General features: G+C 63.7%; 53 protein-coding genes and 1 pseudogene (1 of these 54 only partly in view). 9 read left to right on the top strand and 45 right to left on the bottom strand.

Annotation, left to right across the window (positions count from 1 at the left end):
• From dnaE to QY049_RS01210, 6 genes are all read right to left on the bottom strand, one after another.
• A protein-coding gene (gene dnaE, locus QY049_RS01235; protein WP_258766737.1) for a DNA polymerase III subunit alpha crosses the window boundary here: on the bottom strand, positions 1-1263 show its 5' portion. 2241 nt of this gene lie to the left of the window's left edge; the window shows 1263 of its 3504 coding nt (coding positions 1-1263); its start codon is at positions 1261-1263; its stop codon lies off the left edge, out of view.
• Between the two features lie 466 nt (positions 1264-1729).
• Positions 1730-2449 (bottom strand): outer membrane protein, encoded by a 720-nt coding sequence (locus QY049_RS01230; protein ID WP_301268645.1) that lies wholly within the window; start codon positions 2447-2449, stop codon positions 1730-1732.
• Positions 2450-2769: 320 nt separating this feature from the next.
• Positions 2770-3702 carry a dihydrodipicolinate synthase family protein gene (locus tag QY049_RS01225; protein ID WP_301268644.1) on the bottom strand — a complete coding sequence of 311 codons (933 nt, stop codon included), beginning with the start codon at positions 3700-3702 and terminating at the stop codon, positions 2770-2772.
• 116 nt (positions 3703-3818) lie between these two features.
• Positions 3819-5216 carry an ABC transporter substrate-binding protein gene (locus QY049_RS01220; protein WP_301268643.1) on the bottom strand — a complete coding sequence of 466 codons (1398 nt, stop codon included), beginning with the start codon at positions 5214-5216 and terminating at the stop codon, positions 3819-3821.
• Between the two features lie 208 nt (positions 5217-5424).
• The gene (locus QY049_RS01215) at positions 5425-6483 is read right to left on the bottom strand and encodes a LacI family DNA-binding transcriptional regulator (protein WP_301268642.1); all 1059 of its coding nucleotides are present in this window, start codon (positions 6481-6483) and stop codon (positions 5425-5427) included.
• 84 nt (positions 6484-6567) lie between these two features.
• Positions 6568-7341: a helix-turn-helix transcriptional regulator gene (locus QY049_RS01210; protein ID WP_194475634.1), complete on the bottom strand. Its 774-nt coding sequence runs from the start codon at positions 7339-7341 to the stop codon at positions 6568-6570.
• Positions 7342-7449: 108 nt separating this feature from the next.
• Between QY049_RS01210 and QY049_RS01205 the strand changes: the two genes are divergently transcribed.
• Entirely contained in the window at positions 7450-8529 is a 1080-nt protein-coding gene (locus QY049_RS01205) for a zinc-binding alcohol dehydrogenase family protein (protein WP_301268641.1), read from the top strand.
• A gap of 130 nt (positions 8530-8659) precedes the next feature.
• Here the strand turns inward: QY049_RS01205 and QY049_RS01200 are convergent, their stop codons facing one another.
• The 8 genes from QY049_RS01200 to QY049_RS01165 all read right to left on the bottom strand — a co-directional run bounded on the left by QY049_RS01200 (position 8660) and on the right by QY049_RS01165 (position 17838).
• Entirely contained in the window at positions 8660-9364 is a 705-nt protein-coding gene (locus QY049_RS01200; RefSeq protein WP_194475632.1) for an ABC transporter ATP-binding protein, read from the bottom strand.
• 7 nt (positions 9365-9371) lie between these two features.
• Positions 9372-10652: a lipoprotein-releasing ABC transporter permease subunit gene (locus QY049_RS01195; RefSeq protein ID WP_194475631.1), complete on the bottom strand. Its 1281-nt coding sequence runs from the start codon at positions 10650-10652 to the stop codon at positions 9372-9374.
• 73 nt (positions 10653-10725) lie between these two features.
• Complete coding sequence (gene proS, locus QY049_RS01190) at positions 10726-12045, bottom strand: proline--tRNA ligase (protein ID WP_301268640.1); 1320 nt, start codon at positions 12043-12045, stop codon at positions 10726-10728.
• A 147-nt stretch (positions 12046-12192) separates the two neighbouring features.
• Positions 12193-13755: a copper resistance CopC/CopD family protein gene (locus QY049_RS01185; RefSeq protein ID WP_301268639.1), complete on the bottom strand. Its 1563-nt coding sequence runs from the start codon at positions 13753-13755 to the stop codon at positions 12193-12195.
• Positions 13755-14273 carry a YcnI family protein gene (locus tag QY049_RS01180; protein WP_301268638.1) on the bottom strand — a complete coding sequence of 173 codons (519 nt, stop codon included), beginning with the start codon at positions 14271-14273 and terminating at the stop codon, positions 13755-13757. Before QY049_RS01180 ends, QY049_RS01185 begins: the two co-directional genes overlap by 1 nt.
• A 31-nt stretch (positions 14274-14304) precedes the next feature.
• On the bottom strand, positions 14305-14829 hold the full coding sequence (locus tag QY049_RS01175) for a copper chaperone PCu(A)C (protein WP_301268637.1): 525 nt from the start codon (positions 14827-14829) through the stop codon (positions 14305-14307).
• 42 nt (positions 14830-14871) lie between these two features.
• Positions 14872-17367, bottom strand: coding sequence for a TonB-dependent receptor (locus QY049_RS01170; RefSeq protein ID WP_301268636.1), 2496 nt, complete (start codon positions 17365-17367; stop codon positions 14872-14874).
• A 93-nt stretch (positions 17368-17460) separates the two neighbouring features.
• On the bottom strand, positions 17461-17838 hold the full coding sequence (locus QY049_RS01165; protein ID WP_301268635.1) for a DUF2946 family protein: 378 nt from the start codon (positions 17836-17838) through the stop codon (positions 17461-17463).
• A 469-nt stretch (positions 17839-18307) separates the two neighbouring features.
• Here QY049_RS01165 and QY049_RS01160 point away from each other — a divergent pair.
• The 5 genes and pseudogenes from QY049_RS01160 to QY049_RS01140 form a co-directional block, all read left to right on the top strand.
• A pseudogene (locus QY049_RS01160) lies at positions 18308-18445 on the top strand (globin); the annotation flags it as partial.
• A gap of 123 nt (positions 18446-18568) precedes the next feature.
• A complete protein-coding gene (locus QY049_RS01155) occupies positions 18569-19591 on the top strand; it encodes a sugar ABC transporter substrate-binding protein (protein WP_301268634.1) in 1023 nt (340 codons plus the stop codon).
• Between the two features lie 7 nt (positions 19592-19598).
• Positions 19599-21101 carry a sugar ABC transporter ATP-binding protein gene (locus QY049_RS01150; RefSeq protein WP_301268633.1) on the top strand — a complete coding sequence of 501 codons (1503 nt, stop codon included), beginning with the start codon at positions 19599-19601 and terminating at the stop codon, positions 21099-21101.
• Between the two features lie 12 nt (positions 21102-21113).
• Complete coding sequence (locus QY049_RS01145) at positions 21114-22142, top strand: ABC transporter permease (protein WP_258766720.1); 1029 nt, start codon at positions 21114-21116, stop codon at positions 22140-22142.
• 512 nt (positions 22143-22654) lie between these two features.
• Complete coding sequence (locus QY049_RS01140) at positions 22655-22909, top strand: hypothetical protein (protein ID WP_367401167.1); 255 nt, start codon at positions 22655-22657, stop codon at positions 22907-22909.
• Positions 22910-22966: 57 nt separating this feature from the next.
• On the opposite strand, the gene QY049_RS01135 is transcribed toward QY049_RS01140, so the two are convergent.
• The 30 genes from QY049_RS01135 to QY049_RS00990 all read right to left on the bottom strand — a co-directional run bounded on the left by QY049_RS01135 (position 22967) and on the right by QY049_RS00990 (position 52933).
• A complete protein-coding gene (locus QY049_RS01135; protein ID WP_301268632.1) occupies positions 22967-24850 on the bottom strand; it encodes a response regulator in 1884 nt (627 codons plus the stop codon).
• A 29-nt stretch (positions 24851-24879) separates the two neighbouring features.
• Complete coding sequence (gene kaiC, locus QY049_RS01130) at positions 24880-26346, bottom strand: circadian clock protein KaiC (protein ID WP_258766717.1); 1467 nt, start codon at positions 26344-26346, stop codon at positions 24880-24882.
• The gene (locus tag QY049_RS01125; protein WP_194475620.1) at positions 26343-26627 is read right to left on the bottom strand and encodes a circadian clock KaiB family protein; all 285 of its coding nucleotides are present in this window, start codon (positions 26625-26627) and stop codon (positions 26343-26345) included. The genes kaiC and QY049_RS01125 overlap by 4 nt, the downstream gene beginning before the upstream one ends.
• A 174-nt stretch (positions 26628-26801) precedes the next feature.
• Positions 26802-27437 carry a response regulator transcription factor gene (locus QY049_RS01120; RefSeq protein WP_301268631.1) on the bottom strand — a complete coding sequence of 212 codons (636 nt, stop codon included), beginning with the start codon at positions 27435-27437 and terminating at the stop codon, positions 26802-26804.
• A gap of 390 nt (positions 27438-27827) precedes the next feature.
• On the bottom strand, positions 27828-29117 hold the full coding sequence (mtnK, locus tag QY049_RS01115; RefSeq protein ID WP_258766715.1) for an S-methyl-5-thioribose kinase: 1290 nt from the start codon (positions 29115-29117) through the stop codon (positions 27828-27830).
• 33 nt (positions 29118-29150) lie between these two features.
• On the bottom strand, positions 29151-29498 hold the full coding sequence (locus tag QY049_RS01110) for a hypothetical protein (RefSeq protein WP_194475617.1): 348 nt from the start codon (positions 29496-29498) through the stop codon (positions 29151-29153).
• A 32-nt stretch (positions 29499-29530) separates the two neighbouring features.
• Positions 29531-29806 (bottom strand): DUF1467 family protein, encoded by a 276-nt coding sequence (locus tag QY049_RS01105; protein ID WP_258766714.1) that lies wholly within the window; start codon positions 29804-29806, stop codon positions 29531-29533.
• Between the two features lie 8 nt (positions 29807-29814).
• The gene (mce, locus tag QY049_RS01100) at positions 29815-30219 is read right to left on the bottom strand and encodes a methylmalonyl-CoA epimerase (protein WP_194475615.1); all 405 of its coding nucleotides are present in this window, start codon (positions 30217-30219) and stop codon (positions 29815-29817) included.
• 70 nt (positions 30220-30289) lie between these two features.
• A complete protein-coding gene (locus QY049_RS01095; RefSeq protein WP_194475614.1) occupies positions 30290-31960 on the bottom strand; it encodes a ribonuclease J in 1671 nt (556 codons plus the stop codon).
• Entirely contained in the window at positions 31960-32766 is an 807-nt protein-coding gene (locus tag QY049_RS01090) for a biotin--[acetyl-CoA-carboxylase] ligase (RefSeq protein ID WP_301268630.1), read from the bottom strand. The genes QY049_RS01095 and QY049_RS01090 overlap by 1 nt, the downstream gene beginning before the upstream one ends.
• A 1-nt stretch (position 32767) precedes the next feature.
• On the bottom strand, positions 32768-34204 hold the full coding sequence (gene nuoN / locus QY049_RS01085; protein WP_194475612.1) for an NADH-quinone oxidoreductase subunit NuoN: 1437 nt from the start codon (positions 34202-34204) through the stop codon (positions 32768-32770).
• 22 nt (positions 34205-34226) lie between these two features.
• Complete coding sequence (locus QY049_RS01080; RefSeq protein WP_301268629.1) at positions 34227-35735, bottom strand: NADH-quinone oxidoreductase subunit M; 1509 nt, start codon at positions 35733-35735, stop codon at positions 34227-34229.
• A complete protein-coding gene (nuoL, locus tag QY049_RS01075; RefSeq protein WP_258766710.1) occupies positions 35736-37817 on the bottom strand; it encodes an NADH-quinone oxidoreductase subunit L in 2082 nt (693 codons plus the stop codon).
• A 7-nt stretch (positions 37818-37824) separates the two neighbouring features.
• Complete coding sequence (gene nuoK / locus QY049_RS01070; protein ID WP_008547737.1) at positions 37825-38133, bottom strand: NADH-quinone oxidoreductase subunit NuoK; 309 nt, start codon at positions 38131-38133, stop codon at positions 37825-37827.
• The gene (locus QY049_RS01065; RefSeq protein WP_194475609.1) at positions 38130-38768 is read right to left on the bottom strand and encodes an NADH-quinone oxidoreductase subunit J; all 639 of its coding nucleotides are present in this window, start codon (positions 38766-38768) and stop codon (positions 38130-38132) included. The genes nuoK and QY049_RS01065 overlap by 4 nt, the downstream gene beginning before the upstream one ends.
• Before the next feature lie 9 nt (positions 38769-38777).
• Positions 38778-39266, bottom strand: a complete 489-nt coding sequence (nuoI, locus tag QY049_RS01060) for an NADH-quinone oxidoreductase subunit NuoI (protein ID WP_301269246.1) — start codon at positions 39264-39266, stop codon at positions 38778-38780.
• Between the two features lie 14 nt (positions 39267-39280).
• Positions 39281-40348, bottom strand: coding sequence for an NADH-quinone oxidoreductase subunit NuoH (nuoH, locus tag QY049_RS01055; RefSeq protein WP_194475608.1), 1068 nt, complete (start codon positions 40346-40348; stop codon positions 39281-39283).
• A gap of 4 nt (positions 40349-40352) precedes the next feature.
• The gene (gene nuoG / locus QY049_RS01050) at positions 40353-42428 is read right to left on the bottom strand and encodes an NADH-quinone oxidoreductase subunit NuoG (protein ID WP_301268628.1); all 2076 of its coding nucleotides are present in this window, start codon (positions 42426-42428) and stop codon (positions 40353-40355) included.
• Positions 42429-42433: 5 nt separating this feature from the next.
• Positions 42434-43759, bottom strand: coding sequence for an NADH-quinone oxidoreductase subunit NuoF (gene nuoF / locus QY049_RS01045; RefSeq protein WP_194475606.1), 1326 nt, complete (start codon positions 43757-43759; stop codon positions 42434-42436).
• Positions 43760-43774: 15 nt separating this feature from the next.
• Complete coding sequence (locus tag QY049_RS01040; protein ID WP_194475605.1) at positions 43775-43978, bottom strand: hypothetical protein; 204 nt, start codon at positions 43976-43978, stop codon at positions 43775-43777.
• Positions 43978-44589, bottom strand: coding sequence for an NADH-quinone oxidoreductase subunit NuoE (gene nuoE, locus QY049_RS01035; protein WP_194475604.1), 612 nt, complete (start codon positions 44587-44589; stop codon positions 43978-43980). The genes QY049_RS01040 and nuoE overlap by 1 nt, the downstream gene beginning before the upstream one ends.
• A 10-nt stretch (positions 44590-44599) precedes the next feature.
• Complete coding sequence (locus QY049_RS01030; protein WP_194475603.1) at positions 44600-45562, bottom strand: FkbM family methyltransferase; 963 nt, start codon at positions 45560-45562, stop codon at positions 44600-44602.
• Positions 45562-46758, bottom strand: a complete 1197-nt coding sequence (locus tag QY049_RS01025) for an NADH-quinone oxidoreductase subunit D (RefSeq protein ID WP_194475602.1) — start codon at positions 46756-46758, stop codon at positions 45562-45564. Before QY049_RS01025 ends, QY049_RS01030 begins: the two co-directional genes overlap by 1 nt.
• 2 nt (positions 46759-46760) lie before the next feature.
• Positions 46761-47372 (bottom strand): NADH-quinone oxidoreductase subunit C, encoded by a 612-nt coding sequence (locus tag QY049_RS01020; protein WP_301268627.1) that lies wholly within the window; start codon positions 47370-47372, stop codon positions 46761-46763.
• A gap of 11 nt (positions 47373-47383) precedes the next feature.
• Positions 47384-47971, bottom strand: a complete 588-nt coding sequence (locus tag QY049_RS01015) for an NADH-quinone oxidoreductase subunit B family protein (RefSeq protein WP_194475600.1) — start codon at positions 47969-47971, stop codon at positions 47384-47386.
• Positions 47962-48327, bottom strand: coding sequence for an NADH-quinone oxidoreductase subunit A (locus QY049_RS01010; protein WP_092290902.1), 366 nt, complete (start codon positions 48325-48327; stop codon positions 47962-47964). Before QY049_RS01010 ends, QY049_RS01015 begins: the two co-directional genes overlap by 10 nt.
• 278 nt (positions 48328-48605) lie before the next feature.
• On the bottom strand, positions 48606-48806 hold the full coding sequence (locus tag QY049_RS01005) for a hypothetical protein (RefSeq protein WP_301268626.1): 201 nt from the start codon (positions 48804-48806) through the stop codon (positions 48606-48608).
• Positions 48806-49939 (bottom strand): PepSY domain-containing protein, encoded by a 1134-nt coding sequence (locus QY049_RS01000; protein WP_301268625.1) that lies wholly within the window; start codon positions 49937-49939, stop codon positions 48806-48808. The genes QY049_RS01005 and QY049_RS01000 overlap by 1 nt, the downstream gene beginning before the upstream one ends.
• Before the next feature lie 34 nt (positions 49940-49973).
• Positions 49974-52223, bottom strand: a complete 2250-nt coding sequence (locus QY049_RS00995) for a TonB-dependent siderophore receptor (RefSeq protein WP_301268624.1) — start codon at positions 52221-52223, stop codon at positions 49974-49976.
• 194 nt (positions 52224-52417) lie between these two features.
• Positions 52418-52933, bottom strand: coding sequence for a MarR family winged helix-turn-helix transcriptional regulator (locus QY049_RS00990; RefSeq protein ID WP_301268623.1), 516 nt, complete (start codon positions 52931-52933; stop codon positions 52418-52420).
• A 194-nt stretch (positions 52934-53127) separates the two neighbouring features.
• On the opposite strand from QY049_RS00990, the gene QY049_RS00985 reads away from it, so the two are divergent.
• Both QY049_RS00985 and QY049_RS00980 read left to right on the top strand, forming a co-directional pair.
• A complete protein-coding gene (locus QY049_RS00985; protein ID WP_194475596.1) occupies positions 53128-54318 on the top strand; it encodes an aromatic ring-hydroxylating dioxygenase subunit alpha in 1191 nt (396 codons plus the stop codon).
• A gap of 54 nt (positions 54319-54372) precedes the next feature.
• Positions 54373-55665, top strand: coding sequence for an MFS transporter (locus tag QY049_RS00980; protein ID WP_194475595.1), 1293 nt, complete (start codon positions 54373-54375; stop codon positions 55663-55665).
• A gap of 6 nt (positions 55666-55671) precedes the next feature.
• Here the strand turns inward: QY049_RS00980 and QY049_RS00975 are convergent, their stop codons facing one another.
• Positions 55672-56574: an alpha/beta fold hydrolase gene (locus tag QY049_RS00975; protein ID WP_301268622.1), complete on the bottom strand. Its 903-nt coding sequence runs from the start codon at positions 56572-56574 to the stop codon at positions 55672-55674.
• 236 nt (positions 56575-56810) lie between these two features.
• Here QY049_RS00975 and QY049_RS00970 point away from each other — a divergent pair, with 236 nt between their 5' ends.
• Positions 56811-57014: a hypothetical protein gene (locus QY049_RS00970; protein WP_194475594.1), complete on the top strand. Its 204-nt coding sequence runs from the start codon at positions 56811-56813 to the stop codon at positions 57012-57014.
• Positions 57015-57144 lie beyond the last annotated feature (130 nt).

Raw genomic sequence — 57144 nt, 5'->3', positions numbered from 1 at the left:
ACCGCGGCGATCCTGGCAGAAGTCGATGTCGAAGTCCGGCATCGAGACGCGTTCGGGATTGAGGAAGCGCTCGAACAGCAGGCCGAACTTGATCGGGTCGAGGTCGGTGATGGTCAGCGCCCACGCCACCAGCGAGCCTGCGCCGGAGCCGCGGCCCGGTCCGACCGGAATGCCCTGGCTCTTCGCCCATTTGATGAAGTCCGACACGATCAGGAAGTAGCCCGCGTATTTCATGCGCATGATGACGTCGAGCTCGAACGCCAGGCGCTTGTTGTAGTCCTCTTCGCTCGTGCCCTGCGACAGGCCGTGGACGCGCAGGCGGTTGGCGAGCCCCTCCTCCGCCTGCCGCTTCAATTCGGCAGCCTCGACGGCTGCCGCATCGGAGCTGCCGGCGGCGCCGACCGTGAAGAACGGCAGGATCGGCTTGCGCGTCATCGGGCGGAACGAGCAGCGCTCGGCGATCTCGACGGTCGAAGCCAGCGCCTCCGGGATGTCGGCGAACAGTACCGCCATCTCCGCACGGGTCTTGAAGCGGTGATCCGGCGTGAGCTGCTCGCGCTCGGTCTCCGCGATCAGCCGGCCGCCGGCGATGCAGAGCAGCGCGTCATGCGCCTCGTAGTCGTCGTTCGCGGCGAAATACGGCTCGTTGGTCGCAACCAGCGGCAGGCCCTTCGCGTAGGCGATGTCGATCAGCCCGCTCTCGATACGCCGTTCCTTGTCGATGTTGTGCCGCTGTATCTCGACATAGAGGCGGTCGCCGAACAGGCCGGCGAGACGCTCGCAGCGTGCGGATGCGACCTCGGCCTGGCCGCTGGCAAGCGCCAGCGAGATCGGCCCATCGGGGCCGCCGGTCAGTGCGATCAGGCCTTCGGTCTCGCCGTCGAACCAGTCGAACTTGATGAACGGCGCATGGGTGTCGGGCGATTCGAGGAACGCACGCGAATTCAGCCGCATCAGGCTGCGATAGCCGCGCTCCTGGGCGGCCAGCAGCACCACGCGCGAGGGCGGCAGCGCGTTGCGCGCATTGGGATCCTGGTCGCCGAAATCGACCGCGAGCTCCAGGCCGACGATCGGCTGGATGCCGGACCCCGCCATCTTGTCGGAGAATTCGAGCGCACCGAACAGATTGTCGGTGTCGGTCAGCGCCAGCGCGGGCTGGTGGTCCTTCTTCGCGAGCTCGCCGAGCTTGGCGATCTTGATCGAGCCCTTGAGCAGCGAATAGGCCGAGTGAACGTGAAGGTGGACAAATCCGGCGCTCGGCATGGTCGCGTGACGGCCTCTTGCAGATGAGATGGAGCGGTCGCCGGCAGTGGAGGCATCCTGCACTCGCCATCGGAGTACCTTTGCCGACTCGCCTCCCAATGGTGGGGGCTCACCGCGCCAGAGTCCACGTCAGAGCTGTCGATCCAACGCCTCATCCCGCTTTTCCCCAAGCGCCCCCTGGCTAGAGCTGCGGGATCACTTGGGCCCAGATTGCGATCATCCCGACGAACAGCGCGATCGACGTCAGTGCAGCGGCTTCTTCCACGAAAATCCTGAACATGGCTTGCTCCCATCACCAGAACGTATGAAGAACATTGTTCTCATTTCGTTCTACAGAGTCAAGCCGGCTCAGCCGCTTCAAAATGGAATGGTTAACTCGCTGAATTGACGCAACAAAAAAGCCCCGGCGCGAGGCCGGGGCTTTCGACGACCGCTTCCTTCGAAGCGATCGGTCTCAGTACTTTGCTCAGTAGCGCGCGATGATCGGGCCGCCGAACTTGTAGTTCAGGCGGACGAGACCCATGTCGACGTCCTGGCGGATGCGATCGGTCTGGAAGCCTGCGAAGGTGACGTCCTTGTCCGACAGGAAGATGTGGTTGTACTCGACGCCAACCGACCAGTTCGGAGCGAAGCCGAACTCGAGGCCCGCACCGATGGTGCCGCCCCAACGCGTGTCGCTGACCGAGGAGAAGGTCGCGCCGGCTGCACGCAGCTCGTTCTTGGTGCCAACCACAGCTGCACCGCCCTTCACGTAGAGCAGGACGTTGTTCCAGGCGTAGCCGACCTGACCGGTGATCAGACCGAACGAATCGATCTTCGAACGATCGGTGAAGCCGGTCAGAGCGCTGAGGTTGTCGCCGGAGAAGTCAGCCCAGTTGCCCTGGCCTTCCAGGCCGAACACCCACTGTGCCGACTGCCAGCGATAGCCGACCTGGCCACCGACGGTGCCGCCCGTGGCGTTGTGCGAGCCTTCGCCGCCAACCGCCGGAGCGGTCTGATCCCAGGTCGTGTGAGCCGATGCGCCGCCGCCGTTGATACCGATGTAGAAGCCACTCCAGTCATAGACCGTGGCGATCATCGCAGGCGCCTTCGTGTAAGGACGCGCAGCGAGGTCAGCAGCCAGCGCCGGCGCAGTCGCGCTGATCGCGACGAGGCTCACAGCAGCGAGCAACAAATTCTTGTTCATTTGAATCCCGTTCCAGTTTTCGTCGTTAGGCCCCCGGGCCATGGCGACGTCATAACAGTGATCGACGGAATTGCTGTAACCTCGACGCAACAGTTCACGCCAAAGGGCCACGCTTTGTGAATCAAGATGAGCTGCGCTTGCGCGGAAACCCTTTGAAACAAGACTCTTCAGCAGTTCCAATGCGAACGACGCGCGATGCGCCGCGAACGCGCGTAACAACGTCGCGCGCACGATTCTGTGATCGAAACATCGAAGCGTGCGCACAGCGTTTTTTCTCTCCCCATTGTCGCCACATTCTCGCGTGCGATCGCCACATTTGCTCAGCCCGCCGCCGCGATCTTCGCGCGGAACGCCTGCTGCCCCTCGATGATCTTGTCGATCAGCGCATCGAGCGCCCAGAAGCGCTCTTTGATGTCGAAATCGACTGCCCGGCTTTCGACGCAGGCAAAGGTACCGAGCCGCTGGTGATAGAGTTTTGCGAGTTTCGGATAGCCCATGGGCTCCGCCATCGCGGCCAGCGCGAGGTAGACCGAAAGCTCGTTCGCCAACTCCGGATGCTTCTGGTGCTTCGTTAGAAGCCATTTGTAGAGATCGGGGTGGAAGTTCGTGAACACGCCGGTGAATCCGGGAGCCCCCGACTTCATCGCGTCGAAGGCGATCGCCGCATTGGCATTGACGATCGTGAGCGGCGAGCCACTGGTCAGCCTGACCCGACGCTGCACCGTTGCAAGATCACACGACACGTCCTTGAGAATCGCAAAGCGCCCGCTGTCTGCGCAGAAGGCCAGCTCGTCGTCGGAAAGAAGCCGGCGGAATGGCGCCGGGCATTCATAGAGACCAAGCGTCATCTCCCGGGGCAGCCGGTCGAGCAGCCAGCTCAGATTGTCGGTGAATGTCGTTCCGGTCAGATCGAGCGAGGCCAGACGGTTGGTCACCAGCACCAGGCCATCGACGCCGGTCCTCGCGATCGACGCCAGCTCGGTCAGCTGGTCCTCCCGGGATTCGCTGATATGGCCCGAGGCGATGACCGGAAGCCGGCCGGCCGCGGTCTTGGCGACGAACCGCGCCAGCGCGACGCGCTCGTCCAGCGTCAGGAACTGCATCTCGCTCGACTGGGCGACCGCGAACAGCGCGTCGGCACCACCCGCGATGTACCACTCGATCAGCCTTTCGAGGCCGGCATAGTCGATCGTGTTCGCTTCGGTGAACGGCGTCAGCATCACGGGAATGATGCCCTTGAGAGCGATGGTCACAGGCAAGCTCCAAACAACGGCTGATGTGGCAGCGGCCTCGCTGCCGGTTCGCGAACATAGATCAACGACATCGGGACGTCCGCAGCAACACCTCGCGCTGCTGCAGACGCCAGTCCTCAGTCGCTGACGATCTTCTTGATGCGGTCGATCATTTCGTCGACGGCCTGCTCGGGCGGCACCTTGTCGAGAACCACACGGATCGTGGCCTTGGCCCAGACATTCTCGTTGTTGACGATGGTGAACTTGTAATTCCGCGTCATCTCGTAGCCGCCGACGCCGGCTGCGAACTGGTCGCGCAGCATCCTGCGATGCTGATCCGCGTTCCAGAACGCCGACTTCACGGCGGCGGGCTTCACCGGGAACCAGCGGCCCAGCGCGCCCTCGACATAGGGCTGGAGGTTTTCGTCCTGGAGCAGGAACTGCACGAACTCCTTGGCACGCGCCTTGTTCTTGGCCTGCCGGAACACCACGCCGACCACGACCGAGCTGCGGGTGCGCATCGGCGAGCCGTCCGGCTTGCTCGGCCAGGGCAGCGTCCGGATCCGCTCCTCGTAGTTCTTCTTGGCCTCGTCCCGCTGCTCGGCGGTCAGGGTCTGGTTGGTCGAGTCGTCCAGCCACTTGCCGGGAATCGAGATGGTCGGGTTGAAGGTCATCACCGTCGTCTTGTTGTGGAAGGCGACGTTGTTGTCGGCGTCCTTCCAGCTCGTCGCGGAGGACGGCACGCAGCCCTTCTTGTAGATATCGGTGTAGTCCTTGAGCGCGGACACGAGCCCGGCCTTCACCTTGGGATCGTCGAGCAACAGCTTGCCGCTGTCGTCGACCATGACGACGTTGTAGGCCTCGGCAAAAGTCAGGAAGCCGATCAGGCTGTCGCTGCTGTCCACGCCCATCGGCAGGCCGATGCCGTAGACGCGCTTGCCGCTGGCCTTGCGAACGGCGGGCTGCGCCTTGTCGCACCAGAAATTCCAGAAGCCGCGCCAGTCCTTCGGAATGTCGGCCTCCTTCAGACCGCCCTCCTCGAGCATGTCTTTCCAGTAATGCAGATGCACCGTCGCCTGCTTGACCGGGAAGGCGTAGTACGCCCTGCTCTTGGTCTGCTCGTTTTGCAGCATGACGGTATCGAGCGCGGACTTGTCGAACTGGTCCTTCATCGGCGCGAGGACGGAGCTGAGATCTTCGAGCTTGCCTTCGGCCGCCCACTTGCCGACGCTCTGGAAGTTGAAGGTGTCGGCGTAGGCCACGTCGGGCACCGTGGCGGAATCGAGCGCGGCGACGGTCTTTGGAATCATGTCCTGCGTTGCGTATTGCGACAGCTCGACCTTCACGCCGGTCTTGGCTTCGAATTTGTGGATCGCCTGGAGCAGCGCGTCTTCCTCGGCCGAATAGAATCCCTTGTTCCACCAGACCACGAGCTTCTCTTCGGCATGGGCCGCCGGCGCGATCGCCAGGGAGTTCAGCAAAAGCGTGGCTGCGACCGCGCAACCGTTCAATGTTTTCGACAGACCAAGGCGCATTCCCGCATTTCCTCCCATGGCGCTTCCCACGGGGAAGCGCTCGCTTTGTTGCTGGCGTTTGAGCCTGTAAGCGCTTACATAGATGCTGTCAATTCTGCACAAAGAGACGATTTACTCTGACTTTCAATGAGATGAGACGATTTTTGTTGCGCGCATGTCAGCTATCCCGCGAACCGAACCGGCAATGCCGCCCTTTCCGGCCGGATAATCACCCGCGCTCTTCAGGCCTGGGGCCGGAGCTGTCCCTGACCTGCAGCACAGGAACGACCTCTTCCGACTTCGGGCTGGCCTGTTGGCCAGCCACGACGGCGAGGAGTTGATTGGCCGCCATCGTGCCGATCGCCTGGTTGTCGACCTTCATCGTGGTCAGGCGTGGGGTAAAGCGCGACGAGATCGCGAGATCGTCGAACCCGGTGATCGAGAAATCCTTGGGCGCGTTCAGGCCGAGGGCGTTGGCCGCCATCAACGCGCCGAGCGCGATGTTGTCGTTGCCGCACACGATGGCCGTCGGTCGCGCCTTCCCGTCCCGCGTCATCAGGTGCGAAAAACTCTCGGCGCCGAATTCCAGCGTGGACGGACCGATCAGCAAGTCTTCGTCCGCCAGCTGGAGACCCGCGGCCGCCAACGCCTCCCTCACGCCGGCAAGCCGCGCGGCGACACGGTCGTTGTTCGCAACCGGCTGAAAGATGCAGGCGAAGCGGCGATGTCCGAGCGAGAGCAGATGATTGGTCATCCGCATGAAGGCGGCGCGATTGTCGAACCCGATGCAGGGATGTTCGGACCGCGTGCTGTAGGAATAGGTGACGACATAGGGAATGTTGCGGGCCTTCAGGGCCACGAAAAGCTCCGCGGGATGGCTCTCACCGACGAGCGCGATCGCCTCCACGCCCCGCGCCAGCATGGCTTCCGCCTGCCTCAAGCCTTCGAGCGGGTCGTAATTGGAGCATCCCAGGAAAAGTGTGTATCCGGCATTGCTGAAGACGGCCTGCATGCCGCCGACCTGATGCGCGAAGATTTCGTTGTCGAGCGTGGGGATGATCGCGCCCATGATGTGCGTCCGGCTCGAGGCCAGTGCCCTGCCCGCCGCATTCGGGATCCAGTTGAGCGCGCGCGCCGCTTCCTTCACGCGCTCCCGGATCGCTTCGGAGACCTTCTCCGGCTCGTTGAACACCCGCGACACGGTGGCCGTCGAGACATTCGCTGCACTGGCGACCTCTTCGAGCTTGACCCGGCCGCTTCCCTCGCGCGCTCGTTTCGTGCCAGTCACAGTCCAAGCCCACCCCGGTGATGCAGTATCGAATGCCGAGCCTACCCCGAAACTTCGCCGCTTCGCAAAGCGGTTCGGCGGATCCTAGACCGGCGTGTAGATCACGAGCTTCAGCGCCGGATCGTCATTGGCCTGAAAGCTCGTGTGCTCGAAATGCAGCACGCCCTTGGTCGGATGCGTCATGGTCTTGCGGCCCGACAGGGTGCCGTGCACCTCGTGCGCGCCCCACCATTTGACGAACTCGGGACTGCCTTCGCGCAGGCGCATCAGCAATTCCGCAAAAGCGGGATCGCCGGCCCAGACGTCGTGGGTGGCGCGAAACATCGCGACCATGCGCTTGGCGACGTCAGCCCAGCCCGCGCCGTAAGATTTCCTGGTCTTCTTGTTGGTCATCATCAGGAGCAGCGTGTTGCGATCCTCCTCCGGCAAGCGGCCAAATGCGAAGACCTCCTCGGCCGCCTCGTTCCAGGCCAGCACGTCCCAGCGCCGCCCGGTGATGTAGGCCGGATGCGGCAGGCTCTCGACCAGGCGCAGGATGGGCGGCGGCACCACCTCTCGGGTAAAGGGACGCCTGTCGCCGTCACGCGCGAGATCCTTGAGGTGTGCGTGCTCGGTCTTGCTGAGACGCAGCGCCCGCGCCAGCGCATCGACTGTCGTGACCGACGGGCTGACGGTGCGGCCCTGCTCGAGACGGATGTACCAGTCGACGCCGATGCCGGCGAGCTGCGCCACCTCCTCGCGGCGGAGCCCTGCGGTGCGCCGCCGCTGGCCTGCGGGAAGGCCGACCGACTTCGGCGACAGCTTTTCGCGGCGGGAGCGCAGGAAGTCGCCGAATTCGACGCGGCGTGGATCGGCCATGGTGTGGTCCCGTGATGGAGGGCCTTTGGAATACTAGGATAATACCAGGCCTTCCTGCGCGTTCAAGGCCGCCGCATATGGGTGTCGTCAGTCTCTGAGGTGAACATCATGAAAGCTGCCGTACTCAAAACGCTGGGATCGCCGCTGGTGGTCGAGACCGCTCCGGACCCGGTGCTCGGCACCGGCGAGGTCATCGTCGATGTCGTGGCCACGCGCGTCCTCTCCTACATGAACGAGGTCTTCAGCGGCGAGCGCAACTACGCGCTCGACCTGCCGATCATTCCGGGCCCCGGCGGCATCGGCCGGGTGCGCGAGGTCGGCCCTGATGCCACCAAGCTCAGCGTCGGCGACTGGGTGTTCTGCGACCCGACGGTGCGTTCGCGCGACGACGTCGTGGCGCCCGACATCGCCCTGCAGGGGCTCACGGCCGCAGGCCCCGGCGGCATGAAGCTGCAACGGCATTTCCGCCACGGCTCCTATGCCGAGCAGATGCGGGTGCCGACCGAGAACGTGAAGAAGCTCGGCAAGATCACGCCGAAGGAAGCCTCGCAATGGTGCGCGCTGGGGACGGCGCTGGTGCCTTACGGCGGCTTTCTCGCCGCAAAGCTTCAGCCGGGCGAGAGCGTGCTGGTGAGCGGCGCCACCGGCAATTTCGGCAGCGCCGCCGTCTCCGTCGCGCTCGCGATGGGCGCGGCCTGCGTGGTGACGCCCGGCCGCAACGAGGCTGTCATGGCCGACCTCGTCCGCCGCTTCGGCGCGCGGGTGAAGCCGGTCAGGCTGACAGGCAATGAGGACGACGACCGCGAGGCGATGAAGCACGCCGCGGGAGGCCCGATCGACTGCGTGCTCGACATCATGCCGCCATCGGTCAGCACGCGCGTGGTGCGCGCGGCGGTCATGACGGTGCGCGCTTACGGCCGCGTCGTGCTGATGGGCGGCGTCGGCATGGCGGGAGGACCGGGCCTCGAGCTGCCCTACCCCTGGCTGATGCGCAACTGCATCTCCATCCACGGCGTCTGGATGTATCCGCCGGATGCGGCGAGCCGCCTGATCGGCCTCGTTCGCGCCGGATTGTTGCGGCTCGACGAATACCAGACGACCGACTTCGACCTCGATCACGTCAACGAGGCCGTGGCGCACGCCGCCGCCAATGGCGGGCCGTTCAAGCTGACGGTGATCCGGCCATAGTTGCCTCGCCCGCTGCGGCGATGCGCCGTCGCAGCGGATATGCCCGATCCGTCAAATAGCTGGAAGACGTCACCCCGATCGCAGCCGGCAACCGCCGTCTACTGTGCATGGGGTTGTTTTCGCGGGTTGGTCATTCGAGCTCGATGACCTGGCCGTTCGCCAGCGACACGCGCCGGTCCATGCGGCCGGCGAGCTCCATGTTGTGGGTCGCGATCAGCATCGAGACCCTGGTCGCCTTGACCAGTTGCATCAGCGCCTGGAACACGTGGTCGGCGGTGTGCGGATCGAGATTGCCGGTCGGCTCGTCCGCCAGCAGCACGCGCGGCGCATTGGCGACCGCTCGCGCGATCGCGACGCGCTGCTGCTCGCCGCCCGACAACTCGGCAGGCCGATGCGTGATGCGGTCGCCGAGGCCGAGATAGCCGAGAATCTCCTTGGCGCGCTTGACGCTCTCGGACTTCTTCAGGCCGCGGATCATCTGCGGCAGCATCACGTTCTCGAGCGCCGAGAACTCCGGCAGCAGCCGGTGCGACTGGTAGACGAAGCCGATGTCGCTGCGGCGGAGCTGGGTGCGCTCGATGTCGGGCAGCTGCGAGGTCGGCGCGCCGTTGACATAGACCTCGCCGGAATCGGGCGCTTCGAGCAGGCCCGCAATGTGCAGCAGCGTCGACTTGCCCGAGCCCGACGGCGCGACCAGCGCCACGGATTGGCCGGCCCACAGCGCCAGCTTGGCGTTGTCGAGGATCGTCAGCGCCGCTTCACCCTGGAGGTACTGCCGCTTTATCTCATGGAGATAAATGACCGGTACATCCTCAGCCCCCTGCTGCTGCTCCATCAGCCCCTCACTCGTACCGCAGCGCTTCGACGGGGTCGAGGCGCGCGGCGCGCCACGACGGGTAGAGCGTCGCCAGGAACGACAGCGTCAGCGCCATGACGACGACGGCCGTGGTCTCGCCGACGTCGATCTCGGCGGGCAGTTTCGACAGGAAGTAGAGCTCCGGCGAGAACAATTCGGTCGAGGTCAGCCAGGACAGGAATTGCCGGATGGATTCGATGTTGAGGCAGATCACGAGGCCGACGAAGAAGCCGACCAGCGTGCCGACCACGCCGATCGAGGCGCCCGTGATCAGGAAGATCCGCATGATCGAGCCCTGCGAAGCGCCCATCGTCCTCAGGATCGCGATGTCGCTGCCCTTGTCCTTCACCAGCATGATCAGGCCGGAGACGATGTTGAGGGCTGCCACCAGCACGATCATGGTCAGGATCAGGAACATCACGTTGCGCTCGACCTGGAGCGCGTTGAAGAAGGTCGAGTTGCGCTGGCGCCAGTCGACCAGGAACACCGGCCGACCCGCCGCCTCCGTCACCGATTTGCGGAAGGAATCGATCTTGTCGGGGTTGGTAGTGAACACCTCGATCGAGGTGACGTCGCTGCTGCGGTTGAAATAGGCCTGCGCCTCGGCGAGCGGCATGAAGACGAAGCCGAGATCGTATTCGGACATGCCGATCTCGAACACGGCCACGATCTTGTAGGGTTTGATGCGCGGCGTCGTGCCCATCGGCGTCACCGCGCCCTTCGGCGCCACCAGCGTGATGCTGTCGCCGGCATGCAGGGACAGCTGGTCGGCAAGCCGCCGGCCGATCGCAACGCCCTGCCCGTCGTCAAAGCCCTCGAGCGAGCCCTGCTTGATGTTCTTGGCGATGGACGTGAGGTTGTTGAGATCGTCGGAGCGGATGCCGCGCACCAGCACGCCCGAGGCGTTCCAGGGCGAGGACGCCAGCGCCTGGCCGTCGACCACCGGGGCAGCCAGCCGGACGCCCTGGACCTGGCTGATGCGCTCGGCGACGTCCTTCCAGTCGGTCAGCGGCGATTCCAGCGGCTGGACCAGGATGTGGCCATTCAGCCCGAGGATCTTGTCGAGCAGCTCTTTCCGGAAGCCGTTCATCACGGCCATCACGATGATCAGCGTGGCGACGCCGAGCATGATGCCGAGGAAGGAGAACCCGGCGATGACCGAGATGAATCCCTCCTTGCGCCGTGCCCGCAGGTAGCGGGCCGACAGCATCCACTCGAAGGGTGCAAAGGGCGCAGTTTGAACGGTTTCGGTCATGGTTTCATCCATCGCTCGATAATCCCATGATTCGGGGTCAATTGTGGCCGGATTGGCGGCCGGGATATCGGGCGATGAACAATATTCAGCCGACCAGCCGCGCGACCGCGTCCGCAGGCGACATTGTCTCGCGGGAGCCGTCACTGCGTTTCTTGATCTCGACCTTGCCGTCGGCCAGCCCTTTCGGCCCGATCATGATCTGCCAGGGGATGCCGATCAGGTCGGCGGCGGCGAATTTGGCGCCGGCGCGCTGGTCGGTGTCGTCGTAGAGCACATCGACGCCCTTGGCGGTCAGCTCGGCATAGAGCTTCTCGCAGGCCCCATCGACCGCCGCATCGCCCTGCTTGAGGTTGAGAATCGCGACCCGGAACGGCGCCACCGCCTCCGGCCATTTGATGCCAGCATCATCATGGCAGGCCTCGATGATGGCGCCGAGCAGGCGCGAGACGCCGACGCCGTAGGAGCCGCCATGGATCGGCACGTCGACGCCGTCGGGGCCCGCCACCATCGCCTTCATCGGCTCGGAATACTTCGTGCCGAAATAGAAGATCTGGCCGACCTCGATGCCGCGCGTGTTCACGCGCTTGTCCTCAGGCACTTCCCGCTCGAAGCGCGCTGCGTCATGAACGTCTTCCGTCGCAGCATAGACCGAGGTCCACTGCTTGATGATCGGGGTCAGATCACCGTCATAGTCGACGTCCTCGCCCGGCACCGGCAGGTCCAGCACGTCGCGATTGATGAACACGCCGGATTCGCCGGTTTCGGCGAGCACGATGAATTCGTGGCTGAGATCGCCGCCGATCGGGCCGGTCTCGGCCCGCATCGGAATCGCCTTCAGCCCCATCCGCGCGAAGGTGCGCAGATAGGCGACGAACATCTTGTTGTAGGCGACGCGCGCGGCGGCCTCGTTGAGGTCGAAGGAGTAAGCGTCCTTCATCAGGAACTCGCGGCCGCGCATCACGCCGAAACGCGGACGCTGCTCGTCGCGGAATTTCCATTGAATATGATAGAGATTCATCGGCAGGTTCTTGTAGGACTTCACGTAGGCGCGGAAGATCTCGGTGATCATTTCCTCGTTGGTCGGTCCGTACAGCAGCTCGCGCTTGTGGCGGTCGGCGATGCGCAGCATCTCCGGGCCATAGGCGTCGTAACGGCCGCTCTCACGCCAGAGGTCGGCGAGCTGGAGCGTCGGCATCAGCAGTTCCAGCGCGCCGGAGCGGTCCTGCTCCTCGCGCACGATCTGCTCGATCTTCTTCAGCACCCGGAAGCCGAGCGGCAACCACGCATAGATACCCGCAGCCTCCTGCCTGATCATGCCAGCACGCAGCATCAGGCGATGCGAGACGATCTCCGCCTCTTTCGGATTTTCCTTCAGAATGGGCAGAAAGAACCGCGACAACCGCATGGCAATACTCTGGGAATCAGTGAGGGTTTGCAGTGAAACCGGATTGGGAGCGAAAATACAAGACCGGGAATGAGGAAAAGCCGCTAAGGCGGCGGAATTCCTGTCATTTTCCCGTTGCCTTCAGGTTCGACTTGAACCGTGTCGGCCTTAAGGCGGTGCGACCTCAAGGTCGTCCTCGAGCGTGATCTTCTCGAAATCGGTCACCAGCGCATCGATCCGCACATGCCAACGGCCGGCGAAGGGCAGCTCCACCTTGCGCACATGCCAATAGCCGTCAGGCCCGAGCTCGGCAGCGCGCTCCATCGGCTCGATGCCACGCTCCGGCAGGCTCAGCGTCAGTGTCGCCTCCTTGGTCTTCAGCGGCGTCGCTTCGCCGGTCATGAGCTGGAGCACGAAATCGTCCACGCCCACCTTGCCGGGGGACACCAGCACCTGGAACATCGCCTTGTCAGTGTGGATGTGGATCGCCAGCGGCGTCTCCGGGACGATGGTTCGCGGCGGCGGCGTGAAGCGCCAGCCGGCGACGAGGGCGAAGATGCCGAGCGCAGCCCCGCATTCGAGCAGGATCGAACGTTTGAGCGCGGGCGCCGCTTCTTGATCCGTCGCCAGCGCCGGTGTCAGCCTGTAACGATTGAGAGCCGCGAGCGCTAGGAGGAACAGCACCAACGCCAGCTTGACTGAGAGAATGAGACCATAGCTGGTTTCGACCAAAGCCCTTGGTTTCTCAAGCTGGATGATCGCAAGCGTAAGGCCGGTCAGCGCCAGCACGGCGACCACCGGCATGGCGATGCGCGAGAAGCGGTTCAGGAGCGGCAGCAGCGCCGGCGTTGGCTTCGACAGCAGCGCCGCAAGCGGCGCCAGCGCACCGATCCAGAAGGCGACGGCGAGGCCATGGACGAAGACCGCCGGTCGCGTCAGCATCTCGGGCGATGCCGTTGCGGCGTGCCCAGTCATCGCGAGCGATAGCCCAACGCCGGCGAAGGCGATGGCCGCGAGAGCGCGCGCATGCCGGGCTTGCGATAGAGCCATCAGCGCGAGCAGCATCGCCGCGATAGCGACCAGCAACGAGGGACCTGCACTGGTTGCGAATGCGATGGCCCAGGGAGACTTTGTCAGAATCGCTGCGGGCGGGAGACCAAGGAGATCGAGACCCAGCACGCCAAGCGAGACAACGGCGCTCGGAAGACCGACAAGCAGCGCGGCGCGCGGCGCGCCCATGCCCGTCATGGACCACGCAATCCAGCGGCCAAAGAATACGCCGCCGACACCGACAAACAGCCCGAGATAGAGCCCGATCCGCGACATCAAGATCAGCGCGTTCAACCTACCGTCCGCATTGGCCGGAGGTTGCGTGGCGGTCGGCGCGCCGACCGAAAAGATCACCGATCCCGCTACGGGGTGACCGTCCTGCGAGATCACCCGATAGCTCACGACCGCCGTGCCCTGCGGCAGGCCCGGCGGCATCGCCATCGAAATGCTCTCGCCCGATGCCGTGACGCGCGCATCGTCGCGCGCTCGGCCCGCGCCGTCGATCAACTGGATCGCACCTGGGGTCACCGCCTCGTTGAAGCGCAATTCGAGCGTCTTCGGCGCGCTGGGAAGGATGCTGCCGCTCGCCGGCTCAACCGAGATCAGCGCTGCATGTGCCGACGCTCCGGTCGAGTAGCCGGCAACGAGGAGCAATATCACGAGCGCGGCGAGAAGACGCATTACGGCTTGGGCAGCAGTTTTACGCCAGGCGCCGGCGACTTCTCCTCGTGCGAATGCCCTGTCCCGTCCGGCGGGATTTCTATCCAGCGGCTGATGCCCTTTTCGCATTCCCGCACGACAGGGAAATACAGCGTGGTGTTCGGCTTCAACGTGTCGGTGAGGAAGCTGCTGACCACGAACTCGTCGTAATTCTGGTCCGGCAGCTTGCCTCCGGACCAGACCACTTCCTTCACCCCCGAGGTCAGCTTGTTGCCGTGATAGTCGTAGGCTTTGGCATACTGCCCCTCGACGACATCGACATTCCAGCCGGCCTTCGGCATCGGCTTTGCCGCGATGACGCCCTCAGGGATCTGCACGCGGATCTTGACCGTGGGCGAACCGGCACAGCCGTGCGGCACGGCGAAGACGGCCTTGTAGGACGCACCGACGGTGGCCTGCTTGCCTTCCAGATAAACGTGGGCCGCCGCGGGCGATGCGGCGAGCGCAGCCATCAGGATCAGCCGGGGTGTCTTCGACATGCTCGAGCTCCCGCTAGTTAGATCACACGCATCACATCTTCATTCCCGAATGATCGGGCATTTTCTTCATCATCATGCCTCCACCGCCGCCCGGCGCCTGGGCGCCGACACCCTGGACGTCGAGTGAGATGGAGACCTTGCCGGCCTTCTCGAACTCGAGCGTCACAGGCACCTTCTCGCCCTCCTTGAACGGGCCCTTCAGATCCTGGAGCATCAGGTGATTGCCGCCGGGCGCGAGCTTCACGGTCTTGCCCGGCCCAATGACGAGGCCCTTGTCCAGCGGCCGCATCTTCATCACGCCGTTGTCCATCGCCATCTCGTGGACCTCGGCCTTGCCGGCGATCTCCGCCGACACAGCCACGAGCCTGTCGGGCACGGTCCCCTTGTTCTCGATGGTCAGGAAGCCGCCGGCGACCTTGGCGCCGCCGGGCGTCGCCCGGCTCCAGGCCTGCGAGATCACAAGGTCACCGACCTTGACGTCGTCAGCTCGGACGGGGGCTGCGATCATAACAGCCGAGAACGCCGCGAGCGCGAATATGGTTGGAAGCTTTTGCATGTTGACTTGCCTTTCTTGTCGCCGTCGTGAGTGCCCCACCCTTCAGAACGAATACTTGCCGGCGAGAACAAAAGTTCGTCCCGGAAACGGATGGAACAGGAAGTACTGCGCGTTAAAGATGTTGTCGATGCCGAAATCGAACGAGAAGTTCTGCGTCGCCTTGTAGTGAATCTTCATATCGAACACCAAAAACGGGTCGAAGGCCTGATAGACGTGTGCAAAGGTGTCGGTGTTATCGAGCGTCGCATATTGCTTTCCCGTGTAGCGTCCAGCGACCGTATAGGCCCAGTTGTCGTTCGGCCGATAGGTAACCCCGACCGTGGAGCGCCATTCTGGAACGTTGGGCACGCGCTTGCCCGTCGCGGTCGTGCCACCGATCGTACTGACAAACGTCGGATCGCTTAGAATCCGAGAGTCGACGTAGGTTACGCTGCCAAATACCTGCAACCCATTGACCAGTACATTATCCTTGTCGACCGACAGCTCGATGCCCTGCATCCGGATCGCGTCGACGTTGCCGATGATCGTCGTGGGAGTCTGACCGCCCGTCGAATTCGTCACGTTCGTGGTTTGCGAGATGATCGCATTGTTGGTTCTCTCCTTGAACAGCGTCAGCCTGACGCGGCCATCGTTCCATTTCCGCTCAACGTTCAATTCACCGGTGAAGTCCTGCTCGGGCTTCAGGTTGGGATTGGCGAACGTCGCGACACCTGCAACCGTTATGTTCTGATATAATTCGGTGACGGTCGGATAGCGATATGACTCGCCAAAGCTCGCGGTGACGTTCCACTCCTTGCTGAGATCATAGGAGAGCGAGGCTTTCGGAGAGAAGTTGGTCGAATTGAGTCCTGGCTGGTTCTTTGGGACCGCAACGAAGACCGGAATCGGCGCCGCCGGGATACCGCTGGTGGCGGTCGGATTGGAGTTGATATTGAAACCATCCAGTGAGCGCCAGGTCTCGAGTCGCCCGCCCACCGTCAGCTTCAGATTGGGAACGATTTTCCAGGCGTCCTGCAGCCAAAGTGCACCGGTGCGGGTTTCGCCTACACCAGTTGTGAAAAGCTGACCGGTGCCGGTCGACGACGTCGCATACCAGACCGAGGACAAATAGACAGGGTTTTCCAGCCGATACCGGTCGCCGTGGATACCGAAGCTGACCTCGTGAGGACCATCAATACCGGACGGCCTCCAGATGCCCTTGGCATCGGCATTCTGCCAGTTTGTACCGTCGTTACGGGTAATTTTGCCGTTCAGCGAATAACCGACCCCGGTCGGGGTCACGGTGAACGGATTGAGGAGAATGTCTTGCAGGTAGTTGTAGCTCGACGCTGAGAGATCGAAATCGAAAACGCCTTTTGTGTCGCTTTTGAGCGATACAGCGTTGCTCAAATGCGTCTGATCCCAAGTGTACTTGTTGTTCGCAAACGCACCTTGGCCGCCAAAGGTCGGCTGACCGTTCAACGTCGACGTCAGGTAGGTCTGTGGATCGGAGGTCTGGTGATTGTTCCAGATGCCCAGTGAGTAAGTCGCCTGCACCAGCGGGGAGACATCATAGGCAACTCTCAGATTCCCGGACGTTTGCTGTGAATGCGCCAGCGCGCCCGTACCTATGACATTCGCGACGCCGCCTGTCCTGTTCCACGCGCCGATAGCTCCGCTGGTATTTGCGGGGCCGACACCAAACACGGTGCCAAAGGTCGTGTAGGTCAGCGGCTGCTGATAACTGTCGAGATGGTTAGCGCTGACGAACCAGGACAGCTTACCGTCGCGATTGCCCGCGGCAGCGCTGGTCTGGCTCGTCATATAGGTGTCCTTGGTGCCGTATTGATTCCACGGCATGACCGAGACGGTTTCCTTGGCCACGGCAAAGGGCTTGTCCGGCATCCTGGACGTGATCAGCAGGACGCCGCCGATAGAGTTGCCGGGATAGGCGGCCGCAAACGGACCGTTGAGGAAATCGACCCGCCCGATCGCCTCGGGCGAGATCAGATTCCACTTGGGCGAGGCGCCGGAGTTGTTGTTGCCGATCAGCGCCGAGATCAGCAGATCGTCGTAATAGATCAGCGTCCGTGCGCTGGAGTTCAGGCCCCAGCTTCGCGTTGCGAGCACTGCCTGGTTGTCGCCGTCATTTCGCTTCCGCACGAACAGGCTCGGCATGTATTTGACCGCGTCCTCGGGATCCTTGAGGTTGACGGTCTCGTCGGCCTGCTTTGCCGTGATGCCGAACGTACGCTGCGGCAGCTGATAGCGTACCACCGCCGCTGGCTGATCGATCGAGGCCCGGGTGCTGCCCGTGCCCTGCTCATCGGTCGCAGCGACCGAGGTCGGTCGCTCGGCCGTCGGCCTGGCCGAATTCCTTCCGGTAGCGGCGGTCCGCATCGGCTTGCGCGGCTTTGGTTTCACCGTCGCGGGTGCATCGACGGTCACCGCGGGCAACTCCCCTGAGTTGCTCTGGGCGAAAACGCCGCTCGGCGAGGCAAGCAGCGCTGCCTGAACGGCAACGACACTCACGCCGCGGCGGGCATGACGAGATAACATGGGGTATTCCTGACGCCGGCTTTCTTTCCGGCCATTCGACAGCATCAATCGCCCGCGGATGAACCGAGGCGGCTACGAGGGTCGTCAGGAAAACTAGGGAGGTCCCCGCGCCTGGGCGCTCGAGCCCTTGTGGGCAGCGAGATTGGACGCATCCGCCTCGTGCCACACCACGCGCTCGGCATAGCGAAGGGGGATGGACAGAGTCGCATGCGACGGGGAATCAAAGGACGCATTGGCCTGCGCCAGGCAACACAGCGCGCAGGCACCAGCGTGCGCAACCGGCGCGCCGTTCTGATCGTTCGGCGCACCCTGGTCGCTGACGCTATGGCAAATGACAGCGGCAGATAGCGGATCGGCAACGGCCTGCCCGGCAGCCCAGCAGGCGGCAATCGGCGCCAGCACCTGCATCACCAACGCGAGCAGGACAACCGGGAAGAATTTTTGCAGCCGTGCGCGCATCCGCCGAACCATTCGTTCGCCTGCTAACTAAACACCGCACCACCCCCGAGTCGAGATCACTTCGCCTGCCTTGTTGGGGACGCGCAAATTTCTCGAAAAATGTGTGCGGAGACCCAGCCCAAGGACCATGTCCGGCATTTGAGGCAGCCGTGCAGGCCCCGCCCATCCACATAATTCTTATATTTCTCATATACTTACGGGATCATCAGCCCGATCATTTCGTCAACTGCTCGAATTTTGAACAATCGTTGCCGAAAATGATGACAAGTGAGAAAAGTTGATCTAGCATCCCTCTTGCTCAGGCCTGACCGCGAGGTCGACGTCTGGTGGTCCAAGTCTCGGGAGGAGCCCCTGGCGCGCAAAACGCAGCGTCGCCCCGTCAATCAAGATCAAATCTTAGAATCGGGGATAATAGGGTCGACACAATTTTTGAGCGGGGCTAGGGCCCCGCTCTTTTTTTGTCTGCTCGACTGACGTGTCGATGAGCGCATCTCCCGATCCAATCGAGCTGAGCTTCGAGCTTGCGGCCTCGCGCTGCGCGGATCTCACGCCCCTCGTTTATCAGCGGCTGTTCAACGCGCATCCCGAAACGCGGGCGATGTTCCGGTCGCAAGGTAGCAACGCGGCTTGCTGCGATCACATCGTTGATTGCACATTGAGTGGCATCATTTCTTGTGAGACACTTTCCGTCTCGGTAGCGCAATCAATGACGCGCCGACGATAAAATCTATGGGAGCGAGCGATGTCCGGGACGAAAGATTTCTCGACGACGAGGCGCGATCTTCTTCAGGCGGCAGCGACCGCCGGCGCCGCGACTGCCATCCTCGGCAGTATGGGCATAAACCCAGCATTGGCAGCCGAAGTTGGACGATCAGAGAAGCCGCTGAAGGCGGCGTTCTCCAACGCAGGCCTTCAGGCGACCTGGTGCGCCCAGGGCAAGCAGGCCGCGGAATTCTGGGGCAAGCTGTTCAACGTGGAAGTGACCTGGTTCGACGGGCAGCTCGACGCCGTGAAGCAGCGCGCCGCGATCGACAACATGGCCTCGCAGAAATGGGATTTCGTGGCGATCCAGGCCTTTGGCATCGGCACCCTCACCCAGCCCGTGCAGAAGATGATCGACGCCGGCACGCCCGTCATCGACATGGACACGCTGATTGCTCCTCTTGATCAAATCAACGTCCACTCCTTCCTTGCCCCCGACAACGAGTTCATGGGCGCCTCGGTGACGCAGGCGCTGTGCAAGGCCATGGGCGGCAAGGGCAAGATAATCATGACGCAAGGAGCCCTCGGCCACACCGGCGCACAGGGCCGTGCCAAGGGCTTCAACTCGGTGGTCAAGCAATTCCCGGGGATCGAGGTGCTCGACACCCAGCCGGCCGACTGGGACGTCTCCAAGACCGCGCGGCTGTGGGAAACGTACCTCACCAAGTACCCGCAGATCGACGCGGCCTTCTTCCACAATGACGACATGGCGCTCGCGGCCGCCAACATCATGAAGGCGCACAACCGCACCAACATCCTGATCGGTGGCGTGGACGCGATGCCGCCGGCGATCCAGGCGGTGAGTGAGGGCCGGATGTTCGCGACGGTGCGCAACCCGTCCTGCCGTATCCATGGCGGCGCGATCATCGCGGGTGTCGCGGCCGTGGTTGGTGGCGAGAAGAGCGGCCAGGGCATCCCCAAGAACGTGGTCACCGACGGCCCCGTCGTGACCAAGGCCAACGCCGCGGGCATGCAGTGGATGGAAGATCACTTCCTGATCTGAAATCTCCATGCCTGAGGGTCGTCAGCCCATCCTGGAACTCCAGGGCATCACGAAGAGCTTCGGCGGCGTCGAGGCACTTCGTGGTGTCGACTTCGCGCTTCTGCCCGGCGAGATCCACGGTCTCGTCGGCGAGAACGGCGCGGGAAAAAGCACGCTGATGAAGATCATCGCCGGCGTGCACACCGAATTCTCCGGCCATTTCCTGATCGACGGGAAGGAGACGCATTTCCGTTCGGCCCGCGATGCGCACGCGGCCGGCATCGCCATGGTGCATCAGGAGCTCTCCGTCGCGCCCGATCTGACGGTCGCCGAGAACGTCTTCCTCGGCAACCAGCCGACCAACGCTCTTGGCCTGGTGCAATGGCGACGGATGGCGCGCGAGGCCGGCGAGCAGCTTTCCCGTTTCGGCATCGACGTCGATCCGATGTCACGGCTCGGCGATCTGCCGATCGGGCTCCAGCAGCTGATCGAGATCGCCCGCGTGCTGTTCTCGGGCGCGCGCATCGTCATCCTGGACGAGCCGACTTCCGCCCTCTCCCCACCGGAGGTCGAGCGGCTGTTCGCAACGCTGCGGCGGCTGCGCGAGGAAGGCACCGCGATCGTCTTCATCTCGCATTTCATCGAGGACATTCTTCGCGTGTCCGACACGGTCACCGTGTTCCGCAACGGCCGGAAGGTCGCGGAGACCGCGAGCTCCGCAACCACCAAGGGCGCGCTGATCGAGGCCATGATCGGCCGCGGCGGCGAGGTGCTCGAGCACAGTTACACCGACGACCTGATGCTGCCGCGGCCGAGCGACAGTTCGGTCGTGCTGAAAGTCGATCAGCTGTCGCTGGCACGCAGCCTCAAGGACGTCTCCTTCGAGGCCCGCGCCGGCGAGGTGCTCGGCATCTACGGTTTCATGGGCTGCGGCCAGCAGGAGTTGTCCCGGATCCTGTTCGGCAAGCTCAAGCCTGACGCCGGCACGCTGATCGTCGGGGGCACGCCAAAAACGTTCGCCAGCACGGCAGCGGCGCGGCGCGCGGGCGTGGCGCTGGTGCCGGAGAGCCGGCGCGCCATGCTGTTCCACCAGGAGCCGGTCTTCAAGAACATCTCGATCAGCATCCTGGACCGCATCTCCTCGCTGCTGCTCAAGCCGGCGCTGGAGCGCGAGATTGCGCAGCGCCAGGTCGAGCAATTGCAGATCAGGCCACCGGTCGTCGGCCTCGACCTCGGCATGCTCTCCGGCGGCAACCAGCAGAAGGTCGCGCTGGCAAAATGGCTGACCTATCCGCCCAAGCTGCTGGTGCTGTGCGAGCCGACGCGCGGCATGGATGTCGGCGCCAAGAACGACGTCATCAACATCGTCCGCGACCTCCGCGCCAAGGGGCTCGCAATCATCGTGCTGTCGACCGAGCCGGAAACGGTGCTGTCGCTGGCCGACCGCATCCTCGTGCTCAAGCGCGGCGCGGTGGTGCGGGAGTTCAAGAACGAGCCGGTCAGCAAAGACCGCCTGCTGGAGGCGGCGTGACGGAGAAGCACAATGGCGAGCAGTGAGACGGCAGCAGCGGCGGGGCAGCGCACACGGGGCCTTGCGCCCTTCCTGCGCTCGCAGATGCGCAACATCGCGCCGTTCCTGACGCTGATCTTCCTGTCCGCCTTCTTCGCCTTCGCCAGCCCCTCCTTCGCGACGATCGACAATCTCGGCAACATCCTGACACAGGTGTCGGTGACGGGCATCATCGCCGTCGGCCTGACCTTCGTGATCCTCTGCGCCGAGATCGACCTGTCGATCGCCAGCATCGCCAACGTCACCGGCATCGCGGTCGCCTACTTCACCCTGCAGGAGTCCTACGTCAACATCGCCAACATTCCGCTGCCCGGCGTCGTCGCCATCCTGCTGTCGATCCTGCTCTGCGCAGCTCTGGGTCTCGTCAACGCGCTCGGGCTGACGGTGATCGGCATTCCCTCATTCATCATGACGCTGGCGATGATGCAGATCGCGGCCGGCATCTCGGCGCTCCTGGTGCGCGGCCAGATCGCCTACAAGGTGCCTGGTCTCGTCACCACGCTCGGCTCGGGCTCGATCGGCGGTATTCCCTGGATCGTCATCGTCGCCGCGGTCATGCTGCTCGGTGGGCACCTCGTGCTGACCTACACGCGCTTCGGCCGCTACGTCTACATGGTCGGGGGAAATCGCGAGGCGGCCGAATATTCCGGCCTCAACGTCAAGCTCATCTTAGGCAGCGTGATGATCATCTCCGCGGTCTGCTCCGGCATCGGCGGCATGCTCGGCGTCGCTCATTTCGGCAGCGCGCAGCAGAACGAGTTCGACACCTACCTCCTCGACTCCATCGCCGCCGTCGTCGTCGGCGGCACCAGCCTGTTCGGCGGCCGCGGCGGCATCGGCAACACCATCGTCGGCCTGTTCGTGCTCGGTGTCCTCAACAACGGCCTCGACCACGTCAACATCGACAGTTTCCTGAAGATCCTGATCCGCGGCGTGATCCTCCTGGTCGCGCTGATCATCAACGTCTATGCCCAGCGGCTGCGAGAAAAAGCGGCGGACTAGACGCCTTCACATCAAAAGCGCCAAAACAACCCCATGCACAGTACAAATCATTGGGGAATCTGGCGCCGAGCAGTCTGCGCTCTTTCCGAATTTCAGTTTGACACGTCGGGCAAAACAGGCGCACGATGTCATCATCGCCTCCTGTTCGACCGGTTTGCGTGCCCATCCAGGTCCGTCAAGGTTCCCACACCTTCCCCATTGGCTGGACGATGCTTGGAACCAAAGACTTTGGTGACTTCCTCGACCTTTCCCTGATAGCAATAGAGCGATCATCGATAACGCGCTCAGTGGGCATCGGTGGCTGAGAGAGACGCGCGCTCCCGCCTGGAACCAAGGGGACGCACCGTGGATACACCCATCGAAGCGAAGCCGCATCGGCATCTGCCGGCCCAATGCCCGCGGTGCGATGGAACACCACGCCTCGATCCGATGCTTTCCGGACATTCACGGAGGAACCGTTGTGCTCGTCATTCGCTGTCGCAGATGCAGAGAAATGACCTGGGGCGACCAACATGACCGGCATGACCAGATATTATTTCGACGTGCGTGACGGCGACACCCTGGCCATTGACGAAGAGGGAATGGAATTGCGGGATCTCGCAGCTGCGCAGGCTGAAGCTGCGGAGTCCTTTGCCGATGTGGTTCGCGATGTCGCACGAGACATGGCAAAAAGCGGCGGCGCAATCCGGATGGCCATCGAGGTGCGCGACGACAAAGGCGACCTTCTGCAGGTCGGATATACTTTTAGGAATCGCCGGCTGGATTGAGGCTGCCGTTGTGCTCGCGATGCGTATTCCCGTCTGACCGGCGCGAGCCTGATCAACTCACATTGGTGGAGACAACGTCACGCCGGCTCGTCCGAGGGCCGCCGTCAAGCGGTCGAGGTCGAACGGCTTCGTCAGCAGTTGAACGCCTTCTGCGACGGAAAAGCGCTTTCTGACATCCTCGTCCGCGTAGCCGGTTGCCAGCACGACCGGAAGGTCCGGATACAGCGCGCGCAGTTCCGTAACCAGCTCGTCTCCCGGCCTGTCCGGCAACCCCAGGTCAACTATGGCCCCCACGAGATCGTCGATTCCCGAGCGCGCCTTGGCTGCGGCTTCGCCGAAACTCGCGGCCGCATCCACCGAGAACCCGGCTTCCGCCAGCATGTCCGAGACGAGCAGATTCAGGAGAAATTCGTCTTCGACCAGAAGGACACGGCCAGGCCCTGGACGCCTGCTGTCGAGCAATCCACGTATCCGGTTGCCGAGTGCGGCGAAAGAAAATGGCTTGCTGAGCAGCTCGATCTCCGGATCGAGCCGACCCTCGCGGATCAAAACGTCGCCGGCGTAAGCCGTCGTGATCAGGACCTTCAATTCCGGATGCAGTACCCGTGCGCGATCCGCGAGCATCTTGCCGTTGATGCGGCCGGGAAGTCCGAGATCAGTGAACAACAGCTCGAATGTCGCCTCTCCTTGCAGCAACCGGAGCGCCGCGTCTGCGTCAGCAGCCTCGACCACGGTGTAACCGAGCTCACGCAGGTTACCCACGGTAATGGCGCGGACATCCTCGTCGTCTTCAACCGCGAGAATGATTTCGCCGCTGCGTGCCCGCGGAATCGCCTCGAGCTCGGAGCTACTCTCGGCATGTGGCGCCACCTGATCCGAACCCGGCGCCGCCTTGCGCAGATAGATATCGATCCTGGTCCCGACGTTGACCTCGCTGCGAAGCCTGAGATAGCCCCCGCTCTGCTTGACGAAGCCATAGACCTGGCTCAACCCCAGCCCAGTCCCTCGCCCATCGCCCTTGGTCGTAAAGAACGGCTCCAAGACCCGGTTCAGGACGTCCGCCGTCATACCTTCTCCGGTATCGGCGACCGAGATCCTGACGTGAGGCCCCGCCTTGCCGCTGGCGTCATCGGTATCATCACGGGCGAAATCGATGTTCTCGGTCGTGATCACGAGCTCGCCGCCATCAGGCATCGCGTCCCGCGCATTGACCGCCAGGTTGAGGATCGCCGCCTCCAGTTCCGTCGGATCGACCTCCACGGCCCACAGCTGGCTCGGAATGTCCGCGCGCACCGCAATCCTCTCGTCGAATGTTCGCTGCAGCAAATCCGACATGCCGGCGAGCAGGCCGGACAGGTCGACTTGGCGAAATTCGAGGGGTTTGCGCCTCGCAAAAGCGAGCAGCTTGCTGGTCAGGAGCACGGCCTGCTGGGCACCGCGCGTGGCATTGTCGAGCAGCGAGCCGAGTTCGCTGCCTTCCCGTCCGTTACGGCGCTTTGCACTCTCCAGATTGCCAAGAACCACGGCCAGCAGATTGTTGAAGTCGTGGGCGATGCCCGCGGTCAGGCGCCCGATCGCCTCCATCTTGGCCGCATGCCGCGTGCGATCCTCCATGGCGCGGCGCTCGGATACATCGCGCACGCTCGCAAGACGCGCCGGACGGCCGTCCCAGCTGGTCTCCACGGTACGGATCTCCGCATCCACCAATCCGCCTCCCGGTTGGTGGATTGCAATCTCGCTCATCTCGTCAATCACGATCGGCAGCCCAATCGGAGATCCGATCAAGGCGTTGGATGGCTGGCCGAACAGTCGCTCTGCCGCCGGATTGGCGAACAACACGAGCCCGGCTCCATCCACGACGATGATTCCGTCGGCATTCTTTTCGATCAGGAACTGAAAATCCGACTGCTCGACCTTCGAGCCGCTCTCGCTGTCCGCCATGCAAATTCCAACTGCCGTTCGTGCGGATATCATTCTCTGAAGACGTTCGGCGCTTCCTTGAACGGATCGCCTAGATGCATGCCCGAACCATCGATGGAAAATCGCCGGATCTCCTTGGCATGCTCGCTGCCGCGCATCTTCAGCACCATCAATCCGCGGTGCATGATCTCCTGCTCCTGAATGTAGCGCAGCAGGATGATGGAGTCGGTCATCGTGGAGATGTGCTGCTCGCTCGCACTCTCGCCTCCGAGCAGCGACTTGCTCGTCGCCGTGCAGAGGCCCGCGATCTCCCTCTTCTTGATGAAGGAGGTCAGGCTGATCAGGAACTCGCGGAAGCCGGTCTCCGGGGCGATGCGCTCCAGCGCAGAGAGGCTGTCCACCGCGATCCGGTTCGGCTTGAATTCGTCGACCATGCCCTGGATGGTCAGCAAATGATCGGGCAGGCCCTGCGCTTCAGGATAAAGACTGACAACCTTCAGTCTGCCTTCGGCTTCCATGCGGGCGAAATCAGCGCCCCAGCCGCTGGCGTTGCGGAACAGCTGTCCACGACTTTCCTCGTAGCCGAACATCAGCACCTTCTCGCCAGCCTCGACGCCCCCGGACACGAAATTGGTCACAAGGAGCGTCTTGCCCGTACCCGTGGCGCCACTGACGAGCGTGACACTGTCGCGGAAGAAGCCTCCCCCGCACATCTCGTCGATATCGGCATTGCCGCTCGTGACCCGGACGGTGCTCGAATGTTGCTCCAAACGCAGCGACGACAGCGGAATGGCCACCATGCCGCGGCCGCCGAGCAGCGTAAACGGTGCCTCGCCCTCGACGTGGTGGCTGCCACGCATCTTCAGAACCTCGATCGTACGACGGCGCTTTTCGCGATAGAGGACGTTTCGCAGAATCACGACGTTGTCCGCGACGAATTCCTCGAGCCGATGACGCGTGATCTCGCCGTACTCGCTGTTCCGCTCCGCCGTCATCAACACCGTAAGCCCTGACTTCTTGAGCGCAGTGCTGATGTGGAACAGTTCACGACGCAGGATCTTGGGATCGCCGATGAAGTGATCGAACAATTGCGTCAGCGAATCCAGCACGACGCGCTGGGCATTGACACTCTTGGCCGCGTGCTGAATTCGCGACAGCAGGCCTGCGAGATCGAAGTCTCCGATGACGAGCTCGTCGTTCGGCGGCGGGCTTGCATCGACGAATGCGAGGCGGCCGCCCTTTCTCCATTTTGCCAGATCCCAGCCGAATCCGCTCATGTTTGCCTCGATGTCGGCCGGCGGCTCTTCGAAGGTGACCAGCACGCCATTCTCGTCAAAGTGCGTAATGCCGTGAGCCAGAAACTGGGTGGCAAACACCGTTTTTCCGCTGCCGGGCGTCCCGCCGACCACCGTCGAACGCGCCCGCGGCAAGCCGCCCATGACGAGGTCATCGAAGGCTTCGACTCCGGTCTTGACCCGCTCCAGGACGCCGGTGACTTCTATTTCCTCAGCAGTCATGCCTCGTCCTTTTCGTCGATCCCGAGAAATTCAAGAACCCGCGCCGTGTCGCTGAGATCACCGACGATGCGGCGGGTACGAACCGCATCTTCGTAAGACAGAGTAGGCGTGGCGATGATGCGAGCGCTTTCGGCGAGCTCCGGCCGCTCCAGCACGTCGACGGTCTCGACTTCCCATCCATGGGAGCCGAGTGAAACGCGCAAGAGTTCCAGATTGTGTTGGGCCCGGCGCGAGCTGGCCGAATTCCCGGCGACATAGAGTCGGAGCAAGCGAGCGGCCACGGAGACATTGCCTCATCTTTTGACCGCCCGCCCTATGGCGATGCGCCCCGCGGCGCTGCAGCATTCGAACTACGGATGCTCCCAGCGAATCCAACGAGCCATCGCAGGGAACAGCAAGCAATCCGCTCGCGCAAGAGAGCGAGAACTACTAGGTAACTAGTAGATGCCTCATCGCTACGGCGCTCGCTTGTCGGCGAAAGGCTGCCTCGTGCCGCGCAAGCTCTCGGCAGTGATGCCACGCTCCCTGGCCCACAGAATTGCGGCACTGCGCCGATGCACCCCGATCTTGCGGTACAGCGAGGAAATGTGATTGCGCACGGTGTTCTGCGACAGATTGAGCCGATCGCTCATCTCGAGATCGCTCTTGCCCTTGCAGATCAGTCCGAGAATCTCCTTCTCGCGCGAGGTGAGAACATCGAGATCCTGTGCCGTCGCATGAGACGATGCGAAAGTCAGCGTCTTGATCCGATCGATGATGCTGCGGGCAAAAGACGTCGTATCCGCCAGCACCGCGGCAATGGCGGCCTCGCGTTCCGCGGGTTCGCGCTCCTGGACCACGCAAACCGGGGTTGGCATGCCTTTGATGGTCACGGTTTCGGCAGACACGAAACAGTCGACCGCACGCGCGTCTTCGTTGCGAAGCGGCAAGTCGAGCTGCTTCACTTCACCGTCGAGGCTTCGCCTGGCGGTGCTGTCCATTCCCACCACCTGGCCGTCGACATCGACGAAGATGATTCCGCCGCGCGCGGCAGAAATGGTCTGCTCCAACTGACCGCTTTCGCACGAATCATCACTTACCACCTGGTCCATCACTGGCCCCCTGTGTTGTCTGGGATTGTCGCTTCTGATTGGGTTGCCTTATCAACGTGGAACGGGACGATCTGGTTCCTTGCGACCAAGTCCCTGGTAATTATTGACTATCTGCGGGAACCGCCGATTTGCTCCGGGCCGCGCGCGCAGAATTGCCCGGATCAAATGAACATGCGCTGTACGTCAAATATCCAGGGCTCAATTCGACGACACCGCCCGCGCGGGCGGCGGCCTTCGCCTCCCGACCTGTCTCGGCAGGCCGGCGTGCCGTCCGCACCGGATCTGCAAGCTGCTTGCAGCGTCGAAGCGCCAGTGCGGCGTAAACTGGTTCAGGTCGTTAATCCCCATCTGCTCCCGTCATTGCGAGCGGGTACACCTCGTACGAGATCGTCAGCCAGATAGCTCCGGCTGCCAGTCGCGCAGTTTCCGCGCAGCACCGGTAACGTCGGCGATGGTCCGAAACGCCACCGCCTCGACCATCATCCCGCGCGCGAGCCTGACGGCGCGCGCTTCGCTGATCGCCCGCGTCTTCGGGTCCTCGATCAGCTCGAAATCGATATTGTGGGCGAGGCCGAAAATGCGGCGAATGGTTTTGGCGGCGGCGAAGCCGACCGTGTCGGTGAACAGGCGCTGCACGTACGCTTGCCGCTCGGCCTCGAGGCGCATCGCGCCCTTCTCGCCGGCAAAGAGCGAAACCGGATAGGCATCGCCGCTCGCCTCCGTGCGCCAGAGGTCGAGGAATTTTCGCGCGAATTCGTTCCAGACCTGCTCGACCGTCTCCAGCACCCAGGTCTCGAATTCGCGCCGCTCGCCCGGCGCCCGCTCGTGGCCGGCCGAGGCGAAGTAGGCCATCAGCAGATTGGCCAGCACCGCGCCGACGTCGAAGCCCATCGGGCCGTAGAAGGCGAATTCAGGGTCGATCACCCGCGTCTCCGACGCCGTCACCATGATCGAGCCGGTGTGGAGATCGCCATGCAGCAGTGCCTCGGGGCTCGCCATGAACTTCAGCTTCAGCCTGCTGATCGCGACATGCAGCTCCATGTCCTCACGCAAGGATGCGGCAAGGCCATCGAGATACGGCGCGGTCCAGCGGTTCTGCTCGGCGATGCGGTAGGGATCGGTGAAGATCAGGTCCTCGGTGATCTTGCACAGCGCGTGGTTGCCGGCGAAGGCCGCGATGGCCTCCTTCTTCTCGGCGGCCGTGCGCGCGAGGTCGGAGGTGAAGAACAGCGTCCGCGCGATGAAGGTCGTGATGTCGCCAACGAAGGCCGGATAGCGCGTGCCAGCGACCAGCCCCTTGCGCATGATGATGTGGGGCTCGAGCAGCTCCATCACGGTGAGCGCCAGCGTCTCGTTGTGATGCAGCAGTGCCGGCACCAGGCCCGGCGCGAGCTTGGCCTGTCGGGACAGTGCGAGATATTCGTAATGCGCCCGCGACAGCGGCAGCGGCCAGCTCTCGCCAACCAGGCGGACATAGGGCAGCGCCTGCTTCACGGCGATGCCGCCGCTCGCCCCCTTCACGATGAAGACGAGATTGAGATTGCCGTCGCCGACCTCGGTGATGGCCCAGCCGGCCGGCTCACCGCCGAGCAACGCCTTGATATCAGGCAGGCCTGCGAGATAGTCCCGCAAGGCCGCTTCCTGAAGAATCCGATAATCCCCCGTCCGGCTCCCGGTCATGGCGATCCCATCCCGTATGTTTGGGCCGGATCGTTACTCCCGCTCCAGGAAGCTCGAGCCGATCTCGGCCTTTCTCTTGATGGGATCGTAATCGCAATAAACGTTGTCCGCCACCAGCGTGTAGCTGGCGCTGACGCTGTATTTATCAAGCTTGACCGAGTTCAGGCCGATCACCGAAGTGCTTTTTCCGCCGTTCCATTTGAACGGCGTCGAACTCTTGGCCTGCTCGCAGGCCATCACGGCTTCGTTGAAGACGTAGCCCTCGACGAACGCTTTCAACGTTCGCACCTGCACGGCCGTCTTCCACTCGAAATAGCCGATGCCGCCAAGGGCGGCGACAACGAGCACCAGAAGCGCGACAACGATCCTCTGAAAAGTCATTTGCTCCCCCGACAACGACCCAATACGCAAGCCTAAAACGGCATCCCCATCATTTTCGACAGGCGCTCCACCGACAGATAGCCGGCGTGATAGGCGGCAAGCCCCGCGGCAAAAATGATTATCGAGATGATCGTGGTCCAGACCAGCTTGCGCCGCATCCCCGTCAGAACGGGTGCGCCGGGGTCGGTGCCGGGCGCGCCGAGGCCATCCTCGTGCTGGCTGCGCACGCCGAATGGCAGTGTCAGAAACAGCGCGATCCACCAGATGACGAAGTAGATCGCGAGCCCAGTTGAGATTTGATAGGCCATGATCCGGCTTACGCCTGCTCGATTTCGACCAGCGCGCCGGAAAAGTCCTTCGGGTGCAGGAACAGCACCGGCTTGCCGTGAGCTCCGATCTTCGGCACGCCGTCGCCGAGCACCCGCGCGCCCTCCTTCACCAGCGTGTCGCGCGAGGTGATGATGTCGACGACCTCGTAGCAGACATGATGGATGCCGCCGTCGGCATTGCGCTCGAGGAATTTTGCGATCGGCGAGGCCTCGCCGAGCGGCTCGATGAACTCGATCTTGGTGTTGGGGAGCGTCGCGAACACGGTGGTGACGCCGTGCTCCGGCAGCGGCACGGCCTCCGAGATCTGCGCGCCAAACGCCGCACCGTAGATCCTGGCGGACTTGACGGCGTCCCTGGTCGCGATCGCGACGTGGTTGAGGCGACCCAGCATGTTTCTTCTCCCTCAGCGCATGATCCGGACAACCGCGGAGCGACATGCCCGCGGGATCATGCCGATATACTTATACCGTCAGGACGTGGACCAGACAGGGGGGCTTTTTGCCCCAATGTTCGTTGATGACCGCCCGGACCGCGCGGCGCACCGATTCAGCCAGCGCGTCCGGATCGCGGCGGCGCGCCTTCGGCAGGCCTTCGATCGTGGACATCACCGCGTCGAAGACGATGTCGTCGAAGGGCTCGCCGGAGCGGTTCTTCTCGGGAATGCCGACCAGATCGACCTCGGGCTCGTCGGCGAGCTCGCCCTGCGCGGTCATGGCGATGGCGACGAAGGCGCAGCCCGAGAACGCCATGCGGCGGCGCTCGACCACGGCGCGGGACTTTGAATCCTCGAGGATGGTGCCGTCCTTGTAGAGCCGGCCCGACGGCACCTCGCCGACCACGCCGGGATCGCCGGGGCCGAGCTTGACGAGGTCGCCGTTGCGAATGACCAGCACGCGCGGCACGCCGGCGGCGCGCGCAAGCTTGGCATGCTCGTTCAGGTGCAAGGCCTCGCCATGGACGGGGATCAGCAGTTGCGGCTTCACCCAGGAGATCATGTCGCGCAATTCGTCGCGGCGGGGATGGCCGGAGACGTGGACCAGGTGGTCGCGGTCGGTGAGAACCTCGACGCCCTGCAGCACCAGATTGTTGATGATCGAGCCGACCGCCTTCTCGTTGCCCGGAATGGTGCGCGAGGAGAAGATCACGCTGTCGCCGCGGTTGAGCGTGATCTCCGGGTGGTCGTCATTGGCGATGCGGGCCAGCGCCGCGCGGGACTCGCCCTGGCTGCCGGTGCAGAGCGCCAGCACCTTGTCCTGCGGCAGGTGGCCGTAGACCTCGGGCGAGCGGAAGTTCTGCACGCCGTCGAGAAAACCGGTCTCGCGCGCGACCTGCACCACGCGCTCCATGGCGCGGCCGACCACGACGACCTCGCGGTCGGCGGCCTTCGCTGCGTCAGCGACAGCCTTGATGCGCGCGACATTGGAGGCGAAGGTCGTGACCGCGACGCGGCCTTTTGCTGATTTCACCAGATCGATGATGGTGCGGGCGACCTCGGCTTCCGACGGCGAACGGCCGTCGCGCACCGCGTTGGTGGAATCGCCGATCAGGGCGAGCACGCCCTCCTCGCCGAGTTCGCGCAGCCGCTTCTCGTCGGTCGGACGGCCCAAGGTCGGGGTCGGGTCGATCTTCCAGTCGCCGGTGTGCAGCACCACGCCGGCGTCGGTGTGGATCGCCAGCGCATGCGCCTCCGGAATCGAATGGGCGACCGGGATGAATTCGACGTTGAACGGGCCGACATCGATGCGGCCGCCCGACGGGACCACGGTCACGGGGATCACGGGCGCATTGCGCTCGGCGGCGCATTTGGCCTCGAACAGCGCGGCGCTGAACTGGGTCGCGTAGATCGGACATTTCAGCTTCGGCCAGAGATCGATGATGGCGCCGAAATGATCCTCGTGGGCGTGCGTCAGCACGAGGCCCATCAGGTTCTTGCGCTCCTTCTCCAGGAAGGAAATGTCCGGCATGATCAGATCGATCCCGGGCAGATGCTCCTCGTCGCCGAAGGAGACGCCGAGATCGACCGCGAGCCAGGACCGCTGGTGGCGGTTGCCGAGGCCGTAGACCGACAGGTTCATGCCGATCTCGCCGACACCGCCGAGCGGCGCAAATACCAGTTCGTCGGGCCTCGCCATCACGCAGCTCCCATCGAACGGGCCGGGCCGAAGAACACCTCGCCCGCCGCGACCGGCACGAGCCGTCCCTCCGCGGTGCGGACGATCAGGCAGCCGCTGTCGTCGATCGTGTCGAAAACGCCTTCCAGCACCATGGTCCCCGTATGGATCGCGACCGGCTCGCCAAGGCGGGCGGCGCGCTCCAGCCACAGCTTACGGATCTCGCCAAAGCCTCGGCCATTGTCCCAGAGGCCACGGAATTCGACCCAGGCGTCCGAGAGCGCCGAGAACAGCTCCTCCGCGCTGATCTGGACGCCGAGGGCTGCCAGCGACACGGCTGGCGTCGGCGTACCCTCGGGCGCCGCCACGATGTTCGTGCCGATGCCGACCACGATGGCCAGGCGATCGCCGATGATCTCGGCTTCCAGGCCAATGCCGACCAGCTTCTTGCCGTTGGCAAGGACGTCATTCGGCCATTTCAGGGTGTAGCGGGGCCTGTCGGGCCCGAGCCGCATCGCGGCTTCGAGGCTCACCTTCTCGAGGGCGGCCTCCTCGGCCAGCCCGGCGGCGAAGCCGATGGTGGCAGCCACTGCAGGCGCAACGTCGAGAATTTCGAGGACGCTGGCGGCGAGATTGCCCTTTGGCGCGATCCAGGGACGCTGGCGGCGGCCGCGTCCGGCCGTCTGCTCCGATGTGACGAACCAGATCGGGCCGCGCTCTCCGGCGCGTGCCGCTTCGATGGCGTCGGCATTGGTCGAGCCGGTCCGCTCAAGGGCGACGAGCTTGTAGCCCGCCGCGATCGCGCGAGGACCGAGCGCGAACCCCATCCTAGAACAGCGACTTGGCGGCGGCGGAGGCGACGCTCACCACCGGCCCCGCGAACAACGCGAACAGGATGTTGAACAGGCCAGCGACCGCCAGCACCGTCTTGACTTCGACCCTGACAGGATCGACCTGTCCAGCCGGCTCGTCGAAATACATCGTCTTCACGATGGTGAGGTAGTAGTAGGCGCCCACGACGCTGGAGAGCACGCCGATCACGGCGAGCGTGAACAAATTCGCCTTGATGGCGGCGACGAAGACGTACCATTTGGCGAAGAAGCCGGCGAGCGGCGGAATGCCCGCGAGCGAGAACAGCAGCATCGCGAACATGAAGGCGAGCAGCGGATTGGTGCGCGAGAGACCTGCAAAATCGCTGATCTGTTCGACGGCCTGGCCGTTGCGCTTCATGGCGAGGATGATCGAGAACGAGCCGAGCGTCATCGCGACATAGATCACGATGTACATCAGCACGCCCTGCGCGCCCTCGACGGTGCCGGAGGCAAGGCCGACCAGGGCGAACCCCATGTGGCCGATCGAGGAGTACGCCATCAGGCGCTTGATGTTGCTCTGGCCGATCGCCGCGAACGAGCCCAGCGCCATCGAGGCGATCGCCACGAACACCAGGATCTGCTGCCACTGCGAGACGATGCCGGGGAACGCGGTCAGCGTGACGCGGGTGAACACGGCAAGCGCGGCAACCTTCGGCGCGGAGGCGAAGAAGGCGGTGACCGGGGTCGGCGCGCCCTCGTAAACGTCAGGCGTCCACATGTGGAACGGCACGGCCGAGACCTTGAAGCAGAGGCCGGCGAGCAGGAACACCAGGCCGAACACGAGGCCGACATTCGAGACGGTCGCCGCCGCGGCGATGCCGGTGAAGCTGACGGTGCCGGTGAAGCCATAAACCAGCGACGAACCGTACAGCAGCATGCCCGAGGACAGCGCGCCCAGCACAAAGTACTTCAGGCCAGCTTCGGTCGACTTGGCATTGTCGCGGTTGGACGCTGCCACGACGTAGAGCGCCAGCGACATCAGTTCGAGGCCGAGATAGAGCGAGATCAGGTCGCCGGCCGAGATCAGAACCATCATGCCGAGCGTCGAGAGCAGCACCAGGATGGCGTATTCGAAGATCCGGCGCGACGGATCGGCCAGGAACTCGGTCGACAGGATCAGCGTCACGGCCGAGCCGACCAGCGCCAGGATCTTCATGAAGCGGGCAAAGTCGTCGACGATGAAGCTGCCGCCGAACGTCACCTGCTTGCCCGCGGGCAGCGTGTATTCGAGCACCCCGACCACGATCAGCAGCAGCACGGCGAGCGTGGTGACCGCGCTGGTGGTCCCCTGCCCGCGATAGGCGCCGAGCATCAGAAGCGCCATGGCGCCGATCGCGAGCACGAGCTCGGGCAGCACCGGCGCCAGTTGATAACCTGCAGTCGTAATGCTCATGGCGATATCCTGACCTGCCCGATCACTGGAGCAGTGCGGCGGCCTTCACGGCCGTCACAGCGGTGTTGTAGTTATTGACGAGTTGCTGGACCGAGGCGGCCGACATGTCGAGCACCGGCTTCGGATAGACGCCGAACAGGATCGTCAGCGCGATCAGCGGGAACAGCGTCACGCATTCGCGCAGCGTGAGATCCTTCATGCTCATCAGCGTCGGCTTGACCAGCGCTCCGAACACCACCTTGCGGTAGAGCCACAGCGCGTAGCCGGCCGACAGGATCACGCCCGACGTGGCGAAGAACGCGGTCGGGATCGAGACCTTGAAGGTGCCGAGCAGCGTCATGAACTCGCCGACGAAGCCCGACGTGCCGGGCAGACCGACATTGGCCATGGTGAAGACCATGAAGGTCAGCGCGTAGAGCGGCATCCGGTTGACGAGGCCGCCATAGGCCGCGATCTCGCGGGTGTGCAGGCGGTCGTAGACGACGCCGACGCAAAGGAACAGCGCGCCGGAGACGATGCCGTGCGAGATCATCTGGAACACGCCGCCGGCAACGCCCTGCATGGTGCCGGCGAAGATGCCCATGGTGACGAAACCCATATGCGCGACCGACGAGTACGCGATCAGCTTCTTCATGTCCTCCTGCATCAGCGCCACCAGAGAGGTGTAGATGATGGCAATTGCCGACATGGTGAAGATCAGCGGCGCGAAGTCATGCGAGGCCAGCGGGAACATCGGCAGCGAGAAGCGCAGGAAGCCGTAGCCGCCCATCTTCAGCAGGATCGCGGCGAGGACCACGGAGCCTGCGGTCGGCGCCTCGACGTGCGCGTCGGGTAGCCAGGTGTGCACCGGCCACATCGGCATCTTCACCGCGAACGAGGCGAAGAAGGCGAGCCAAGCCCAGGTCTGCAACGACCGCGGCACGGCGGTGTGCATCAGGGTCGGGATGTCGGTGGTGCCGCCGTTCCAGTACAGCGCCATGATGGCGAGCAGCATCAGCACCGAGCCGAGCAGCGTGTAGAGGAAGAACTTGAACGACGCGTAGACCCGGCGCGGCCCGCCCCAGACGCCGATGATCAGGAACATCGGGATCAGGCCGCCTTCGAAGAACAGGTAGAACAGCACGAGATCGAGCGCGGAGAAGGTGCCGATCATCAGCGTTTCCAGGATCAGGAACGCCATCATGTATTCGCGGACGCGGTTGTTGATCCCCTTCCAGCTCGCGATGATGCAGAACGGCATGATCGCGGTGGTCAGGATCACCAGCGGCAACGAGATGCCGTCGACGCCCATGTGGTAGGTGATGCCGGTCGCAAGCCAGCTCGCCTTCTCGACGAACTGGAAGTCGGCATTGGCAGGGTCGAAGCGCATGACCAGGAGCACCGACACCGCGAAGGTGATCAGCGTGGTCCACAGCGCGATCCAGCGCGAGTTGCGCTTGGCCGCCTCGTCGTCACCGCGGCTCAGGTAGACGATGATCGCGCCGACCAGCGGCAGGAACGTCGTGACCGAAAGGATGGGCCAGGTTGTCATTTACTGGCCTCCAAAGCCGAACATGAACCAGGTGATCAGGCCGGCGGCGCCGATCAGCATGGCGAATGCGTAGTGATAGAGATAGCCGGTCTGGATCTTCACGACGTTGCGGGTGATATCCAGCACGCGGGCCGAGATGCCGTCGGGGCCGAAGCCGTCGATGATGAAGCCGTCGCCCTTCTTCCAGAGCTGGTAGCCGATCCACTTCGCCGGACGCACGAAGATGATGTCGTAGAGCTCGTCGAAGTACCATTTGTTGAGCAGGAACTTGTACAGCATCGGCTGCGTGTTCGCGAGTTCGACCGGCAGATAGGGCTTGCGGATGTAGAAGGTGTAGGACACCAGGAAGCCGCCCACCATCATCACGAAGGGCAACCAGCCCAAGAGATGTGGCATGTGCTCCATATCCTCGAGGATATGCGGGTTCATCTTCACGGACTCGCGGAAGAACTCCTCCACGCCGTGCGGCCCGGTGAACAGCTCCTTGAACGGGAAGCCGGCCAGGACCGAGCCGACGGCCAGCACGCCGATCGGGATCAGCATCCAGATCGGGCTCTCATGCGCGGCTTCGTAGTGCTCCTGGTCGTGGGGCTCGCCGAAGAAGGTCTTGAACACCAGACGCCAGGAATAGAACGAGGTCAGGCCGGCGGCCACGATGGTCATGATGTAGGCGTAGGTCGAGAACGGGTTATGCGAGGCATAGGCCGCTTCGATGATCGCGTCCTTGGAGAAGTAGCCGGCGAACAGCGGAAAGCCGGTCAGCGCCAGCGTGCCGACGGTCATCACCGCGAACGTGTACGGGATCTTCTTCCAGAGACCGCCCATGTTGCGGATGTCCTGCTCGTGGTGCATCGCGTAGATCACCGAGCCGCTACCCAAGAACAGCAGCGCCTTGAAGAAGGCGTGCGTGAACAGATGGAACATGCCGACCGAATAGGCCCCTGCTCCCATCGCCACGAACATGTAGCCGAGTTGCGAACAGGTCGAATAAGCGACGATGCGCTTGATGTCGTTCTGGACGAGACCGACTGTCGCCGCGAAGAACGCGGTGGTGGCGCCGAAGAACATCACGACGGCCTGGGCGTTCGGAGCAAGCTCGAACAGCGGCGACAGGCGCGCCACCATGAACACGCCGGCGGTGACCATGGTCGCGGCGTGGATCAGCGCCGACACCGGCGTCGGGCCTTCCATCGCATCCGGCAACCAGGTGTGCAGCAGGAACTGCGCGGACTTGCCCATCGCACCCATGAACAGCAGGAGGCACGTCAGGGTCAGCGCATCGGCATGCCAGCCGAGGAAGTCGATGGTCTTGCCGGTGAGGCCCGGCGCGGCATGGAAGATGGTCTCGAAATCGGTCGAGTTCGTCAGCATGAAGATCGAGAAGATGCCGAGCGCGAAACCGAAATCGCCGACGCGATTGACCACGAAGGCCTTGATGGCGGCAGCATTCGCCGAGGGCTTCTGGTACCAGAAGCCGATCAGCAGGTAGCTCGCCAGGCCGACGCCTTCCCAGCCGAAGAACAGCTGCACGAGGTTGTCAGCCGTCACCAGCATCAGCATGGCGAAGGTGAACAGCGAGAGGTAGCCGAAGAAGCGCGGCCGGTTCGGATCCTCGTCCATGTAGCCGATGGAATAGAGGTGCACGAGCGAGGAGACCGTCGTCACCACCACCAGCATCACCGCGGTGAGCGTGTCGACGCGCAAGCTCCACCAGACCTCGAGGTCGCCGGAGAAGATCCAGGGCAGCAGCTGGATGCGGGCGTCGTGGCCGTTGAAGCCGACATCGACAAGCGTCATCCAGGACAATGCGGCCGAGACGAACAGGAGGGCCGTGGTGATCAGCTCGGCGCCGCGCGAGCCGGCGGCCGCCGGCTCGGCCGGGCCATGGCCGTGGTCGTCGTGAGCGTGATCGTCGTGACCATGGTCGTCATGGGCGGCCGACGCATGCGCATCGCCGTGGCCGTGATCGCCGTGATGCTCGACCTCGTCGCCCGAGGGGTTGCGGCCATGCGCGCCGACGAGCGCGATCAGGCCGGCCAGAATGGCGCCCAGCAGCGGCAGGAAAACGATTGCCTGAACCATTGAGAGCTCAGCCCTTCATCAGATTGACGTCCTCAACCGCGATCGAGCCACGGTTGCGGAAATAGACCACCAGGATGGCGAGACCGATCGCGGCTTCGGCGGCCGCGACGGTCAAGACCAGCAGCGCGAAGACCTGACCGACGATGTCGCCGAGGAAGGTCGAGAATGCCACCAGGTTGATGTTGACCGAGAGCAGGATCAGCTCGATCGACATCAGGATGACGATGATGTTCTTGCGGTTCAGGAAGATGCCGAGGATGCCGAGCGTGAACAGGATCGCGCCGACCGCCAGATAATGTCCGAGCCCGATCGTCATTTCACCCACTCCGCCGCATCCGCGTCCGAGAGCCCCTGCCCCGGCGCCACCTTGCGCATCGCCATCGCCATGTCGGGCGTGCGTGCGTTCTGAACGTTGATGTCCTGCCGCTTCACGCTCGCCTTGTGGCGCAGCGTCAGCACGATGGCGCCGATCATGGCGACCAGCAGCACCATGCCCGCGAGCTGGAAATAGTGGATGTACTTCGTATAGAGCACCAGCCCGAGCGCCTCGGTGTTGGAGACGTTGGCCGGGATCGGCGCCGTAATCGTCTTGCTGACGCCGGGATTGATGACCCAGGCGCCCACCGTGAGGAGCAGCTCGAACAGGAAGATGCCGCCGATCACGACACCGACGGGCAGGTACTGGATGAAGCCTTCGCGCAGCTCGAGGAAGTCGACATCGAGCATCATGATGACGAACAGGAACAGCACCGCGACCGCGCCGACATAGACCACGATCAGCATCATGCCGAGGAATTCGGCGCCCATCAGCACGAACAGGCCGGAGGCGTTGACGAAGGCCAGGATCAGGTACAGCACGGAATGCACGGGATTGCGCGAGACAATCACCATCACCGCCGAGGCGACGCAGATGCCGGCGAAGAGATAGAAGAACAGCGCGGGAAGGATCATGTTCTCATCTCACCGGTAAGGCGCGTCGAGCTCGATCGCTTTCACGATCTCGCGTTCCCAGCGGTCGCCGTTGGCGAGCAGCTTGGCCTTGTCATAGAACAGTTCCTCGCGGGTCTCGGTCGCGAACTCGAAGTTCGGACCTTCGACGATGGCGTCGACCGGGCAGGCTTCCTGGCAGAGGCCGCAATAGATGCACTTCACCATGTCGATGTCGTAACGCACGGTACGGCGGGTGCCGTCGTTGCGGCGCGGGCCGGCCTCGATGGTGATGGCCTGCGCCGGGCAGACCGCCTCGCACAGCTTGCAGGCGATGCAGCGCTCTTCGCCGTTCGGATAGCGGCGCAGCGCATGCTCGCCGCGGAAGCGCGGCGAGATCGGGCCCTTCTCGAACGGATAGTTCAGCGTCGGCTTCGGCTGGAAGAAATAGCGCATGGCGAGAAAGAACGCCGAGACGAATTCCGACAGGAGAAGCGAGCGTGCAGTGGCGTTGACGTTGATACCCATGACGGCCCTCACTTCGGCGCGATGCCGGCGAATTGCAGCACGCCGGCTACCACGACCACCATCGCCAGCGACAGCGGCAGGAACACCTTCCAGCCGAGGCGCATCAGTTGGTCGTAGCGGTAGCGCGGCACGATCGCCTTTGCCATCGCGAACAGGAAGAACATGAAGAACAGCTTCAGCGCGAACCAGATGATCCCCGGCACCCAGTTGAAGGGCGGCAGGTCGACCGGCGGCAGCCAGCCTCCGAGGAACAGGATGGTCGCCATCGCGCACATCGTGACGATCGCGACGTACTCGCCGAGCATGAAAAGCAGATAGGGCGTCGAGCCATATTCGACCATGAAGCCGGCGACGAGCTCGGACTCCGCTTCGACGAGATCGAAGGGCGGACGGTTGGTCTCCGCCAGCGCCGAAACGTAGAACACCACGAACATCGGGAACAGCGGCCAGACGTACCAGTTGAGGATCGTCAACTGCGGCAGCCCGATCAGGCTGGCGAGGCCGCGGACATGCTGGGCCTCGACCACGGCCGAGAGGTTCAGCGTGCCGGCGCAGAGCAGCACCGTGATGATGACGAAGCCGATCGAGACTTCGTAGGACACCATCTGCGCCGCCGAGCGCAGCGCGGCCAGGAACGGGTACTTCGAGTTCGACGACCAGCCGGCCATGATGATGCCGTAGATCGACAGCGACGAGATCGCGAAGATGAAGAGGATGCCGACGTTGATGTCGGAGATCACCCAGCCGAGATTGGTCGGGATCACCGCCCAGGCCGCAAGCGCGAGCACGCAGGACACCAGCGGCGCCAGCAGGAACACGCCCTTGTTGGCGCCGGCCGGAATGATCGGCTCCTTCAGCACGAATTTGAGCAAGTCGGCGAAGGACTGGAACAGGCCCCAGGGCCCGACCACGTTCGGGCCGCGTCGGATCTGCACCGCCGCCCAGATCTTGCGGTCGGCGAGCAGGATGTAGGCGATCGCGACCAGCAGGACGACGAGAACCAGCACGCTCTCCGCGATCATGATGATCAGCGGCCAGAGGAAGCCGGTCCAGAATGCGCTTTCGAAGAATTCCATCGCCTCACTCCGCTGCGGTCAGCATCTGCCCGGAGGCAAGCCGCGAGCATTCCGCCATCACTGCGGACGCACGCGCGATTGGGTTGGTCAAATAGAAGTCCTCGATGACAGCCTTGAGAGGCGCCTTCTCCGGCGAACCGCCCTTCCCCGCCAGCTTCTTGATCTGGTCGGCGGTGCCGGCCTCGATCTGGTCGAGACGGATCAGGTGCGGCACGGCCTTGAAGATCGCCTGGCGCAACGCGGACAGCGAGTCGTAGCCGAGCTTCTTGCCGAGTGCTTCGGAAAGCGCACGGATGATCGCCCAGTCCTCGCGGGCTTCGCCCGGCGGGAACGCGGCACGGCCGGTCATCTGAACGCGGCCTTCGGTATTGACGTAGATCGCCGACTTCTCGGTGTAGGCGGCCGCCGGCAGGATCACGTCGGCACGATGCGCGCCGCGGTCACCATGGGTGCCGATGTAGACCACGAAGGTGCCATCCGGCGCCTTGACCTCGTCGGCCCCCAACAGGAACAACAAATCCAGCGTGCCGAAGGTAGTCATCTGCGCGGCGTTGAGCCCGCCCGCACCGGCAACGAAGCCAATGTCGAGTGCACCGACGCGCGAGGCGGTCTCGTGCAGCACGCCAAAGCCGTTCCAGCCGTCCTTCACCGCGCCGACGTCGAGCGCGAGCTTGGCGGCGGCGGCGAGAATAGCGGCGCCGTCGTGACGCGAGGCCGCGCCCGCACCGACCAGGATGATTGGATTCTTGGCGTTCTTCAGCACGTCCATGTAGGAGTGCTTGCCGGCCGCGAGCTCACCGAGCGTCTCGGTGCCTGCGCCGAGATGATCATAGTCGTAGGTGAGATCCGCCTTGGCGCCGATCACGCCGACCTTGAAGCCGCCGGCGCGCCAGCGCTTGCGGATGCGGGCGTTGAAGACGGCCGCTTCCTTGCGCGGATTGGCGCCGATGATGAGCAGCGCATCCGCCTGCTCGACGCCAGCGAGCGTCGGATTGAAGATGTAGGAGCCGCGGCCGAGCGCGGGATCGAAAGCGTCGCCGCCCTGCACCGCCAGATTGGCCGAGCCGAATTTTGCAAGCAGATCCTTCACCGCGAACATCTCTTCGACGCCGGCGAGATCGCCTGCGATCGCGCCGATGCGCTTGCCGTCGGTGCGCGCCGCCTTGGAGGCGATCGCCGCAAAAGCTTCCGGCCAGCTCGCCGCGCGCAGCTTGCCGGCTTCACGGATATAGGGACGGTCGAGGCGCTGGGTGCGCAGACCGTCGACGACGTGACGGGTCTTGTCGGAGATCCACTCCTCGTTCACGGCCTCGTTGATGCGCGGCAGCACGCGCATCACCTCGCGGCCGCGTGTGTCGACGCGGATTGCCGATCCAACGCCGTCCATCACGTCGATCGACTGGGTCTTGCCGAGCTCCCACGGACGCGCCGCAAAGGCATAAGGCTTCGAGGTCAGTGCACCGACCGGGCAGATGTCGACGAGATTGCCCTGCAATTCCGACGTCAGCGCGTGCTGGAGATAGGTCGTGATCTCCATGTCCTCGCCGCGCCCGGTTGCACCCATCTCGGGTGCGCCGGCGACTTCCGCCGAGAAGCGGACGCAGCGCGTGCACTGGATGCAGCGGTTCATCGAGGTCTTGACCAGCGCGCCGAGATACTTGTCCTCGACCGCGCGCTTGTTCTCGGCGAAGCGGCTGGTGTCGACACCATAGCCCATCGCCTGGTCCTGCAGGTCGCACTCACCGCCCTGGTCGCAGATCGGGCAATCCAGCGGATGGTTGATGAGAAGGAATTCCATCACGCCTTCGCGCGCCTTCTTCACCATCGGCGAACGCGTCGAGATCTCCGGCGGCTCGCCCTTCGGGCCCGGACGGCAGTCGCGCACACCCCAGGCGCAGCTCGCGACCGGCTTCGGGCCGCCCTTCACCTCGACGAGGCACATCCGGCAATTGCCGGCGATCGACAGGCGCTCGTGATAACAGAAGCGCGGAATCTCGGCGCCGGCCGCCTCGCACGCCTGAAGCAGCGTGTATTCGGCGGGGACATCGATCTCTTTGCCGTCGATGATGAGCTTGGTCATGTCTCTTACTCCGCCGCGACCATGTTCACGGGATCGCGGACGCCGGCATCGTCGATGTCGGCCTTATGCGAATACTGGTCGATACGCGCTTCGATCTCGTGGCGGAAATGCGCGATCAGGCCCTGGATCGGCCACGCGGCTGCGTCGCCGAGCGCGCAGATGGTGTGGCCTTCGACCTGTTTTGTCACCTCTAACAGCATGTCGATTTCGCGCTTGTGCGCACGACCGTCGGCCATGCGGGTGAGCACGCGCCACATCCAGCCGGTGCCCTCGCGGCACGGCGTGCACTGGCCACAGCTCTCGTGCTTGTAGAAGTACGAAATGCGGGCGATGGCGCGGATCAAATCGGTCGACTTGTCCATCACGATCACGGCCGCAGTGCCGAGGCCCGAGCGCAACTTGCTCAAGGAGTCGAAATCCATCGGCGTGTCGATGATCTGCTCGGCCGGCACCATGCGTACCGACGAGCCGCCTGGGATCACGGCTTTGAGGTTGTCCCAGCCGCCGCGAATGCCGCCGCAATGCTTGTCGATCAGCTCACGGAACGGAATGCCCATGGCCTCTTCGACGTTGCAGGGCCGCTCGACATGGCCGGAGATGCAGAAGAGCTTAGTGCCGACGTTGTTCGGACGGCCGATGCCGGCGAACCATGCGGCGCCGCGGCGCAGAATGTCGGGCGCAACCGCGATGGACTCGACGTTGTTGACGGTGGTCGGGCAACCGAACAGGCCGACATTCGCCGGGAACGGCGGCTTCAGGCGCGGCTGGCCCTTCTTGCCTTCGAGGCTTTCGAGCAGCGCGGTCTCTTCGCCGCAGATGTAGGCGCCGGCGCCGTGCGCGACGTAGATGTCGAACGGCCAGCCGTTGACGTTGTCCTTGCCGACGAGCTTGGCCTCATAGGCCTGGTCGATCGCGGCCTGGAGATGCTCGCGCTCGCGGATGAACTCGCCGCGAACATAGATGTAGCAGGCATGCGCGTTCATCGCACAGCTCGCGATCAGGCAGCCTTCGATCAGGAGATGCGGATCGTGCCGCATGATCTCGCGATCCTTGCAGGTGCCGGGTTCGGATTCGTCGGCGTTGACGACGAGATAGCTCGGCCGGCCGTCGGTCGATTCCTTCGGCATGAACGACCATTTCAGGCCGGTCGGGAAGCCGGCGCCACCGCGCCCGCGCAGGCCCGAGGCCTTCATCTCGTTGATGATCCAGTCGCGGCCCTTGTCGATGATATTCTTCGTACCATCCCAGGCGCCGCGGCGCCGCGCGCCCTCGAGACCCCAATCATGGAGGCCGTAGAGGTTCTTGAAGATGCGGTCCTTGTCCTCGAGCATATCAGTGCTTTCCGATCAACGGTTGGCCTGCTTGTAGGCAAGCCCGGCGGCGCAGACGGCGAAGGTCAGCGCCCAGAGCAGACTGGTTTCCTGCGTCGCGTTCATCACGAAGCGCTGCAGCAGGAACATGAAGGCGGCCGCGAGCGCGGAGTGCATGGCGATGAAGCCCATTTTCTTCACGGCTTCGCTCCCCCGGTTCGCCTTGGACGGAAGACCCATCAGGAGGTCTCCTTCAGCGTGGTCGGCCCGCCCATCGGCGCGGAGAACTGGCGGCCGTTCTGCGGACCGGGCTTGGGCGGATTACCCGAGGCAAAGCCGTCGAGCACCTTGCCGAAGCTCTCCTTGGTCAGGTCCTCATAGGTGTCCTTGCCGATCAACACCATCGGCGCGTTCACACAGGCGCCCAGGCACTCCACCTCTTCCCAGCTGAAATTGCCGTCCTTCGAGAGATGGAAGGGATCGTGATGGATGCGGGTCTCGCAGACGTGGATGAGATCCTCGGCGCCGCGCAGGCGGCACGGCGTGGTACCGCAGACCTGGACGTGGGCCTTCTTGCCGACGGGAGCGAGCTGGAACATCGTGTAGAAGGTCGCGACCTCGAGCACGCGGATATAGGGCATGTCGAGCAGATCGGCGACGGCGCGGATCGCAGCTTCCGAGACCCAGCCCTCGTGCTGTTCCTGAACGCGCCAGAGGATCGCGATGACGGCCGAGGCCTGGCGTCCGGCCGGATATTTCGCGATCTGCTGCTTGGCGAAAGCAAGGTTCTCGTCCGTGAACGCAAAGCTCGCGGGTTGGACTTCCTTGGGCGCTAATCGGCGAACGGACATATCTTATCTCTCACTGCATACGGCGCGCGGTTTTCGCATTCAGGGCATCGATCCTGCCCTGCCAGAACGCGCTTGCGGTACCGAAAACGTTGTAGCCGACATGGGTCGAGACCTTGATGCGGTCGAGGATCGACAGCTCGGTCACGGTCTCCAGCCGGTTGGTGCGCGGATCGAGCACGATCAGCTTCAAGGGGGTCTGCTCGAGGATGAAGCGCGACACCGCATGCGAACGGTCGCTGCCGTGCTCCTCGCACATGATGACGCTGTCGGTCTGGAGCAGCCGGGCGCCGCCCTTGATCGCCTCGATCTCGACGCCCTCGACGTCGAGCTTGATCAGGTATTTGCCTGATGCCGAGACCTTGCCGTCGTCGATGAGGTTATCCAGCGCGAGCACCGGCACTTCCTCGCCACCATCCGACGGCGCGCCGGCGATGCTGAAGGCCTCGTGCTTGGTCCCTGACAGACGCGCGGTGCCGCGGGCAGCGCCGATCGCGCACTTCATGGTCTCGAAGCGATTGCCATTGACGCGGGCGTTGTTGGCGAGCTTCGGGTAGTTCTGGCCCGACGGCTCGATCGCGATCGCCTTGTGCGCGCCGAACGGCTTGCTCGACACCAGTACCGACCAATAGCCGTAGTTCGCGCCGCAATCGAGCAGCGTGTAGTCGACATCGATGGAGTCCGAGAACAGCAGCTCCAGCTCGTCTTCGTAGTTATAGGAGCGGTTGAGCAGCTTGCTCCAATAGCCGTCGCCATAGGGGAATTCGAACACGGCGTCCGGATTGAGCTTGATCGCGATGTTCCGCTTGGGCAGCGTCTTCGCCAGCAAATTGGCGCAGGCGATGTAGCCCATGTGCGAGAAGTGCGAGGAGATCTTCGATCCCGTCACCAGCGCCAAGGCAGCCGTCCGCTCCCACAGGTTGGCCCCTTCAAGGGCCCCCGAGGCACGGTCAAACTGGATTGGCGCCTGCGCCATCACCGATCGACCTCTCCGAACACGATGTCGAGCGAACCAAGGATGGCCGAAACGTCGGCGAGCAGATGGCCGCGGCAGATGTGGTCCATCGCCTGCAGATGGGCAAAGCCCGGCGCGCGGATCTTGCACTTGTACGGCTTGTTGGTGCCGTCGGAGATCAGATAGACGCCGAACTCGCCCTTGGGCGCCTCGACCGCGGCGTAGACTTCGCCTTCCGGCACGTGAACGCCTTCGGTGTAGAGCTTGAAGTGGTGGATCAGCGCTTCCATCGAGCGCTTCATCTCGCCGCGGCGCGGCGGGGCGACCTTGTTGTCTTCGACGACCACAGGCCCCTTCCCGTCAGGCGCATTCAGCTTCTGGATGCACTGCTTCATGATGCGCACGGACTGGCGCATCTCTTCCATGCGGATCAGGTAGCGGTCGTAGCAGTCGCCGTTCTTGCCGATCGGAATGTCGAAATCCATCTCGGCGTAGCACTCATAGGGCTGCGACTTGCGCAGGTCCCAGGCCGCGCCCGAGCCGCGCACCATCACGCCGGAGAAGCCCCACTCCCAGGCCTCCTTCAACGGCACCACGCCGATGTCGACGTTGCGCTGCTTGAAGATGCGATTGGCGGTGAGCAGGCGGTCGAGGTCGTCGACGACTTTGAGGAACGGATCGCACCAGGCCTCGATGTCGTCGACCAGCTTCTGCGGCAGGTCCTGATGCACGCCGCCGACGCGGAAGAAGGCCGCGTGCATACGGCTGCCCGAGGCACGCTCGTAGAACACCATCAGCTTCTCGCGCTCTTCGAAGCCCCACAGCGGCGGGGTCAGCGCGCCGACGTCCATCGCCTGCGTGGTGACGTTGAGAAGGTGAGAGAGAATGCGGCCGATCTCGCAATAGAGCACGCGGATCAACTGGCCGCGGCGCGGCACCTCGATGCCGAGCAGCTTCTCGGCGGCGAGGCAGAAGGCGTGCTCCTGGTTCATCGGCGCGACATAATCGAGCCGGTCGAAATACGGGATCGCCTGCAGATAGGTCTTCTGCTCGATCAGCTTCTCGGTGCCGCGGTGAAGCAAGCCGATATGGGGATCGACGCGGGCGACGACTTCGCCGTCCAATTCGAGCACGAGGCGCAACACACCGTGGGCCGCAGGATGCTGCGGGCCGAAATTGATGGTGAAGTTGCGAAGCTGTTCAGGTTGCTCGTTCATGATCAGGCCTTCGGTCCCGCCTTCTCGTCACCGGGAAGCGGATAGTCCGCCCCTTCCCATGGCGAGAGGAAATCGAACTTGCGGAATTCCTGGTTGAGCCGGACAGGCTCGTACACCACGCGCTTTTCCTGGTCGTCGTAGCGGACCTCGAGGAAGCCGGTCAGCGGGAAGTCCTTGCGCAGCGGATGTCCCTCGAAACCGTAGTCGGTGAGGATGCGGCGCATGTCGGGATGGCCGACGAAGAACACGCCGTAGAGGTCGTAGGCCTCGCGCTCGAACCAGTCGGCACCGGGGAAAACCTCGATCAGCGACGGCACCTGCGTGGTCTCGTCGGCCTGGGCCTTGAGACGAATGCGGGCGTTCAGGGTCGGTGACAGGAAGTGATAGATCACGTCGAAGCGCTTCTCGCGCGACGGATAGTCGGCGGCCGTGATGTCGGTGAAGTTGACGAAACGGCAGTTCGGGTCGTCGCGGAGGTACTTGACCACCTCGACGATCTTGCTGGCCTCGACATCAACCGTCAGCTGGTTGAAGGCCACCTGATAACCGAGGGCCGCGCCCGGAAGCGCGCTCACGATCGTCTGCCCCAGGGCGTCGAGCTTGGCGTCGTCCATGACGTAAAACCTTAGCGTTCGATGGTGCCGGTGCGGCGGATCTTCTTCTGCAGCAGCAGCACGCCGTAGAGCAGCGCTTCCGCCGTGGGCGGGCAGCCCGGCACGTAGATGTCGATCGGCACGATGCGGTCGCAGCCGCGCACGACCGAGTAGGAATAGTGGTAGTAGCCGCCGCCATTGGCGCAGGAGCCCATCGAGATGACGTAGCGCGGCTCGGGCATCTGGTCGTAGACCTTGCGCAGCGCCGGGGCCATCTTGTTCGTCAGCGTGCCGGCGACGATCATCACGTCGGACTGGCGCGGCGAGGCACGCGGCGCGAAGCCGAAGCGCTCGACGTCGTAGCGCGGCATCGACACCTGCATCATCTCGACGGCGCAGCAGGCCAGACCGAAGGTCATCCACATCAGCGAGCCGGTACGGGCCCAGGTGATGAGGTCGTCGGTCGCGGCCACGAAGAAGCCCTTGTCGGACAGTTCGTGATTGACCTCGAGGAAGAACGGATCATTGGCCCCGACCGGCTTGCCGGTCGACGGATCCAAAATGCCCTTGGGGGCCGGCGCGATGGCCGGACCGGCGGACGTTGCAGGGTTCAATCCCATTCGAGTGCCCCTTTCTTCCATTCATAGGCGAAGCCCACCGTCAGCACGGCGAGGAACACCAGCATGGACCAGAAGCCGGTCGCGCCAAGTTTGCCGAACGCCACCGCCCAGGGAAACAGGAACGCCACCTCGAGGTCGAAGATGATGAAGAGGATGGCGACCAGATAGAAGCGGACGTCGAACTTCATGCGGGCGTCGTCGAAGGCGTTGAAACCGCACTCATACGCCGACAGCTTTTCCGGGTCCGGCTGCTGGAAAGCGACGATGAAGGGCGCGATCAGCAGCACCAGGCCGATGATGGCAGCTACCCCTATGAATACGACGAGTGGAAGATAGTTCTGTAGAATGCCGCTCATTGACGAGCCCTTTTTCCCGCAGCCTCGGGACAGCCACGGATTCGTCCGATTTGGAATTATTCTGAGCCTTAGCGCAGTGCACCAATGGGCGCAAGACACGCTCTTTTCAGGCCCTTTGCTGCTCCCAGACCGGTGGAAATCCCGGAATCACCCCGCGGCTGGTATGAAGCAACTCGCCTGACGCGACAAGGGCGGCCGCGGTTTTGCAGGGCAGCAGTTCTGAGATTGCGGCGGACCGGCCACGGACGCTATTTGCCCCGGATCGTCGCCGAAAATGGCTAGGTTTCTTCGGTGCGGCGACGCACCCAAACCCAGGCAACGACCGCGACCGGGGCCCCGACTGTCACCCAGGCGACATACTGGCCGCTCCTTTCACAGAGCAGCGCGGCCAGCAGACCGGTCATGGTCGCGGCCGCGAGCAGGCCAGGTGGCGCAAAAACACGTATCCACAGCCGCGTGCGGTCAGAGGAGCCATGCATCACGACGGAACCTGGGCTCGCCTGGCGAATGCGTCACGACGGCCGGGCACCCTCTTCCACCGTGCCAGCCAGAGATAGAGGCCGCTGCCGATCACGACGATGGTGAGCCCATCGAGCGCGGCCCAGATCACCTTGAGCGGCATGCCGCCATAATCACCGAAATGCAGCGGCTGCGAGATCAGCAGCGCCTGGAGATAGAGCGGCAGAGCCCTGACGTCGGCGACCTCTCCCGTTTCGCCGTCGAGCAGGACCGGCTTGAGCAGCCGGGCGGTCAAGGCCGTGTCCCCGCGCATGAAAGCTGCATAATGGTGCGAGGACGTGAACGGCGTGCCCGGAAACGCGATGAAGGCGACCTCCATGCCGGGCGCGGCCAGCCTCGCGCGCGCGACGACATCGTCGAGCGAGGCGAGATGTACCGGCGGCGGCTTACCGGCATAGGGCGCGACCATGCTGGCGAGCTCGGTCGCCTTCCACTGGCCCAGCATCAGCTCGGCCCAGGTGTTGACGACGCCGGTCAGGCCCACGACCAGCGCCCAGGCCACCGTCACCACGCCGATCAGATTGTGCCAGTCGAGCCAGCGGACCCGACGCGCGGCGCTGTTGCGAATGGTTGCAAAGCGCAGGCGGCGAGTGAACGGCCAGTACAGGACCACGCCGGAGACGATGGCGACCGCAAACAGCAGCCCCATCGCGCCGAGAAAGAGCTTTCCGGCCTGGCCCGCAAACATGTCGGTGTGCAGCTTGAGCACGATCAGCATCGGCCCGACACCGATCGGCCCGAGCAACTTCGCCGAGACGGCGTCGAAGGCACGCACGGTGGCGTTGTCGGGCGCTCCATCAGGCGCGCTGTTGGTGAAGGCTGTCACGATCCCGGGCTCGTCCTTGTCCCAGGAAACATACTGCAACACCTTGCCGGGATCGGCGGCGAGCGCGGCATCGGCGACGACTTGGGGCGTCGCGCGCGCCGCGCTCGCATGAGCTTCGGGCTGGGGGGCGTAGCCCAGGAGCTCATCAATCTCGTGATGAAAGATCAGCGGCAGGCCGGTCAGGCAGAGCAAGAGCAGGAACAGGGTCGAGACCAGGCTGGTCCAGGTGTGGACCACCGACCAGAGCCTGACCGTGCGCGCCTTCACAAAACCCTCCCCTCGCCGAGCCTCACCGTTCGCCTCACCATTTGTAGGAGACGCTCGCGGTGACGCGGCGGCGGTCGCCGTAGAAGCAGGACGAGGCCGAGGCGCAGCTCGCGACGTAGATCTTGTCGGTCAGGTTGATCACGTTGATGGCGGTGCGCCAGTTCTGCCATTCGTAGTGAACCGCGAGATCGCCGAGGACGACGGCGGGAACTTCCAGCGTGTTGGCGGCGTCGGCCCAGGACGAGCCGACGTAACGAACGCCGCCGCCGAAACCAAATCCATCCAGCGGTCCGTCCTTGAAGGTGTAGTCCGCCCATCCCGAGATCAGCATCTCCGGCGTGTTGGTCGGCGTCTTGCCGATCAGGGACTGATCGAGGTCCTTGCTGGTGAAGAGATGATAGGCGGTGAAGGCGCCGATCAGCTTCAGCTCCTTGGTGGCGTTGGCCACCGCTTCGAGCTCGATGCCACGCGAGGTCACCTCGCCGGTCTGGTTCTGCAACAGGACATTCGCGGGATCGGTGGTCGCCACGTTCTGGCGCTTCAAGTCGAACACCGACGCGGTGAAGTAGCCGTCAAATCCTTTCGGCGCGACCTTCACGCCGATCTCGGCCTGCCGGCCGGTCTCCGGCAGGAACAGCTGGTTCTGCGCGTTGAGGCCGATGATCGGATTGTAGCTCGTCGAATAGGAGACGTAAGGCGCGATGCCGTTGTCGAAATTGTAGATCAGCCCGGCGCGCCCGCTGAACTTGCTGTCGTCGCGCTGGCTCACAAGGGCGCCGGTATCACGCGCGGCCTGGGACGTCTCCACCCAATCATTGCGCCCGCTCAGCACCACCGTGAAATTGCCGAGCTTCATCTGGTCCTGAACGTAGGTGCCCGCCTGCTTCTGCGTGATCAGGAAGTTGCGGAATGGCGAGGTCGGCAGCGGAACCTCGGCGGCCCCATAGGATGGATTGAGGACGTTGATCGGGGACACACCGAAGCCGAAGGCCTGATAGTCGTCGATCTGGTAGCCCTTCAGGTCCACCCCGAACAGCATGGTGTGCTTCACCGGGCCGGTGTCGAAGCGATATTCGAGCTGGTTGTCGAGATCAGCCTGGTTGGCGGTGTCCTTCGCATACCAATTGTAGCGGCCGAGCGTCGCCGTATTGACACCGGTCCAGCCGCTGCCGACGTAGCCGCGATAGGTCAAGTCGACATGCGCAAAGCGCGCGTTCTGCCGGAACGTCAGATCGTCGGTGAGATTGCGTTCGAACTGGTAGCCGAGCATCTCCTGCTCGCGCGTGAACTTGTCGACGCTGGGATCGCCGGCGAAGAAGCCGGTCGGAATCTTGCCGAACGGCGCGTTGGTCACCGTGCCCTGGTAAGGCAGGAAGTTGATGCCGCGGGTGTCCTGCTTCGAGGCCGAGGCCAGCACCGTGAAGGTGGTGTCGGCATCGGGCTTCCAGGTGACGGACGGCGCGATGAAGTAATTGTTGTCGGGCGTGAAGTCGACCTGCGTGCCGCCGTTCTGGACCTGGCCGACGACGCGGTAGAGCAACTGGCCATTGCCAGGCTGCGTCGCGACGGGACCGCCGACGTCGAAGCCCACATAGGCGTTGCCGAAATTGTTGACGCCGGTCTCGATGTAGCGAACCGGCTCGGTCGACGGCATCTTGCTGATGACGTTGACGATGCCGCTCGGGCTCGATCCGCCGTACAGCACGGCCGACGGACCGCGCAGCACCTCGACCCGCTCCATGTTGGAGGGCTGCAGCTTCCAGCTCGCATAGGAGGTGTAGAACAGCTGCATGCCGTCAAGGAACAGTCCGATGTCATCGGACTTGAAGCCGCGGATCAGCCACCAGTCGTTGCGGGTATCGGCCCCGAACGTGCCGGCGCGGACACCCGCGGTGTAGCGCAGCACTTCGTCGAGCTTGTTCGGCTTCTGGTCGCGGATCTGCTCGGCGCCGATCACCGACACCGCCTGCGGCGTCTGCATGATCGGCGTGTTGGTCTTGGTGCCGGACGAACTGCGGCGGGCGACATAGCCCTGCACCGGGCCGCGCGGATTCTCGACGACGCCGACATCGCGTTGCGGCCGCGGTCTTCGGTTGTTCGCGGTCTGCGCCTCTCGCTGCGTTCGCCGTGGCGCGGGTGCGGCGGTGCGACGACGCTGCTCGGGCGCTGCGATCGTCACCGGCGGCAGGCTCTGCGCACCATTCTGCACCGGCGATTGTGCGAGCGATGCCTGCGGCATCAAAACCAAAGCAGACGCGGTCGACAATACGGCCGACCGCAGCATTCCAAGACTGTTCAACGCGCCACCCCAATGTGCATCTGATCGTCATGCCGCCTGTCCGGGACGGCATGCGTTGCGGTGACGCTTAGGGCAGCGCGCGCGATATCCCTAATTGAAAGGCTCTTAGAAGCACTCTTAGAGCGTCTCTTAGAGATGCTCCAAAATGTCGGGAGATGACATTGAATATCTCCTGGCGATCAGCGCGCAACCTTCTCGGCTTCGAGCATCGCTTTGGCAGTCGCGGTGAGACGATCGATCTGCGCGAGCAGCGTCTCGAGCTCGTCCTTGCTCAATTGCTCGAGCAGCATCCGATTGCGCTCCTGTGCGCCTTCGACGATGACATCATGCGCGGCGAGGCCCGCAGGCGTCAGCGACACCAGAACCTCGCGGCTGTCTTTCGGATTCGCAGACTTCGCAATCAGCTTGCGCGAGACCAACTCAGCCAGCGCACGGCTGATCTGGCCCTTGTCCTGACCGACGGCTTCGGCGAGCCGGGCCACGCTCATCGGCGGCCGCCGGCCGAGCGAGGCGACAAGCCCGAACTCGACCGAGGACAATCCGGCGAGACGCTTGTAGCGCAGGATTGCACCGCGCTTGAGCAGGTTCGCCAGCACCATCAGCCGTGATGACAGCATCACGGTGATCGGCGCAGGTGAATGATTGTCGTCCGCATCGGACGCGTCGTGCTGGTCCCTGCTCGATGTCTGGCTCATGGTCCACCTCTGCCAAGAAAGCCAACACGTGCCAAGTCTTCGCAGGGCCTTGGTAGCGCAACCTCCCCAACCTGTTCCAAATGCCATAAAGAGGCACATCGGAAGATCGTTGACATTGTCATCGAATTATCTTTCACTTGGTCGACGCACCGAAAACGACCCGGCCAACAAGGCCGGCGGCGGGAGGAACAAGCATGACGATCACCCAGCGGGATCGCGATCTCGGCACGGCCTATGCGATGAAGCCAGCGCACACACGCACCGAGCTCACTTCGGTCGTGCGCGGCACACCGATGGGCGAGTTGCTCCGCCGCTACTGGCACCCGGTCGGGCTCGTCAGCGACGCCACCGACACACCGAAGAAGGTGCGCGCTCTCGGTGAAGACCTGATCCTGTTCCGCGACAGGCTCGGCCGCGTCGGCCTGCTCCACGCCCGCTGCTGCCACCGCGGCACCACGCTCTATTATGGCAAGGTCGAAGAGGACGGCATCCGCTGCTGCTATCACGGCTGGAAGTTCGACACCGAGGGCCATTGCCTGGAGCAGCCTTGCGAGCCCGACGGCGGCCAGTTCAAGGACAAGGCGCGCCAGCCCTGGTACCCGGTCGAGGAGCGCTACGGGCTGATCTTCGCCTATATGGGCCCGGCGGAGAAACGCCCGGTGCTGCCGCGCTACGAGTGCCTGGAAAACATGGACGACGGCGAGTTCGTCGAGGCCGATGATTCCTCGATCGGCGGCGGCGGCCCTGCGGTCATTCCCTGCAACTGGCTTCAGCATTTCGAGAACGTGGTCGATCCCTATCACGTGCCGGTGCTGCACGGCTCGTTCTCGGGACCGCAGTTCACCAACATGATGGCGTCGATGCCGGAGGTGAAGTTCGACAAGACGCCGCGCGGCATTGCCGTGCGCTCGATCCGCAAGCAGGATGACGGCAAAGTGTTTTATCGCGTCACCGAAGCCGCCCTCCCTACCTTGCGCGTCGTGCCGAATCCGCGCGTCGCACAGTTCGCCCGAGTGGAATCGATCGGCTGGACACTGCCGATCGACGACACGTCATTCCGCATCTACGTTGCCGGCCGCGTCAAGAATGCAGGCGACATCGGCCGCATGCGCTCGAAATTCAACGGAAAATTCTGGTGGGACATGACGGAGGAAGAGCACCAGCAATTCCCCGGCGACTACGAAGCCCAGGTCGGCCAGGGTCCGGTCACGGTGCATTCCGAGGAGCATTTCGGCCAGAGCGACCGCGGCATTCTGATGATCCGGCGCATGCTGGCAGAGCAACTGGAAGCGATGGAAGCGGGCCGTGACCCGATCGGCATCTCCTTCGACGCCAACGTGCCGCAAGTGGAGTTCGAAGCGGGGAATTACATCCGCGAAGGCTAGACAGCCCGAACGAGGGCTGAACAACGACAACAACAAAGACAATTGGGGGAAGCGATGGTCGATGTGACGTCACAGATGTCGGTGCAGGCGACCGCCGCGGAGAAACCCGCGGCGCGGCGTTATTACGTGCTGGGCCTGCTCACCATCATCTACGCGCTGAACTTCCTCGACCGCACGATCTTCAACGTCCTGATCGAGCCGATCAAGAAGGAGTTTCACCTCAGCGACACCATGATGGGCCTGCTCGCGGGCTTCGGCTTCGCGCTGTTCTACTCCCTGCTCGGCATTCCCATCGCGCGCGTTGCCGACCGGCTCAACCGCCGCAACATCGTGGCGCTCGCCTTCGCGTTCTGGAGCGCGATGACGGCGCTGTGCGGCGCCGCCTCGAGCGTGACCTCGCTGGCACTCGCCAGAATTGGCGTCGGCATCGGCGAGTCGGCAGGCTCCCCCGCCTCGCAATCGATCGTCGCCGACCTCTTTGCCAAGAACGAGCGCCCGCGCGCGCTCGGCATCTACGCCATCGGCACCTATCTCGGCGTCTTTCTGGGCTATTTCGTCGGCGGCTACGTCAACCAGCACTATGGCTGGCGGATGGCCTTCTATGTCGCCGGCGTGCCGGGCATCCTGCTCGCCTTGGTCGTGTGGCTGACCATCTCGGAGCCGAAGCGCGGCGCGATGCAGGAAAGCTTCGTGCCTGAACCACTCGGGGCTACGCTCCGCTTTCTCGCCTCGCAGCAAAGTTTTGTCATCGTGCTGATCGGCTTCTGCCTCACCACCTACACCAATTACGCAACCGCGGCCTGGATCCCGCCGTTCCTGGCGCGCGTGCACCATCTGTCGAGCGCCGAGATCGGCACCTATGCGGGCACGTTCAAAGGCCTCGCCGGCATGGCCGGGACACTGCTTGGCGGCTTCGTTGTGGCGCGAGTGAGCCGGCGCGACGACCGCTGGAATCTGTGGGCGCCGGCGATCACCTCTGGCCTCGCCGGCCCCGTCTTTGCGCTCTGCATGCTGACGCAGGACTTCAAGATGATGGTCGCGATGCTGGCGCTGACCTCGTTCCTGGTCGGCTTCCATCTCGGGCCGATCTTCGCGATCGCGCAGACGGTGGCAAAGCCGAGCATGCGCGCGCTCGCCTCCGCCCTGATCGCGCTCACTGCGACCTGCTTCGGCCAGGGCGTCGGCCCGCTCGCCGTCGGCGTGGTCAATGACATGCTGAAGGGCAGCTACGGCGCGGACGCCGTGCGCTATTCCCTGCTCTCGGCGGCAGTCACGACCACGCTCGGCGCCCTGCTGTTCGTCTGGGCGGCACGGACCATCCGCGCCGACATCAACCGCGCAAGCTAAGAGCGCCTAGACGCTCATGAAAGCGAGCATGTCCGCAATCAGCCTCTCGCCATGCGTCAGCGGCAGCGGGTGCGGCGCGCCCTCGTAGACAACAAGCTTGCTGCCTTTGATCAGCTTCGCGGTCTTGGCACCCGTCAATTGCAGCGGCGCGCTGGCATCCTTGTCGCCGTGGAGGATCAGCGTCGGGCGGTCGATCCTGGCGGCGGCCGCGCGCAGATCGGCGAACGCGATGGTCTTGCGGCACGCCAGCGCCACCGGCAGCGGCACGCTCAGCATCATTTCGCGGATCCAGGTCCGCGTGATCTCCGGCGTTTCTGATGTGAAGAACGGCGCTTCGTTGGCCGCAATCCACTTCGCGAAGTCGCGTGCGACGGCCGCATTGTCGGCCTCGATCATGGCCTTCGGGACCGCGTCTGGATTGTCCTCGGTCTTGACCAGGAACGGCGTCGTCGGCGCCACCAGCACCAGCTTTGCGATCCGGTCCGAGCCGTATCGCGCCAGGTAGTTCACCGCCTCGGTCGTCCCCATCGAGAAACCGACCAGCGTCACATCGCGCAGGTCGCGCGCCTCGATCACGGCCGCAACGTCGTCGGTCAGCGTGTCCAGATCATAGCCTGCAGACGGCATCTCTGAGCGACCGTGCCCGCGCCGGTCGGGCGCGATACAGCGGAAGCCTCTTTCGTTGAGGGCCGCAATCTGGCTACCCCAGGTGCTGGCATCGAAGGTCCAGGCCGTCAGCAGCAGCACCGGCTTGCCGCTGCCCCAGTCCTGCACGAACAGCCTTGTGCCGTCCCCGGCCGTCACAAACGGCGATTGGGCAACCGGCTGGGCTGCGGGCGCGCCGGCACCCGACGCCGCCGCCAAGGCGGTGCCAAGCAACGAGGCTTCGAGGACATTTCGACGGTTCATCGTGCTTCTCCCTTGCCGGATCGCTCGGCCTGACGGTGGCGGCCGACGAAAACGATCATGATGAAGGGATGCGGCCGCCGCGATTACGCGGCAGGTAAGACCGCCCGGGGGCGGACGATGAAACCAGCCAAATCGCAAGATGAAACCATTTTGCGGAACCCGCGAAACGATCCGGAAACAGATGCTCCTTAAGACATGAGCCTACAGACGGCGCCAAAGCCCGTCGGGAGGCTTCGATGAACCACTCAATTCACTCTGCAGATCGGGGTACCCACCTGAAGATCGTGGTGGTGGCGCTGGTGGCCGGCATCGCAGTCGCCGCCTTCGGAATTGCAGCCCGCACCAATGCCGATTTCAGCCAGACCGCCCAGTCCACCCATGTGATCAAGGCCGGCAAGCCGGTGGTGATCACGAGTTCGGGTATGTCCGAATTCCGCTAAAGCATGATGGCATTAAGTTCGATAGCCTGAGTTTTTCAGGTAGTTGGCGCATTCCTCGGATGTGTGAAGGCATCGAGTGCGTGGCCGATTGCGGCGCAGACGGTGTCGACGGTTCGCGCGGCAGCTTTGC

The organism is Bradyrhizobium sp. WYCCWR 13022, from assembly GCF_030435535.1.
Classification (GTDB): domain Bacteria; phylum Pseudomonadota; class Alphaproteobacteria; order Rhizobiales; family Xanthobacteraceae; genus Bradyrhizobium.
Note: the sequence above shows the minus strand (reverse complement) of the source record. Positions and strands in the feature narration are given on the sequence as shown.

Coding starts and splice junctions, on each gene's coding strand:
- QY049_RS01230 (WP_301268645.1), bottom strand. CDS start 2,449: ATGAACAAGAATTTGTTGCTCGCTGCTGTGAGCCTCGTCGCGATCAGC.
- QY049_RS01220 (WP_301268643.1), bottom strand. CDS start 5,216: ATGCGCCTTGGTCTGTCGAAAACATTGAACGGTTGCGCGGTCGCAGCC.
- QY049_RS01210 (WP_194475634.1), bottom strand. CDS start 7,341: ATGGCCGATCCACGCCGCGTCGAATTCGGCGACTTCCTGCGCTCCCGC.
- QY049_RS01205 (WP_301268641.1), top strand. CDS start 7,450: ATGAAAGCTGCCGTACTCAAAACGCTGGGATCGCCGCTGGTGGTCGAG.
- QY049_RS01200 (WP_194475632.1), bottom strand. CDS start 9,364: ATGGAGCAGCAGCAGGGGGCTGAGGATGTACCGGTCATTTATCTCCAT.
- QY049_RS01195 (WP_194475631.1), bottom strand. CDS start 10,652: ATGGATGAAACCATGACCGAAACCGTTCAAACTGCGCCCTTTGCACCC.
- proS (WP_301268640.1), bottom strand. CDS start 12,045: ATGCGGTTGTCGCGGTTCTTTCTGCCCATTCTGAAGGAAAATCCGAAA.
- QY049_RS01185 (WP_301268639.1), bottom strand. CDS start 13,755: ATGCGTCTTCTCGCCGCGCTCGTGATATTGCTCCTCGTTGCCGGCTAC.
- QY049_RS01180 (WP_301268638.1), bottom strand. CDS start 14,273: ATGTCGAAGACACCCCGGCTGATCCTGATGGCTGCGCTCGCCGCATCG.
- QY049_RS01175 (WP_301268637.1), bottom strand. CDS start 14,829: ATGCAAAAGCTTCCAACCATATTCGCGCTCGCGGCGTTCTCGGCTGTT.
- QY049_RS01170 (WP_301268636.1), bottom strand. CDS start 17,367: ATGTTATCTCGTCATGCCCGCCGCGGCGTGAGTGTCGTTGCCGTTCAG.
- QY049_RS01165 (WP_301268635.1), bottom strand. CDS start 17,838: ATGGTTCGGCGGATGCGCGCACGGCTGCAAAAATTCTTCCCGGTTGTC.
- QY049_RS01155 (WP_301268634.1), top strand. CDS start 18,569: ATGTCCGGGACGAAAGATTTCTCGACGACGAGGCGCGATCTTCTTCAG.
- QY049_RS01150 (WP_301268633.1), top strand. CDS start 19,599: ATGCCTGAGGGTCGTCAGCCCATCCTGGAACTCCAGGGCATCACGAAG.
- QY049_RS01145 (WP_258766720.1), top strand. CDS start 21,114: ATGGCGAGCAGTGAGACGGCAGCAGCGGCGGGGCAGCGCACACGGGGC.
- QY049_RS01140 (WP_367401167.1), top strand. CDS start 22,655: ATGACCGGCATGACCAGATATTATTTCGACGTGCGTGACGGCGACACC.
- QY049_RS01135 (WP_301268632.1), bottom strand. CDS start 24,850: ATGGCGGACAGCGAGAGCGGCTCGAAGGTCGAGCAGTCGGATTTTCAG.
- kaiC (WP_258766717.1), bottom strand. CDS start 26,346: ATGACTGCTGAGGAAATAGAAGTCACCGGCGTCCTGGAGCGGGTCAAG.
- QY049_RS01120 (WP_301268631.1), bottom strand. CDS start 27,437: ATGGACCAGGTGGTAAGTGATGATTCGTGCGAAAGCGGTCAGTTGGAG.
- mtnK (WP_258766715.1), bottom strand. CDS start 29,117: ATGACCGGGAGCCGGACGGGGGATTATCGGATTCTTCAGGAAGCGGCC.
- QY049_RS01110 (WP_194475617.1), bottom strand. CDS start 29,498: ATGACTTTTCAGAGGATCGTTGTCGCGCTTCTGGTGCTCGTTGTCGCC.
- QY049_RS01105 (WP_258766714.1), bottom strand. CDS start 29,806: ATGGCCTATCAAATCTCAACTGGGCTCGCGATCTACTTCGTCATCTGG.
- mce (WP_194475615.1), bottom strand. CDS start 30,219: ATGCTGGGTCGCCTCAACCACGTCGCGATCGCGACCAGGGACGCCGTC.
- QY049_RS01095 (WP_194475614.1), bottom strand. CDS start 31,960: ATGGCGAGGCCCGACGAACTGGTATTTGCGCCGCTCGGCGGTGTCGGC.
- QY049_RS01090 (WP_301268630.1), bottom strand. CDS start 32,766: ATGGGGTTCGCGCTCGGTCCTCGCGCGATCGCGGCGGGCTACAAGCTC.
- nuoN (WP_194475612.1), bottom strand. CDS start 34,204: ATGAGCATTACGACTGCAGGTTATCAACTGGCGCCGGTGCTGCCCGAG.
- QY049_RS01080 (WP_301268629.1), bottom strand. CDS start 35,735: ATGACAACCTGGCCCATCCTTTCGGTCACGACGTTCCTGCCGCTGGTC.
- nuoL (WP_258766710.1), bottom strand. CDS start 37,817: ATGGTTCAGGCAATCGTTTTCCTGCCGCTGCTGGGCGCCATTCTGGCC.
- nuoK (WP_008547737.1), bottom strand. CDS start 38,133: ATGACGATCGGGCTCGGACATTATCTGGCGGTCGGCGCGATCCTGTTC.
- QY049_RS01065 (WP_194475609.1), bottom strand. CDS start 38,768: ATGATCCTTCCCGCGCTGTTCTTCTATCTCTTCGCCGGCATCTGCGTC.
- nuoH (WP_194475608.1), bottom strand. CDS start 40,348: ATGGAATTCTTCGAAAGCGCATTCTGGACCGGCTTCCTCTGGCCGCTG.
- nuoG (WP_301268628.1), bottom strand. CDS start 42,428: ATGACCAAGCTCATCATCGACGGCAAAGAGATCGATGTCCCCGCCGAA.
- nuoF (WP_194475606.1), bottom strand. CDS start 43,759: ATGCTCGAGGACAAGGACCGCATCTTCAAGAACCTCTACGGCCTCCAT.
- QY049_RS01040 (WP_194475605.1), bottom strand. CDS start 43,978: ATGGGTCTTCCGTCCAAGGCGAACCGGGGGAGCGAAGCCGTGAAGAAA.
- nuoE (WP_194475604.1), bottom strand. CDS start 44,589: ATGTCCGTTCGCCGATTAGCGCCCAAGGAAGTCCAACCCGCGAGCTTT.
- QY049_RS01030 (WP_194475603.1), bottom strand. CDS start 45,562: ATGGCGCAGGCGCCAATCCAGTTTGACCGTGCCTCGGGGGCCCTTGAA.
- QY049_RS01025 (WP_194475602.1), bottom strand. CDS start 46,758: ATGAACGAGCAACCTGAACAGCTTCGCAACTTCACCATCAATTTCGGC.
- QY049_RS01020 (WP_301268627.1), bottom strand. CDS start 47,372: ATGGACGACGCCAAGCTCGACGCCCTGGGGCAGACGATCGTGAGCGCG.
- QY049_RS01015 (WP_194475600.1), bottom strand. CDS start 47,971: ATGGGATTGAACCCTGCAACGTCCGCCGGTCCGGCCATCGCGCCGGCC.
- QY049_RS01010 (WP_092290902.1), bottom strand. CDS start 48,327: ATGAGCGGCATTCTACAGAACTATCTTCCACTCGTCGTATTCATAGGG.
- QY049_RS01005 (WP_301268626.1), bottom strand. CDS start 48,806: ATGCATGGCTCCTCTGACCGCACGCGGCTGTGGATACGTGTTTTTGCG.
- QY049_RS00995 (WP_301268624.1), bottom strand. CDS start 52,223: ATGCTGCGGTCGGCCGTATTGTCGACCGCGTCTGCTTTGGTTTTGATG.
- QY049_RS00990 (WP_301268623.1), bottom strand. CDS start 52,933: ATGAGCCAGACATCGAGCAGGGACCAGCACGACGCGTCCGATGCGGAC.
- QY049_RS00985 (WP_194475596.1), top strand. CDS start 53,128: ATGACGATCACCCAGCGGGATCGCGATCTCGGCACGGCCTATGCGATG.
- QY049_RS00980 (WP_194475595.1), top strand. CDS start 54,373: ATGGTCGATGTGACGTCACAGATGTCGGTGCAGGCGACCGCCGCGGAG.
- QY049_RS00975 (WP_301268622.1), bottom strand. CDS start 56,574: ATGAACCGTCGAAATGTCCTCGAAGCCTCGTTGCTTGGCACCGCCTTG.
- QY049_RS00970 (WP_194475594.1), top strand. CDS start 56,811: ATGAACCACTCAATTCACTCTGCAGATCGGGGTACCCACCTGAAGATC.